This is a genomic window from Streptomyces sp. SID8374, from assembly GCF_009865135.1.
GTDB lineage: Bacteria > Actinomycetota > Actinomycetes > Streptomycetales > Streptomycetaceae > Streptomyces.
The window spans coordinates 457,781-515,451 of the sequence record NZ_WWGH01000002.1; the positions used below are offsets into that span (position 1 = coordinate 457,781).

The 57,671-nt window shown below is 70.7% G+C and carries 50 protein-coding genes and 5 tRNA genes (1 of these 55 cut by a window edge); 37 read left to right on the forward strand and 18 right to left on the reverse strand.

Translation table 11 applies throughout. From position 1 onward, the window contains the following. Window positions 1-55: 55 nt before the first annotated feature. Window positions 56-1,267 carry a glycoside hydrolase family 64 protein gene (locus tag GTY67_RS25660; protein WP_176727544.1) on the reverse strand — a complete coding sequence of 404 codons (1,212 nt, stop codon included), beginning with the start codon at window positions 1,265-1,267 and terminating at the stop codon, window positions 56-58. A gap of 387 nt (window positions 1,268-1,654) precedes the next feature. Here GTY67_RS25660 and GTY67_RS25665 point away from each other — a divergent pair, with 387 nt between their 5' ends. The 3 genes from GTY67_RS25665 to GTY67_RS25675 all read left to right on the forward strand — a co-directional run bounded on the left by GTY67_RS25665 (window position 1,655) and on the right by GTY67_RS25675 (window position 7,659). Then, the gene (locus GTY67_RS25665) at window positions 1,655-5,536 is read left to right on the forward strand and encodes an endo-alpha-N-acetylgalactosaminidase family protein (RefSeq protein ID WP_161280428.1); all 3,882 of its coding nucleotides are present in this window, start codon (window positions 1,655-1,657) and stop codon (window positions 5,534-5,536) included. A 263-nt stretch (window positions 5,537-5,799) separates the two neighbouring features. Then, window positions 5,800-7,383 (forward strand): acyl-CoA carboxylase subunit beta, encoded by a 1,584-nt coding sequence (locus GTY67_RS25670; protein ID WP_161280429.1) that lies wholly within the window; start codon window positions 5,800-5,802, stop codon window positions 7,381-7,383. 72 nt (window positions 7,384-7,455) lie between these two features. Next, window positions 7,456-7,659, forward strand: a complete 204-nt coding sequence (locus GTY67_RS25675; RefSeq protein WP_093692620.1) for an acyl-CoA carboxylase subunit epsilon — start codon at window positions 7,456-7,458, stop codon at window positions 7,657-7,659. Between the two features lie 78 nt (window positions 7,660-7,737). On the opposite strand, the gene GTY67_RS25680 is transcribed toward GTY67_RS25675, so the two are convergent. The 8 genes from GTY67_RS25680 to GTY67_RS25715 form a co-directional block, all read right to left on the reverse strand. Then, window positions 7,738-8,319, reverse strand: a complete 582-nt coding sequence (locus GTY67_RS25680) for an ATP/GTP-binding protein (RefSeq protein WP_014048542.1) — start codon at window positions 8,317-8,319, stop codon at window positions 7,738-7,740. Further along, window positions 8,300-8,950: a DUF742 domain-containing protein gene (locus tag GTY67_RS25685; RefSeq protein ID WP_161280430.1), complete on the reverse strand. Its 651-nt coding sequence runs from the start codon at window positions 8,948-8,950 to the stop codon at window positions 8,300-8,302. Before GTY67_RS25685 ends, GTY67_RS25680 begins: the two co-directional genes overlap by 20 nt. 90 nt (window positions 8,951-9,040) lie before the next feature. Continuing rightward, window positions 9,041-9,454 (reverse strand): roadblock/LC7 domain-containing protein, encoded by a 414-nt coding sequence (locus tag GTY67_RS25690; RefSeq protein ID WP_006127847.1) that lies wholly within the window; start codon window positions 9,452-9,454, stop codon window positions 9,041-9,043. Between the two features lie 10 nt (window positions 9,455-9,464). Continuing rightward, window positions 9,465-12,725 carry a nitrate- and nitrite sensing domain-containing protein gene (locus tag GTY67_RS25695; RefSeq protein WP_161280431.1) on the reverse strand — a complete coding sequence of 1,087 codons (3,261 nt, stop codon included), beginning with the start codon at window positions 12,723-12,725 and terminating at the stop codon, window positions 9,465-9,467. 363 nt (window positions 12,726-13,088) lie between these two features. After that, window positions 13,089-13,670 (reverse strand): ATP/GTP-binding protein, encoded by a 582-nt coding sequence (locus GTY67_RS25700; protein WP_015611636.1) that lies wholly within the window; start codon window positions 13,668-13,670, stop codon window positions 13,089-13,091. Beyond that, window positions 13,651-14,058, reverse strand: coding sequence for a DUF742 domain-containing protein (locus GTY67_RS25705; RefSeq protein WP_015611637.1), 408 nt, complete (start codon window positions 14,056-14,058; stop codon window positions 13,651-13,653). Before GTY67_RS25705 ends, GTY67_RS25700 begins: the two co-directional genes overlap by 20 nt. A 135-nt stretch (window positions 14,059-14,193) precedes the next feature. After that, complete coding sequence (locus tag GTY67_RS25710; RefSeq protein WP_003966009.1) at window positions 14,194-14,616, reverse strand: roadblock/LC7 domain-containing protein; 423 nt, start codon at window positions 14,614-14,616, stop codon at window positions 14,194-14,196. After that, window positions 14,617-18,339 carry a sensor histidine kinase gene (locus tag GTY67_RS25715; RefSeq protein WP_161280432.1) on the reverse strand — a complete coding sequence of 1,241 codons (3,723 nt, stop codon included), beginning with the start codon at window positions 18,337-18,339 and terminating at the stop codon, window positions 14,617-14,619. Between the two features lie 578 nt (window positions 18,340-18,917). On the opposite strand from GTY67_RS25715, the gene GTY67_RS25720 reads away from it, so the two are divergent. The 9 genes from GTY67_RS25720 to GTY67_RS25760 all read left to right on the forward strand — a co-directional run bounded on the left by GTY67_RS25720 (window position 18,918) and on the right by GTY67_RS25760 (window position 22,850). Further along, window positions 18,918-19,100: a hypothetical protein gene (locus tag GTY67_RS25720; protein WP_093691746.1), complete on the forward strand. Its 183-nt coding sequence runs from the start codon at window positions 18,918-18,920 to the stop codon at window positions 19,098-19,100. A gap of 93 nt (window positions 19,101-19,193) precedes the next feature. Next, window positions 19,194-19,979: a fumarylacetoacetate hydrolase family protein gene (locus tag GTY67_RS25725; protein WP_093691748.1), complete on the forward strand. Its 786-nt coding sequence runs from the start codon at window positions 19,194-19,196 to the stop codon at window positions 19,977-19,979. Further along, window positions 19,972-21,447: a glutamate--tRNA ligase gene (gene gltX, locus GTY67_RS25730; protein ID WP_161280433.1), complete on the forward strand. Its 1,476-nt coding sequence runs from the start codon at window positions 19,972-19,974 to the stop codon at window positions 21,445-21,447. Before GTY67_RS25725 ends, gltX begins: the two co-directional genes overlap by 8 nt. 99 nt (window positions 21,448-21,546) lie before the next feature. Continuing rightward, a complete protein-coding gene (locus GTY67_RS25735) occupies window positions 21,547-22,266 on the forward strand; it encodes an HAD family hydrolase (RefSeq protein ID WP_161280434.1) in 720 nt (239 codons plus the stop codon). 88 nt (window positions 22,267-22,354) lie between these two features. Then, window positions 22,355-22,426 (forward strand) — tRNA-Gln (locus tag GTY67_RS25740). Between the two features lie 39 nt (window positions 22,427-22,465). After that, window positions 22,466-22,538: transfer RNA gene (locus GTY67_RS25745), tRNA-Glu, on the forward strand. Between the two features lie 62 nt (window positions 22,539-22,600). Continuing rightward, window positions 22,601-22,673 (forward strand) — tRNA-Glu (locus GTY67_RS25750). A 12-nt stretch (window positions 22,674-22,685) separates the two neighbouring features. Next, a tRNA-Gln gene (locus GTY67_RS25755) sits at window positions 22,686-22,757 on the forward strand. Between the two features lie 20 nt (window positions 22,758-22,777). Further along, a tRNA-Glu gene (locus GTY67_RS25760) sits at window positions 22,778-22,850 on the forward strand. Between the two features lie 192 nt (window positions 22,851-23,042). Here the strand turns inward: GTY67_RS25760 and ndgR are convergent. Further along, window positions 23,043-23,759 carry an IclR family transcriptional regulator NdgR gene (gene ndgR, locus GTY67_RS25765; RefSeq protein ID WP_003966003.1) on the reverse strand — a complete coding sequence of 239 codons (717 nt, stop codon included), beginning with the start codon at window positions 23,757-23,759 and terminating at the stop codon, window positions 23,043-23,045. Window positions 23,760-23,932: 173 nt separating this feature from the next. Here ndgR and leuC point away from each other — a divergent pair, with 173 nt between their 5' ends. From leuC to GTY67_RS25785, 4 genes are all read left to right on the forward strand, one after another. Further along, window positions 23,933-25,360 carry a 3-isopropylmalate dehydratase large subunit gene (leuC, locus tag GTY67_RS25770; RefSeq protein WP_093694845.1) on the forward strand — a complete coding sequence of 476 codons (1,428 nt, stop codon included), beginning with the start codon at window positions 23,933-23,935 and terminating at the stop codon, window positions 25,358-25,360. A gap of 2 nt (window positions 25,361-25,362) precedes the next feature. Continuing rightward, on the forward strand, window positions 25,363-25,956 hold the full coding sequence (gene leuD / locus GTY67_RS25775; RefSeq protein WP_161280435.1) for a 3-isopropylmalate dehydratase small subunit: 594 nt from the start codon (window positions 25,363-25,365) through the stop codon (window positions 25,954-25,956). 104 nt (window positions 25,957-26,060) lie between these two features. After that, window positions 26,061-26,288, forward strand: a complete 228-nt coding sequence (locus tag GTY67_RS25780; RefSeq protein WP_093694849.1) for a hypothetical protein — start codon at window positions 26,061-26,063, stop codon at window positions 26,286-26,288. Between the two features lie 142 nt (window positions 26,289-26,430). Further along, window positions 26,431-27,096, forward strand: a complete 666-nt coding sequence (locus GTY67_RS25785; RefSeq protein WP_093694851.1) for an HU family DNA-binding protein — start codon at window positions 26,431-26,433, stop codon at window positions 27,094-27,096. A gap of 120 nt (window positions 27,097-27,216) precedes the next feature. Here the strand turns inward: GTY67_RS25785 and GTY67_RS25790 are convergent, their stop codons facing one another. Together GTY67_RS25790 and cofC are read right to left on the reverse strand one after the other, a co-directional pair. Then, window positions 27,217-27,420 (reverse strand): hypothetical protein, encoded by a 204-nt coding sequence (locus tag GTY67_RS25790; protein WP_161280436.1) that lies wholly within the window; start codon window positions 27,418-27,420, stop codon window positions 27,217-27,219. 10 nt (window positions 27,421-27,430) lie between these two features. Next, a complete protein-coding gene (cofC, locus tag GTY67_RS25795) occupies window positions 27,431-28,114 on the reverse strand; it encodes a 2-phospho-L-lactate guanylyltransferase (RefSeq protein WP_161280437.1) in 684 nt (227 codons plus the stop codon). Between the two features lie 162 nt (window positions 28,115-28,276). Here cofC and GTY67_RS25800 point away from each other — a divergent pair, with 162 nt between their 5' ends. From GTY67_RS25800 to GTY67_RS25810, 3 genes are read left to right on the forward strand one after another with little or no spacing between them, the layout of a single operon-like run. Beyond that, entirely contained in the window at window positions 28,277-29,029 is a 753-nt protein-coding gene (locus GTY67_RS25800) for a lysophospholipid acyltransferase family protein (RefSeq protein ID WP_093694857.1), read from the forward strand. Beyond that, complete coding sequence (locus GTY67_RS25805; protein ID WP_093694859.1) at window positions 29,026-30,036, forward strand: NAD(P)H-dependent glycerol-3-phosphate dehydrogenase; 1,011 nt, start codon at window positions 29,026-29,028, stop codon at window positions 30,034-30,036. Before GTY67_RS25800 ends, GTY67_RS25805 begins: the two co-directional genes overlap by 4 nt. Window positions 30,037-30,070: 34 nt before the next feature. After that, window positions 30,071-31,246, forward strand: a complete 1,176-nt coding sequence (locus tag GTY67_RS25810; RefSeq protein ID WP_093694861.1) for a D-alanine--D-alanine ligase family protein — start codon at window positions 30,071-30,073, stop codon at window positions 31,244-31,246. Between the two features lie 183 nt (window positions 31,247-31,429). Here the strand turns inward: GTY67_RS25810 and GTY67_RS25815 are convergent, their stop codons facing one another. Next, entirely contained in the window at window positions 31,430-31,663 is a 234-nt protein-coding gene (locus GTY67_RS25815; protein ID WP_015611652.1) for an Lrp/AsnC ligand binding domain-containing protein, read from the reverse strand. A gap of 240 nt (window positions 31,664-31,903) precedes the next feature. On the opposite strand from GTY67_RS25815, the gene GTY67_RS25820 reads away from it, so the two are divergent. Both GTY67_RS25820 and thiD read left to right on the forward strand, forming a co-directional pair. Continuing rightward, window positions 31,904-32,875: a thiamine-phosphate kinase gene (locus tag GTY67_RS25820; RefSeq protein ID WP_093694863.1), complete on the forward strand. Its 972-nt coding sequence runs from the start codon at window positions 31,904-31,906 to the stop codon at window positions 32,873-32,875. 48 nt (window positions 32,876-32,923) lie between these two features. After that, window positions 32,924-33,733, forward strand: coding sequence for a bifunctional hydroxymethylpyrimidine kinase/phosphomethylpyrimidine kinase (thiD, locus tag GTY67_RS25825; RefSeq protein WP_161280438.1), 810 nt, complete (start codon window positions 32,924-32,926; stop codon window positions 33,731-33,733). A 100-nt stretch (window positions 33,734-33,833) separates the two neighbouring features. Here thiD and rpmB read toward each other — a convergent pair whose 3' ends face one another. Next, the gene (gene rpmB / locus GTY67_RS25830; protein WP_019762972.1) at window positions 33,834-34,019 is read right to left on the reverse strand and encodes a 50S ribosomal protein L28; all 186 of its coding nucleotides are present in this window, start codon (window positions 34,017-34,019) and stop codon (window positions 33,834-33,836) included. Between the two features lie 255 nt (window positions 34,020-34,274). Between rpmB and GTY67_RS25835 the strand changes: the two genes are divergently transcribed. From GTY67_RS25835 to mutM, 9 genes are all read left to right on the forward strand, one after another. Then, the gene (locus GTY67_RS25835) at window positions 34,275-35,981 is read left to right on the forward strand and encodes a DAK2 domain-containing protein (RefSeq protein ID WP_161280439.1); all 1,707 of its coding nucleotides are present in this window, start codon (window positions 34,275-34,277) and stop codon (window positions 35,979-35,981) included. A gap of 49 nt (window positions 35,982-36,030) precedes the next feature. Beyond that, complete coding sequence (gene recG, locus GTY67_RS25840) at window positions 36,031-38,247, forward strand: ATP-dependent DNA helicase RecG (RefSeq protein WP_202462350.1); 2,217 nt, start codon at window positions 36,031-36,033, stop codon at window positions 38,245-38,247. Between the two features lie 132 nt (window positions 38,248-38,379). Then, entirely contained in the window at window positions 38,380-38,964 is a 585-nt protein-coding gene (rsmD, locus tag GTY67_RS25845; protein ID WP_093694871.1) for a 16S rRNA (guanine(966)-N(2))-methyltransferase RsmD, read from the forward strand. Between the two features lie 26 nt (window positions 38,965-38,990). Beyond that, window positions 38,991-39,470 carry a pantetheine-phosphate adenylyltransferase gene (gene coaD / locus GTY67_RS25850; protein ID WP_343238811.1) on the forward strand — a complete coding sequence of 160 codons (480 nt, stop codon included), beginning with the start codon at window positions 38,991-38,993 and terminating at the stop codon, window positions 39,468-39,470. A 116-nt stretch (window positions 39,471-39,586) separates the two neighbouring features. Further along, entirely contained in the window at window positions 39,587-40,711 is a 1,125-nt protein-coding gene (locus GTY67_RS25855; RefSeq protein ID WP_093694875.1) for a cell division initiation protein, read from the forward strand. Window positions 40,712-40,944: 233 nt separating this feature from the next. Beyond that, window positions 40,945-41,553, forward strand: coding sequence for a DUF177 domain-containing protein (locus tag GTY67_RS25860; RefSeq protein ID WP_093694877.1), 609 nt, complete (start codon window positions 40,945-40,947; stop codon window positions 41,551-41,553). Between the two features lie 2 nt (window positions 41,554-41,555). After that, complete coding sequence (gene rpmF / locus GTY67_RS25865; protein ID WP_003965982.1) at window positions 41,556-41,729, forward strand: 50S ribosomal protein L32; 174 nt, start codon at window positions 41,556-41,558, stop codon at window positions 41,727-41,729. Window positions 41,730-41,748: 19 nt separating this feature from the next. Continuing rightward, the gene (gene rnc / locus GTY67_RS25870) at window positions 41,749-42,573 is read left to right on the forward strand and encodes a ribonuclease III (RefSeq protein ID WP_093694880.1); all 825 of its coding nucleotides are present in this window, start codon (window positions 41,749-41,751) and stop codon (window positions 42,571-42,573) included. Between the two features lie 110 nt (window positions 42,574-42,683). Then, complete coding sequence (gene mutM, locus GTY67_RS25875) at window positions 42,684-43,544, forward strand: bifunctional DNA-formamidopyrimidine glycosylase/DNA-(apurinic or apyrimidinic site) lyase (protein ID WP_161280442.1); 861 nt, start codon at window positions 42,684-42,686, stop codon at window positions 43,542-43,544. Here mutM and GTY67_RS25880 read toward each other — a convergent pair. After that, window positions 43,517-43,903, reverse strand: a complete 387-nt coding sequence (locus tag GTY67_RS25880) for a helix-turn-helix domain-containing protein (RefSeq protein WP_161280443.1) — start codon at window positions 43,901-43,903, stop codon at window positions 43,517-43,519. The genes mutM and GTY67_RS25880 overlap by 28 nt on opposite strands. 75 nt (window positions 43,904-43,978) lie before the next feature. Then, window positions 43,979-44,947, reverse strand: coding sequence for a CAP domain-containing protein (locus tag GTY67_RS25885; RefSeq protein ID WP_161280444.1), 969 nt, complete (start codon window positions 44,945-44,947; stop codon window positions 43,979-43,981). Between the two features lie 169 nt (window positions 44,948-45,116). Here GTY67_RS25885 and GTY67_RS25890 point away from each other — a divergent pair, with 169 nt between their 5' ends. The 4 genes from GTY67_RS25890 to GTY67_RS25905 all read left to right on the forward strand — a co-directional run bounded on the left by GTY67_RS25890 (window position 45,117) and on the right by GTY67_RS25905 (window position 51,812). Then, window positions 45,117-45,398, forward strand: a complete 282-nt coding sequence (locus GTY67_RS25890) for an acylphosphatase (protein WP_093694888.1) — start codon at window positions 45,117-45,119, stop codon at window positions 45,396-45,398. 438 nt (window positions 45,399-45,836) lie between these two features. Next, complete coding sequence (locus GTY67_RS25895) at window positions 45,837-46,049, forward strand: hypothetical protein (RefSeq protein WP_003965973.1); 213 nt, start codon at window positions 45,837-45,839, stop codon at window positions 46,047-46,049. Window positions 46,050-46,423: 374 nt separating this feature from the next. Beyond that, window positions 46,424-50,167, forward strand: a complete 3,744-nt coding sequence (locus GTY67_RS25900; protein ID WP_161280445.1) for an AAA family ATPase — start codon at window positions 46,424-46,426, stop codon at window positions 50,165-50,167. A gap of 226 nt (window positions 50,168-50,393) precedes the next feature. After that, window positions 50,394-51,812, forward strand: coding sequence for a sugar porter family MFS transporter (locus tag GTY67_RS25905; RefSeq protein ID WP_093694892.1), 1,419 nt, complete (start codon window positions 50,394-50,396; stop codon window positions 51,810-51,812). Window positions 51,813-51,845: 33 nt separating this feature from the next. Here GTY67_RS25905 and GTY67_RS25910 read toward each other — a convergent pair whose 3' ends face one another. Next, window positions 51,846-52,826 (reverse strand): LLM class flavin-dependent oxidoreductase, encoded by a 981-nt coding sequence (locus tag GTY67_RS25910; RefSeq protein WP_161280446.1) that lies wholly within the window; start codon window positions 52,824-52,826, stop codon window positions 51,846-51,848. Between the two features lie 177 nt (window positions 52,827-53,003). Here GTY67_RS25910 and ftsY point away from each other — a divergent pair, with 177 nt between their 5' ends. Further along, window positions 53,004-54,215 carry a signal recognition particle-docking protein FtsY gene (ftsY, locus tag GTY67_RS25915; protein WP_161280447.1) on the forward strand — a complete coding sequence of 404 codons (1,212 nt, stop codon included), beginning with the start codon at window positions 53,004-53,006 and terminating at the stop codon, window positions 54,213-54,215. Window positions 54,216-54,292: 77 nt separating this feature from the next. Here ftsY and GTY67_RS25920 read toward each other — a convergent pair whose 3' ends face one another. Next, window positions 54,293-54,940, reverse strand: coding sequence for a bifunctional DNA primase/polymerase (locus tag GTY67_RS25920; protein WP_093693396.1), 648 nt, complete (start codon window positions 54,938-54,940; stop codon window positions 54,293-54,295). Window positions 54,941-55,380: 440 nt separating this feature from the next. Between GTY67_RS25920 and GTY67_RS25925 the strand changes: the two genes are divergently transcribed. Next, the gene (locus GTY67_RS25925) at window positions 55,381-56,856 is read left to right on the forward strand and encodes a hypothetical protein (RefSeq protein WP_093693397.1); all 1,476 of its coding nucleotides are present in this window, start codon (window positions 55,381-55,383) and stop codon (window positions 56,854-56,856) included. 402 nt (window positions 56,857-57,258) lie between these two features. After that, window positions 57,259-57,671, forward strand: the 5' end (the start) of a protein-coding gene (locus GTY67_RS25930) for an ammonium transporter (protein WP_161280448.1). Its footprint extends 940 nt past the window's final position; only the first 413 of its 1,353 coding nucleotides appear in the window; it begins with the start codon at window positions 57,259-57,261; its stop codon lies off the right edge, out of view.

Sequence of the window (57,671 nt, forward strand, 5' to 3'; positions counted from 1 at the left end):
GCCCCTGCCGGCCGGGCCCGGCAGGGGCGGACTCACCTGGTGGCCGCGACGGCCGTCAGGACCCCACGCTCACCGTGAAGCGGCGCGGGTTCCCGTCGTGCGCCGCGCCCGAGACGTCGGGCTCGCCGTCCGGGCGGACGTCGTCGTACGGGAACGCGTAGCCGATCGGGCTGTTGGCGTGGACCACCCGGGACCAGTGGTTGGTCACCGGCGTCTTGTAGTAGTCCGACACCGAGGTGCCGTTCGGCTGGCTCGGGTGGCTCAGCATGATCGACCGGTTGAAGCCCGCCGCCAGCCGCGCCAGGATCGCCTTCTTGTCGTCGGAGTCGCCCGGGTTGTTGGTGAACGGGCCGTGGTTGCAGGTGAAGATGTCCTTCGTCTCCGGCTTGGTGAAGGTGTGGCCGCCCTCGAACGTCAGCGTGTCCCCGCTGACCCGGCCCGCCAGCGTGCCCCGGCCGCCCTGGAGGTCGATCCGCAGGTCCTCGGAGCGGTACTTCTCCCAGACCTCGTCGATCTGCGCCTCGAACAGGCCCCGGAACGGCATCTCGTCGGGCCGGTCGAAGTACGGCGCCATGATGTTCTGCGGCGAGACGACCCGCAGGACTTTGCCGTCGTCGCCCCGGGTGACCAGCTGGTCCCACGGCTGCCCGTCGGCGGCGGCCTGGGCGGTGAGATCGTCGGCGATCCGCTCCGCCGCGCCCTCGGGGTGCGGGGCCACGACGTGGGTGCCGTCGCCCTCCAGCGTGATGCCGATCGGGAGGGCGGTGATCAGGTCCACGTAGCTGATGTTGGAGTACAGCTGCTCGGTGTTGAAGGTGAACTCGGCGAACGCCCAGGTACGCCCGTAGTTCGGGTCCGTCGGCGTCGCGAAGGCGGGCTCCACCAGGGAGGGGCCCGGATTGAGGAAGAAGTCCAGCTTGTCGTCGCGGACGAAGTAGACCCGCGCCCCGTACATCTGCGGCAGGGTCAGCACCACCGGGGCCGCGCCCGCCGCGTTGAGCGGGATCGCGCAGTCCACCGGGAGCGGGGTCTGCGGGGCGCCGGGGGAGTCGGGGCGGTAGACCTCGCCGTTCGGCCGGAGCAGCACCCAGCGGTCGGTGCCCAGCTCGTGGCCGGTGACGTACGCGTGCACCGTGCCCGGCAACGACTTGTTCTCCAGGGCCAGTTCGCAGGTCGCGGGGGCCGCCGAGGCGCGCGGGGAGAGGGCGGTGCCCCAGGCGGGGTACGTCAGCGCCGCGGCCGATGCGGCGGCGCCGGTCAGGAACATTCGGCGTGAAATCACGAGGGAACTCCCGAGTGTGTGGGGGCCGCAGACGGGTCGTGGGGGTGCGTGGGGAGGGACCGGACAGTGGGGGTGTCTGCGGGGGTGCGCACCACTCTTACGAGGGGGGCAGCGGGCGTCAAGACTTATGGCTGAGAGCGCTCTCAAAAATTCCGGGTCTTCACAACTCGACGACGGGAACGGGTACTTGGTGGAGCCGAGCGGGCGCGAACCGTGACCGTACGGAGGTGGCCGCGGCCAAGAGGTGAACGAGCCGCCGCGACGGCCCGCGTGCACCCCACTTGGACTAACGGACCAGGGTTGTTGGACGGAGAAGGCCCCCGGGACCGACATGCGTTGACGGTGTCCCGACACGGGGACTACTCAGGGGCCATGTCGCCAAGATTCCCCTCCGCCGGCCTGGTCGCCGTCGCCTCAGCCGCCGTCCTGGCGCTCGTGGGGACCGCCGCCCTCCCCGCCGCAGCCGCCGCCGATCCGTCCCCCGCGCCACCGGCCGGAGCGGTGAAGCCCGGCGCGTCGCCCGCCACCATCGGCTCCCCCCAGCTCACCGTCGCCGTCGCCGACGACTTCCCGCGCGTCCTCTCGTACACCGACCGGGCCGGTGGCAAGAGCCTCCTCGGCAGTACGCGGCCGGTCACCGCCGTCACCCTCAACGGCACCGCCCACCCGGTGAAGCTCAAGGCCGCGCCGAAGGTGAACGGCTCCTCCGCCCGCTACACCCTCGCCTTCACCGACTTGCCCGGGGTCGAGATCGACGCCTCGCTCTCCGTCTCCGGCCGGACCACCACCTTCAAGGTGACCGCCGTCCGCGACACCGCCGCCTTCCGAGTGGGGACCATCGACATCCCCGGGCACGACCTCATCTCGGTCGGCTCCACCGAACCCGGCGCCGCCACCGCATTCACCACGCTGGACCCCGACTCCACCCGTACCGCCGACGTCTTCCCCAAGGTCACCGGGGAGACCAAGCCGGACCCCGCCCCCGTCGGCGCCACCTACGCGATCCTCAACACCTCCTCCCTCGCCGCCGCCGTCGAGTCCAACTCCTCCTACGACAAGCCCTCAGGACCCACCGGCGGCGACGACGCCCGCTTCTGGCGCCAGGCCCGCACCGAGGCCGACGGCAGTGTCCGGGTCGGCGTCAGCTCCGGCCAGTGGACCTACCGGGGCGAGGGCGCACCGAAGCCGGAGAGCGGCGAGAACCTGCCCTGGGCCAAGGTCGTCATCACCCCGGACGCCAACGGGGACAAGGCCGTCGACTGGCAGGACGGGGCCATCGCCTTCCGCTCCATCGGCATCACCGCGCCCGGCAGCGAGGAGACCGCCGACCGGGTCGTCACCCACATCCCGTTCAACTTCGCCAGCCAGGCCACCCACCCCTTCCTGCGCACCCTCGACGACGTCAAGCGGATCTCGCAGGCCACCGACGGCCTCGGCCAGCTCGCCGTCCTCAAGGGGTACGGCTCCGAGGGCCATGACTCCGCCCACCCGGACTACGGCGGCAACTACAACAAGCGGGCCGGCGGGCTGAAGGACCTCAACACCCTGCTCAAGAACGGCAAGAAGTGGGGCGCCACCTTCGGCGTCCACGTCAACGCCACCGAGTCCTACCCGGAGGCCAACGCCTTCAGCGAGCAGCTCGTCGACAAGACCAAGCCCGGCTGGAACTGGCTCAACCAGAGCTACTACATCGACCAGCGCCGCGACATCAACAGCGGCGACCTGGCCAAGCGCTTCCAGCAGCTGCGCGACGAGACCGACAAGAACCTCAGCTTCCTCTACATCGACGTCTACTACTCGCACGGCTGGATCGCCGACAAGACCATCCAGTCCGTCCAGAAGCAGGGCTGGACCGTCGGCACCGAGTGGGCCGACAAGTTCGAGCGCGCCTCGCTCTGGTCGCACTGGGCCAACGACCTGAACTACGGCGGCGCCACCAACAAGGGCCTCAACTCGCAGATCATCCGCTTCATCCGCAACGGCGAGAAGGACATCTGGAACAGCCACCCGGTCCTCGGCCAGAGCGTCCTGGAGGAGTTCGAGGGGTGGACCGGCGAGACCGACTGGAACGCCTTCACCGCCGCCATCTGGCAGAAGAACCTCCCCGCCAAGTACCTCCAGCACCAGAAGATCACCCGCTGGGACGGCAACGACATCACCTTCACCGGGGGAGTGCGCGGCACGTTCGAGGACGGGAAGCGGACCTTCTACGAGCAGGGCCGCAAGGTGCTCAGCGGCACCGACTACCTGCTGCCGTGGGACGGCGGCAAGAAGCTCTACCACTACAGCGAGACCGGGGGCACCAGCACCTGGGAGGTGCCCGGCAAGGGCCCGTACACGGTCTACGAACTGACCGACAACGGCCGCGCGAAGGTGGCCACCGTCCGACCGGTGAACGGGAAGATCACACTCACCGCCACCGCCGGACAGCCGTACGTCCTCCATCCGAGCCAGGCACCGAAGGCGGCCGCCGCCGACTGGGGCCAGGGCACGCCCCTCAAGGACCCCGGCTTCAACGACCGTACGCTGAAGGGCTGGACGAAGACCGGCACGGTCGTACGGGACACCGACGACCAGGGCCGCAACAGCGCCGCCCTCTCCGGCACCGCCACGGCCGCCCTCTCCCAGCCCGTCACCGGCCTAAAGCCCGGCAAGCGCTACACCGCCTCCGCCCTCATCGAGGTGGAGCCCGGCAAGACCCGCCGTACGGTGCTGAGCGCGGGCGGCACGTCGGTGGCCGTCGAACGTTCCACGGCCGAGGACTTCGTCGCCGCCTCCGACTGGCACGGCACCTACTTCCAGCGCGCCAAGGTCAACTTCACGGCCCCCGCCAACGGCCGCACCACCCTGCGCATCGAGGCGGCGGCGGGCTCCACGGCGACCGTCCGCGCCGATGACGTACGGATCGTCGAGAACGCCCCCGCCACCCGGCCCGGGACCCTTATGTACGAGGACTTCGAGGCGGTCGACCAGGGCTGGGGCCCCTTCCTCAAGGGCAACGCGGGCGGCTCCACCGACCCCCGCACCAGCGTCTCCCAGCTGCACGCCCCGTACACCCGGTCCGGCTGGAACGGGAAGCTGATCGACGACGTGCTCGGCGGCAAGGAGTCCCTGAAGTCCCACGAGGAGAACACCGGGCTCGTCTACCGCACCGCCCCCTGGACCGTCCCGATGCGGGACGGCCACCGCTACCGGGTGGAGTTCGACTACCAGTCCAGCCACGCGGGCGCCTACAGCTGGGTCGACGGCTACGACCGGGTCGCCGACGGCAAGGCCACCTCCACCGAGACCCGCACCACCCCCATCGGGCAGCAGCGCACCACCGGCCACTTCACCCGGACCCTCACCGCGGGCTGCGGCGACACCTGGACCGGGCTGCGGAAGCGGGCCGGGGCGCCCGAGGGCGCGGACTTCGTCCTCGACGGCTTCACCGTGGCCGACCTCGGGCCCGCCCCGGCCGGACAGGAGGCGGTCTGCGGCACGCTCGGTGTCGCCGCCGACGCCGAGACCCTGGAGCCGGGCGCCCCGAACACCGTCGAGGCGACCTTCGGCAACGACGAGGCGACCGCCGCCACCGGGGTCAAGCTGGCGCTGACGGTGCCCGAGGGGTGGCGGGCCGAGGCGGTCGGCCCGGTCGCCTTCGACTCCGTCGCCCCGGGCGCGAAGGTCACCGGCAGCTGGCGGGTCACCCCGCCGGTGGACGCCCCGTACGAGACGTACCAGCTCGGCGCCCAGGCCACGTACGCCGTCCAGGGCGCCCCGCGCACGCTCGGCGCGCAGATCTCCGTACGGACCCTGCCGCCCCCGCCCACGAAGGACAGCTGGGCCAGTGACCTCGACTGGACGGCCGCCCAGAACGGCTGGGGCCCCGTGGAGCGCGACCAGTCCAACGGGGAGACCGGGACCGGCGACGGCAGCCCGCTCACCATCGGCGGGGTCGTCCACGCCAAGGGACTGGGCACCCACGCCCCGGCGAAGATCCGCTACTACCTGGGCGGGAGGTGCACCTCCTTCACCGCCGAGGTCGGGGTCGACGACGTCCAGGCGTCGCGCGGCAGCGTGCGGTTCTCCGTCACCGCCGACGGGACGGAGAAGGTGAAGTCGCCGGTGCTGGGCGCCGCCGACCCGGCCTGGAAGCTCACCGCCGACGTCACCGGCGCGCGGTACGTCGAACTCGTCGTCGACGACGGCGGGGACGGCAACGGCAACGACCACGCCGACTGGGGCAACGCCCGCTTCCACTGCGGAGGTTGAACCTCCGTCGAACGGTGGTCGAAGCGCGGTGGAGCCGAGCTGAACAGTGCTGGGCCATACTGAGGGGGCCTTCGGGCCCCCTCAGGTCCATGTGTCCCACGGCACATCGTCTCTTTGTAGGGTTCTCACAGCGTAGAGCGGCGTTTCGCTGGTGGATCGCGCGCCCGGCGGGATGGTTCTGTTCACACCCACCACGAAACCGGGCAGGAGACTGTACGGAGTCGACGGCACGATTTCTGGGTCGGGGTTCGTAGGGTCGATGCATGACCGTTGTGGACGAAACCCAGGGTGAGCCGAGCGACACGCGTGGCCGGGTGGCCGAACTGCTGGCCCTGCGCGAGCAGGCCCGGCGCGGCCCCAGCGAGCGCGCGACCCAGGCGCAGCACGCCAAGGGCAAGCTGACCGCGCGCGAGCGCATCGAGCTGCTGCTGGACCCGGGCTCGTTCAAGGAGGTCGAACAGCTCCGCCGCCACCGCGCGACCGGGTTCGGCCTGGAGGCCAAGAAGCCGTACACCGACGGTGTCATCACCGGCTGGGGCACGGTCGAGGGCCGTACGGTCTTCGTCTACGCGCACGACTTCCGGATCTTCGGCGGGGCGCTGGGCGAGGCCCACGCCACCAAGATCCACAAGATCATGGACATGGCCATCTCGGTCGGTGCCCCGCTGGTCTCCCTGAACGACGGCGCCGGCGCCCGTATCCAGGAGGGCGTCTCCGCGCTCGCCGGCTACGGCGGCATCTTCCAGCGCAACACGCGCGCCTCGGGCGTCATCCCGCAGATCAGCGTGATGCTCGGCCCGTGCGCCGGCGGCGCGGCCTACAGCCCCGCGCTCACCGACTTCGTCTTCATGGTCCGCGAGACCTCGCAGATGTTCATCACCGGACCGGACGTCGTCAAGGCGGTCACCGGCGAGGAGATCACCCAGAACGGCCTCGGCGGCGCCGATGTGCACGCCGAGACCTCCGGCGTCGCGCACTTCGCGTACGACGACGAGGAGACCTGCATCGCCGAGGTCCGCTACCTCATCGGGATGCTGCCCTCCAACAACCGTGAGAACCCGCCGACCGTCGAGAGCGACGACCCGGCCGACCGCCGCGGCGACGTGCTGCTGGACCTGGTCCCGGCCGACGGCAACCGCCCTTACGACATGCACCAGGTGATCGAGGAGCTCGTCGACGACGGCGACTACCTGGAGATCCACGAGCGCTGGGCCCGCAACATCATCTGCGCGATGGCCCGCCTGGACGGCCAGGTCGTCGGCATCGTCGCCAACCAGCCGCAGGCGCTGGCCGGGGTGCTGGACATCGAGGCGTCCGAGAAGGCCGCACGGTTCGTCCAGATGTGTGACGCCTTCAACATCCCGATCATCACTCTTCTGGACGTCCCCGGCTTCCTGCCCGGCGTCGACCAGGAGCACGGTGGGATCATCCGGCACGGCGCCAAGCTGCTGTACGCCTACTGCAACGCCACCGTGCCCCGGATCTCGCTGATCCTGCGGAAGGCCTACGGAGGCGCGTACATCGTCATGGACAGCCAGTCCATCGGGGCCGACCTCACCTACGCCTGGCCCACCAACGAGATCGCGGTGATGGGCGCCGAAGGTGCCGCCAACGTCATCTTCCGCCGCCAGATCGCCGACGCCGAGGACCCCGAGGCCATGCGCACCCGCATGGTCAAGGAGTACAAGGCCGAGCTGATGCACCCCTACTACGCGGCCGAGCGCGGCCTGGTCGACGACGTCATCGACCCCGCCGAGACCCGCGAGGTGCTCATCGCCTCGCTCGCCATGCTCCGCAACAAGCACGCCGACCTGCCGTCCCGCAAGCACGGCAACCCCCCGCAGTAGTCGCCCCTCCGCGGCGGCGCGATCCGCCGCACGGTCCACGACAGCCTGCCGAGAAGACGGAGACACCCCACCATGAGCCTGACTTCCGCCGAGTCCGTCCTGCGCGTCGAGAAGGGGCACGCCGACCCCGAGGAGCTGGCGGCCATCACCGCCGTCCTGATGGCCCGTGCCGCCGCCCAGCCGTCCGCCCCCGCCCACCGGGGCCGCGACACGGCCGGCTGGCGCCGCCTGGAGCGCACGCCGGGCTTCCGCGCCCCGCACAGCTGGCAGGGCTGACGCTCAAGAGGCGTTACGAGAAGGGCCCCGCACTCCTCAGGAGTGCGGGGCCCTTTCGCGTACGTACCGCGAGGCGTCCTAGCGCAGGCGGGCCATCAGGGCGTGCTCCACCAGCGTGATGAGCGCGCTCTTGGCGTCGGCGCGGTGGCGGGCGTCCGTCGTCAGGATCGGGGTGTCCGGCCCGATCTGGAGCGCTTCGCGTACCTCGTCGGGGGTGTAGGGCTGGTGTCCGTCGAAGCCGTTGAGGGCGATGACGAAGGGGAGGCCGCTGTTCTCGAAGTAGTCGACGGCGGGGAAGCAGTCGGCGAGGCGGCGGGTGTCGACGAGGACGACGGCGCCGATGGCGCCGCGGACCAGGTCGTCCCACATGAACCAGAAGCGGTCCTGGCCCGGCGTACCGAAGAGGTACAGGATCAGGTCCTGGTCCAGGGTGATGCGACCGAAGTCCATGGCCACCGTCGTGGTGGTCTTGTCCCCGGTGTGGGTCAGATCGTCGATGCCCGCGGACGCGGACGTCATCACGGCTTCGGTGCGCAGCGGGTTGATCTCCGAAACGGCACCGACAAACGTGGTCTTACCCACGCCGAAGCCCCCTGCCACCACGATCTTCGCCGAGGTAGTGGAGCGGGCCGCTCCGCCGCTAGAGCTTGCGAAGTCCACTGAGCACCCTTTCGAGCAGTGTCACATCTGGCTGGCCGCCGGCGGCCTCGTCGCCGCCGGGCTGATGGATAGCGACGAGTCCGGCCTCCGCCAGGTCGGCGACGAGGATCCGGGCAACGCCGAGGGGGATCGAGAGCAGCGCCGAAACCTCGGCGACCGACTTGATCTCGATGCAGAGCCGGCAGATCCGCTGGTGCTCGGGCAACTGCCCTTGCAGCCGGGACGGATCGGCCGTGGTACTGACCAGCGCCTCGATGGCGAGCTGGTAACGCGGCCTGGTCCGGCCGCCGGTCATGGCGTACGGACGGACCAGCGGGTTGTGCGCGGCGGGCCTGTCGGGCTCGGGGGCCCGCCGCTGCTGCACCGGCTGGATGCGCTGCTGCTGAGGCGCGTCGTACCGCTGCTGCGGCTGTTGCTGCTGCGGCCACGGTGAACCCGGCTGCTGCTGGGGCCAGTCGGACCCCTGCGCGCCATGGGCGCCCTGCGGCTGCTGCGGCTGCTGGTATGGCTGATAAGAGTTGCCGGGTGCCTGGCCGCCGGATGCGGCGGGGAAGCCGAAACGGTTGTCACCGTGCTCACCCGGGACCCTCTGCTCACCCTCGTATGGGTGTCCGCCTGTGGGTGCTGCCACGTTTCCTCCTCCGACTGCCGGTCGCCGATCCCAGTGGGGCCGCGCCACCGCACCTTATGGCGCGGTGGCGAGAAACGCACTGTCTGTCTACTAGTTAAGAAGACTTCCCTGAAGTTCGGCGCGGAGATCCGGGGTCAGAACACTGCCCGCGCGGTCGACCAGAAGTGCCATTTCGTACCCGACCAGACCGATATCGGCATCCGGGTGGGCCAGAACGGCGAGTGACGAACCGTCCGAGATGGACATGATGAAGAGGAATCCCCGCTCCATCTCCACGACGGTCTGGTTCACCGCCCCGCCCTCGAAGATCCGCGAGGCGCCCGCGGTCAGCGACGTCAGACCGGAGGCGACGGCCGCCAGCTGGTCGGCGCGGTCGCGCGGGAATCCTTCGGACATGGCCAGCAGGAGTCCGTCGGCGGAGACCACCACCGTGTGCGACACCCCGGGGGTGTTGTCCACGAAGTTGGTGATCAACCAGTTGAGATTCTGCGCCGCCTGGCTCATCGGGCTCACACTAACGCTCCTGGTTGTAGGTGTTACTGGTGTCCGACCCCGCGTTGCGCCCCCGCTGGATGCCCCGCCGCAGGTTGCTCAACCTGCCGCGGACGTCCTCGGGTGCGCGGGAGACCTGTGGGCCGCCCTGCTGGGTCTGCTCCGCCGTGCCCTCGACCAGGTTGGCCTTGGGCACGCGCCGGGGGAGGCCGGAGGGGGTGATTCCGCCCGCCTTCGGCTCCCGGAGCTTCTCGGCCCGCTCCCAGCGCTCGTCGTTCGTCGAACGCCAGTCGTCGGTGCCGTCCCCGTCCGTCTGCGGGGCCTGCCGCTCTTCCTGCTGCGGCTGCCGCTGCGGAAGGGGAGCGGGCTGCTCGTTGCCGCGGCCGCTCGGCTGCCAGTGCTGCGCACCGCCGCGGCGAGGCAGACCGGCTTCGGTCAGCTCGTGGCCGGCGTTCGGGGCGGACCCCGGACGGTCGAAGCCTACGCGCTCCTGCGACGGTGCGGGAACGCTCGGAACAGATTCCGCCTCAGCCTGCCCAACCGGCTCAAAACTGTTCTGAAAACCGCTCTGAACAGGCCAGTCGTCCTGGTGGGACTGGTCGGTCGGGGCGGCGTAGCGGTCGGCGGCGTACGGGTCCTGCGGGTTCTCCGGAGCGGCATATGCCGCTTCCGCGTACCCCTCCTGAGGCTGTGCCCGCGGCCCGTTCTGCTCCTGCTGCTGCGGGTAGCCGTCCTCGGTGCCGTAACCCTGCTGCTCGTAGGAGCCGTTGTACGGAGCCTGCTGAACCGGGTCCTGGCCGTACTGCTCCTGGCCGTAGGACTCCTGCGCGTACCCCTGCGAACCGTTGTCGTACGGGTCCTGCCCGGCGTACTGCTCCTGCGCGAACTGCTGCTGCTCCTGGCCGTAACCCTGCTGCTCCTGGGAGCCGTCCGCGAACGGGGAGCCGGGGCCGGTCTGGGCCTCCAGCGCCGCCCGGCGCTCCTCGCGCATCAGCGAACGGTTGACCGGGTCCAGCTGGGCCGGGTCCGCCGGGACCTCGTAGCGCGAGTCGTCGAAGCCGAGCTCCGCCGCCGTACGCATCTGGCCGTGCTGCGGCGCCGGGTCGAAGGCGTTCTGCTGCTCCGGGATGATCGAGGAGACGGTGAAGTCGTCCTGCCCGGGCAGGGAGTCGCCGCTGCCACCGTGGGTGATCGCGTCCGGGAGCATGACCAGCGACGTCGTCCCGGCCTGCTCGCCCGAGGGGCGCAGCTGGACCCGGATGCCGTGCCGGTCGGCGAGCCGGCCGACCACGAACAGGCCCATGCGCTGCGAGACGGCGGCGTCCACCGTCGGCGGGTTGGCCAGCTTGTGGTTGATGTCGGCGAAGTCCTCGGCGGTGAGGCCGATGCCCTTGTCGTGGATCTCGACCATCACGCGGCCGTCGGGCAGCCGGGTCGCGGTGACGCGGACCTTGGTCTGCGGCGAGGAGAACGTGGTGGCGTTCTCCAGCAGCTCGGCCAGCAGGTGCACGAGGTCGGTGACGGCCCGGCCGTGGATCTCGGCCTCGGGCACACCGGACAACTCGATGCGCTCGTACGACTCCACCTCGGAGGAGGCGGCCCGCAGCACGTCGACCAGCGGCACCGGCTGGTCCCAGCGGCGGCCGGGCTCCTCGCCGGAGAGGACGAGCAGGTTCTCGCCGTTGCGGCGCATACGGGTGGCCAGGTGGTCCAGCTTGAAGAGGCTCTCCAGCTGGTCCGGGTCCGCCTCGTTGTTCTCCAGGTCGGTGATGAGGGTCAGCTGGCCCTCGATGAGCGACTGGTTGCGGCGCGAGAGGTTGGTGAAGATCGCGTTGACGTTGCCCCGCAGCATGGCCTGCTCGGCGGCGAGCCGGACGGCCTCGCGGTGCACCTGGTCGAAGGCGCGGGCGACCTCGCCGATCTCGTCCTGCGTGGTGATCGGGATGGGCTGCACCCGGGTGTCGACCCGGCCCGGGTCGGTGCGGGAGAGCTGGTCGACGAGGGAGGGCAGCCGCTGCTCGGCGATGGAGAAGGCGGCGGTACGGAGCTGGCGCATCGCACGGCTCATCTGGCGGGCCATGAGCCCGGCCAGGATGAAGGCGGCCAGCAGGGCGATGACGACGGCGAGGCCGTTGACGATGGCGTCCCGCTTGGCGTCGGAGGAGATCTTCGCGGCCTCGTTCACCGCCTTGGTGACGAGCTCGTCCTCGACGGTGGCGTACCCCTGGAACTTGGCGGTGGCGGCGGCCATCCAGGTCTCGGGCGTGATGCCCTTCTTCGCCAGATCCTCGGGGTCCTGGCCCTGGCCGATCTGCTGCGCCATGCCGTCGAAGACCGAGCCGTCGATGCTGGGCGGCGACACGAAGGGCTGACCGGCGGCCTCGGCCTGCTCACGGGCGGCCTTGAGCTGCCTGGCACCCTCGGCGGCCTTGCCCGTCATGACCTGCTTGAGGCGGTCGACGTCGGCCTGGGTACCACCGGAGTTGAACTCGGCGAGGGCGATCTGCTCCATGTAGTTGTACGAGCCGAAGGCCTTGACCTGGTCGTTGTAGACGCCGGGCTTCTTGCTCGGGCGGACCAGCAGGTGCATGCCGATGGAGCGCTGAAGCGATTCTGCGGCCTTGGCGAGCTCGATCGCGTAGACGGTACGGCCGTAGCTGGTGATGTTGCCGGTACCGAGGCCGAGCTCGTTGGAGAACTCCATCAGCGAGTGCTGGACCTGGGTGTAGCCCTCTTCGGTCTTCACCGGGTCCAGCGCCTGCGAGTAGGCGGCCTTGCGCAGCTCGGGGAGCTTGGGCTCCTCGCCCTTGAAGAGCTTGAGGCGGCGCTCCAGGCCCGGCTTGGCGGGCATCTCCTTCACCGCGTTCTCGAAGGCGGCCCGCGCCTCGTCCGTGGTGGCCCGGGTCTGCTCGACGACGTCGGCCTCCCGGTCGCCGGAGAGCAGCGGCTGGGCCGTGAGGTCCCGCTCGTCGAGGAGGGCCTGGCCGTAGTCGGAGGCGGCGCGCACGACGAGCGCGGTCTTCTCGGCCTCCTGCGCCTCGCTCCAGGTGTCGATGGACCCCTTCACCTGGAAGCCGCCCATGATCAGGCCGACGATGACCGGGATCAGGAGGATCGCGTTCAGCCGGGTGGCCACCCGCCAGTTGCGCGGGGCGAACCGGCTGGTGCTGCCACCGGCCGGCTCCGGCTCGGGCACCTGTGCAGGGGACGCCGCAGCGTGCGACGGCGGGGTGAAGTTGCCCCGCTCGGGCTGCACCGCGGAGCCCTCGTTGCTTCGCCTCACTCGACCAACAACCTCTCGGCGTCGGCACCTACGTTGTGCCGGATCATTCGTTCAGGGCCGTAACTACTCGGGAGTTCGACGAATTGCAGCACGGGTACCGGCCCCCTTCCAAACACTCGGAATCGATCATTCCGAGTGGTCCACGCCTCAGATAAAACGGGCATAAAGAGCGAGCCCCGTCAAAAGGCGGGGCTCATGTGAGCGCAGTGGCACCGGGTGGATGCATCGGGTGGTGGCCCGGGGCCAATTCTCTGTCGAAACGTTATGAATGCGGGGGCGGATCGTGTCAAACGACACAGGCCGCCCCCGCGTGACTACAACAACTTCCGTATGGCAAAAACGACTTACGCCTACGTGTCGGGACTACTTCAGTCGTGCCATCAGAGCGTGCTCGACCAGGGTGATCAGGCCGCTCTTGGCATCCGCACGATGCCGGGCGTCCGTGGTGATGATGGGTGCGTCCGGCCCGATCTGGAGCGCTTCGCGTACCTCGTCGGGGGTGTAGGGCTGGTGTCCGTCGAAGCCGTTGAGGGCGATGACGAAGGGGAGGCCGCTGTTCTCGAAGTAGTCGACGGCGGGGAAGCAGTCGGCGAGGCGGCGGGTGTCGACGAGGACGACGGCGCCGATGGCGCCGCGGACCAGGTCGTCCCACATGAACCAGAAGCGGTCCTGACCGGGCGTACCGAAGAGGTACAGGATCAGGTCCTGGTCCAGGGTGATGCGACCGAAGTCCATGGCGACGGTGGTCGTCGTCTTGTCCCCGGTGTGGGTCAGGTCGTCGATGCCCGCGGACGCGGACGTCATCACGGCCTCGGTGCGCAGCGGGTTGATCTCCGAAACGGCACCGACGAACGTGGTCTTGCCCACGCCGAAGCCGCCCGCCACCACGATCTTCGCGGAGGTAGTGGCGCGGGCCGTACCGCCGCTAGAGCTTGCGAAGTCCACTGAGCACCCTTTCGAGCAGTGTCACATCCGGCGCGCCGCCGGCCTCTCCATTGCCCGGCTGGTGGATGGCCACCATGCCGGCTTCCGCCAGGTCCGCCACGAGGATGCGGGCGACACCGAGCGGCATCGACAGCAGCGCGGAGACCTCTGCCACCGACTTGACCTCACGGCAGAGGTGGCAGATCCGCTGGTGCTCGGGGAGCAGTGTCCCCAGATGCGCCGGGTCCGCGGTGGTGCTGACCAGTGCCTCTATCGCGAGCTGGTAGCGCGGCCGGGTCCGGCCACCGGTCATGGCGTAAGGACGAACCAGCGGCTGGTCGCCTCCCTCGTCGTACGACGCGTGGTGCAGTGCGCCGTACGGATCGGGTGAGGCGGGTGGCGGGGTCATGAATCCTCCGGGCGTGACAGCAGGTTCTCGGCTTGCCGTCTGCAAGGGGCCGGTGAGGGGACTAAGGCGGCCTGGCGGGTGAGGGTTGTGGGCATTACCTGGGGGGATCGTGTCGTGAATCCGCAGGACGGCCGCCTAATGGAGCAGACTGCCCTGGAGCTCGGCGCGGAGGTCGGGCGTGAGGACGGTGCCCGCACGGTCGACCAGGAGGGCCATCTCGTACCCGACCAGACCGATGTCGGCGTCCGGGTGGGCGAGGACGGCGAGTGAGGATCCGTCGGAGATGGACATGAGGAAGAGGAACCCGCGCTCCATCTCCACAACGGTCTGGCTGACGGCGCCGCCCTCGAAGATCCGTGAGGCGCCCGCTGTCAGCGACGTCAGACCGGAGGCCACGGCCGCCAGCTGATCGGCGCGGTCGCGCGGGAAACCTTCGGACATCGCCAGCAGCAGGCCATCCGCGGAGACCACCACCGTGTGGGACACCCCTGGGGTGTTGTCCACGAAGTTGGTGATCAGCCAGTTCAGATTCTGCGCGGCCTGACTCATGGGGCTCAACTAACGCTCCTGCTGGTGAGTGGGGCCGAGATGGATACTGCCGGTCGACGGGCCGTTGTTGGCCTGCCGTCCCTGCTGGATGCCCCGGCGGAGATTGGTCAGACGACCGCGCACGTCATCGGGCGCACGCGAAACCTGAGGTCCGGACTGGTGATTCTGCTGCTGAGCGGTCCCCGGAACCAAATTGGCGCGGGGAACACGGCGGGGCAGCCCGGAAGTGGTGACCCCGCCGGCAGCCGGCTTCTTGACCCGCTCGGCCTGGCGTACGAGCTCGTCGTTGGGCGAGGCACGCCAGGAGCTGGTGACCGGAGCCTCGGCCGCACCACGCCGGGGCATGGGCGGAACGGGTACGCCGGTGGGCTCGGGAGCGGCCGGCGCCTGCGGCTCGGCGCCCTGCTGGCCACCCTGGCCGGGCCCGTGGAACCAGTTGGTCTCCAGGGTGTCGTACAGCGGCGTACGACCGTCCCCGGGACCGGCCGGCGGCAGGGCCTCCGGCTGCTGGGGGAGCGCGGGGCGGTACGGGGCTTCGCCCGCGGGGGACGCCGACGGACGCGGGGCGCCGAAGCCGTTGCCCTCCGGGCCGCGCTGACGCGGCGCGGGCAGCTGCTGGCCCTGGTTCTGCGGCGGCGGCGCGTTGAAGTCGGGCCGCGCGAACTGGGCGGTGGCCGCCGGGTCCTGGGCCTGCTGGCCGTACCCCTGGCCCTGGTTCTGCTGGAGCGGCGCGTTGAAGTCCGGCCGGGCGAACTGCGAGGTGGCGCCCGGGTCCTGGTGGCTGTCCGCCGGCCGCTGGTTCAGCGGGGCGTTGAACGCCTGGTCCTGGCCGGGGCCCGTCGGCCGGGCGAACTGCCCGGTTGTGTCGTGCTCCTCGTGGCCGCGCGGGGCGTCCACACCCCAGGCCGCCGCCTGCGGGCGCTGCTGCGGGTTGCCGCCGGGCAGCTCGGCCCGGGGACCGCCGGTGGGCGGCAGCTGACGGCCGGGGCCGCCGGGCTGCTGGAAGCCGCCCTGGCCGGGGCCGTTCTGCTCGTGCCGGGCCTGCTGGGGCTGCGGTACGCCGGGACCCTGCTGGTGCTGGCCCTGCTGCTGACCGGGGCCCTGCTGGTTCTGCGGGGCGAACGCGTTGGAGCGGCCGTTCTGGCCGGGGGAGGCCGGAGCGCCGTGACCGAACAGGTTGGGCTGGCCCTGCTCCGTACGGCCGGAGGCATCGCCCTGGCCGCGTGCGCCGAGCCGGGCGCCGTTGCCGAAGGCGCCGGAGAGGCCGCCGCCCTGGCGCTGCGGCTCCTGGCCCGGGAAGGGCTGGTTCGGGCTGCCCTGCGGGCCGTTGTTCTGCTGGCCCTGCTGGCGGCCGGGGGCGTTGTCCCGGGCGGGCAGGGCGGCACGCGGACCGGAGCCCGCGCCGACCTGGCCGCGCTGGCCGCCGGGGGCCGAGCCGAGGCTCTTGGCACCCGGTCCGCCCGGACCGCCGCCGAGCCCCGGACGCTGGCCGTTGCCCGCGCCGTTGCCGCCGGCGAGCAGGCCGCCGGGGGCGCCGCCGGGCTGCTGGCCCTGGCCCTGCTTGGACGGGGGCTGCTTGCCGCCGTGGGCGACATCGACGGGCAGCATGACCAGCGCGGTCGTGCCGCCGGAGTCGGAGGGGCGCAGCTGGATGCGGATGCCGTGGCGCAGCGACAGCCGGCCGACCACGAACAGACCCATGCGGCGGGAGACCGAGACGTCGACGGTGGGCGGCTGCGCGAGCCGCTCGTTGATCGCCGCGAGGTCCTCGGGGGAGAGGCCGATACCCGTGTCGTGGATCTCGACGAGCACGCGGCCGTCGGGCAGCGCGTGACCGGTGACCCGGACCTTCGTCTGCGGCGAGGAGAACGACGTGGCGTTCTCCAGCAGCTCGGCGAGGAGGTGCACGAGGTCGTTGACGACCCGGCCGGCGACCTCGGTGGCGGGCACCGCGGAGAGTTCGATGCGCTCGTACTGCTCCACCTCGGAGGCGGCGGCACGGAGCACGTCGACCAGCGGGACGGGGCGCGTCCACCGGCGGCCCGGCTCCTCACCCGCGAGGACGAGGAGGTTCTCACCGTTACGGCGCATACGGGTCGCGAGGTGGTCCAGCTTGAAGAGCGAGGAGAGCTGGTCCGGGTCGGCCTCGCGCGACTCCAGCTCGGAGATGAGCGAGAGCTGGCGCTGGATGAGGCCCTGCGAACGGCGCGAGAGGTTGGTGAACATCGCGTTGACGTTGCCTCGCAGAAGGGCCTGCTCGGCGGCGAGGCGGACGGCCTCGCGGTGCATGTCGTCGAAGGCCGCGGCCACCTGGCCGATCTCGTCCCGGGAGTGCACACCGACCGACTCGACGGAGGTGTCGACGTCCTGCGGGTCGGTCTCGGAGAGCTGCTTGACGAGCTCGGGCAGCCGGTCCTGGGCGACCCGGGTGGCGGTGTCCTGGAGGCGCCGCAGCGAGCGGATCATGGACCGGGCCACCACGAAGGCGCCGACCAGCGAGACACCGAGGACGAGGAGGATGACCGCACCGTTGATGATCGCCTCGCGCTGGGAGGCCTCGCGCAGCTCGCGCGCCTTGGCCTCCATGTCGCTGAGGAGGGTGGTCTCGATCGTCTTCATCGCGTCGATCTTCGTGGAGGACTGGTCGTACCAGTCCATGTACGAGCGCAGCTTCGCCCCTTCGATCCCGTTCGGGGTGTCGAGGATGTGCTTCGCGTACATGTTCGCCGCGTTGATCTCGGGGTTGTTGCCGTTGTCCAGCGGGGCCATCAGGTCCACCGCGCTCTCGCCGGTCGACCCGTAGATCGACTTGAACGAGCTGATCGCGCGGGTTTCCTTGTCGAGGGCGTTGGAGCCGAACTGCTTGTCGTTCTCGTTGAGGTGCGCTTCCTTGACCGAGCCGCCGGGCAGCGCCGCCGCGATCACCGCACGCTGGATCGAGGCGTACTCCTTGGCGGAGGAGAACGCCGCCAGGGCACGGGTCCGCTTGATCATGTCCGGGTTGCTGGTCGCCTGGGCCATGTCCTGGGACAGGCTGAGCAGCGAGGTGATCAGCTGGCTGTACTGGTCGATGGTGTTGAGGGACGGTGCGCCGTCCTCGTACGCCGACTTGCGGATCGACCGGATGTCGCCGAGCTGGGAGGCGATCTGGGCGACGCTCGCGTGGATGCTCTCCAGCGCGTCGTCGTTCTCGAAGTCGCCGATCTCGTTGGTCGCGTCCAGGAACGCGTCCTTGGCCCGGTCGGTCTTCTCCCGGGGCTGGGAGACCTTGTAGTCGGTCGCCTTGGAGCCGTTGGAGAGCGGACCGGCGGACTGGTCGCGCTCCACCTGGAGGGCCTGGGCGAGCGAGGTCGCCTGCTTGGTCATCTGGGTCAGCAGCTGCATGTGCTCCAGCTGCTGCATGTCGGTCATGGACTCGTTGATCCTCAGACCGCCCAGGCTGGTCGCCGCGACCACGGGGAGGGCGAGGAGCGAGACCAGTCGCGTACTGATGCGCCAGTTACGGAGCGCTATTCGCGACCCCGTGTCGACCGGGCCGCGGGAAGCGGGAGGCGTGCCCGGCTCGGCCCCGCCGCTCGGCGTGGAGCCCGGGCGCTGCGCACGGTCGCTGTTGTCGCCGGCAGCGGCCGGCCCGGGGTTCTGGGCGTGCTGGGGCGAGGAACCGCGGTCGGTCCCGCCGCGCGGCTCCTGTTCCGCCGGAGCGCTGCCATCCCTCTTGAAACGTCCCTGCACTAGCGTCGCAACCTCTGGACCAGGCGTTCCGTCCGGATAAGGACAGAACGGTGTCGGCGTCGTGGGGCGCTGGACGCGCCCCATGGTGGTCGTTGAGTGACCGGCGTACTTCCCCCTCCCGCCGCCGCCCGGCGCTGCGTTGCGCCCCGGTGCGCCGGTCTGAAACCCGCGGCGGTGCGTGGAATTCCAGCACAGTGCAGGATCTCCAACAAGGGCCATGTACCGGGCTGTGACCTGCGTGACACGTTGTGATGAACGAGTAACAAGCAGTGGAGAGTGATTGTGGGTAAAACGGACTATCGGGGATGAGTCGCTTAGGGGTGGGGGGTGTCCCAGTCGCGATGATCAGGAGCGGAATGATGGATTCAGGGAGGTAATGTCCGTTTCCCGCACCATGATCGGGTGCCCGTAATGGGTCAATTGTCGATTACTTCGTGAGCAAACTCACATGATGATCGTCGCCTCATCCCGGCTCCGGCGGGGAATCGGATGTTTAGCCTGACGCTTTACAGGGATGGCGCATCCGACAAGCCGGCGCCGCCGAGGCGGCGCCCGAACCGACAGGGTCCTGACGGCAGATGAAGACGACGACCACGATCCGCAACATTGCCAACCCCCGGCGCACCACGCTGGCGCACCTCAAGGACGCCGAGGCGCTCCAGACGCCCTTCCTGCCGGAGCACGCCGCCGACCTGCCCACCGTCACGGCCAACCCGCGCCGCACCATCCTCATGGAAGCCCCGGCCGCGGCCGCTCGCTAGCGGCCCCGTGATGGGCGAGGCTGTGCCCCCTCACCGCGTTAGCCTGGAGCGTCAGTCTTCAGCCAGCCAGCAAGTGAGGGGCGACAGCATCCCGTGCGCATCGCCAGGTTCTCCATCGACGGCAATGTCGCCTTCGGCGCCGTCGAAGGACAGGGCACCGTGGAATCCGGTGACCTCGTCCTCGACATCATCAAGGGCATCCCGTACGCCGACTTCGAGCTCTCGGGCACCAAGGTCCCGCTGAACAAGGTCCGGCTGCTGCCCCCCGTGCTCCCCAACAAGGTCGTGGCCATCGGCCGCAACTACGCGGAGCACGCCGCCGAGCTCGGCCATGAGGTCCCCGACGCGCCCATCACCTTCTTCAAGCCCACCACCTCGGTGATCGGCTCCGGCGACGCGATCGAGTACCCCTCCTTCTCGAACGACCTCCACCACGAGGCCGAGCTGGCCGTCGTCATCGGCCGCATGTGCCGCGAGGTCCCCCGCGAGCGCGTCAAGGACGTCATCCTCGGCTACACCTGCGCCAACGACGTCACCGCCCGCGATGTGCAGCAGCGCGAGAAGCAGTGGGCCCGCGCCAAGGGCTTCGACACCTCCTGCCCGCTGGGCCCCTGGGTGGAGACCGACGTGGACCCCCACGACCTCACCATCCAGGCGACGGTCAACGGCGAGCAGCGGCAGCTCGGCCGCACGAGCGACATGGTCCGCTCCGTCGAGGACCTGATCGTCCACATCACGGAGGCCATGACGCTGCTCCCGGGCGACGTCGTCCTCACGGGCACCCCCGCAGGGGTCGGACCCCTGCACGTCGGCGACGAGGTCGCCGTCACCATCGAAGGCATCGGCACTCTCACCAACAAGGTGATCAAGCGTGGCTAACGCACCCGTACGCGTCCGTTTCTGTCCCTCCCCGACCGGCAACCCGCACGTGGGCCTGGTCCGCACGGCCCTGTTCAACTGGGCCTTCGCCCGGCACCACCAGGGCACCCTGGTCTTCCGGATCGAGGACACCGACGCCGCGCGCGACTCCGAGGAGTCCTACCAGCAGCTTCTCGACTCGATGCGCTGGCTGGGCCTGGACTGGGACGAGGGCCCCGAGATCGGCGGCCCGCACGCCCCCTACCGCCAGTCGCAGCGGATGGACCTGTACAAGGACGTCGCCGAGAAGCTGCTCGCCGCCGGGTACGCGTACGCCTGCTACTGCACCACCGAGGAGCTGGACACCCGCCGCGACGCCGCCCGCGCCGCAGGCCGCCCGTCCGGTTACGACGGCCACTGCCGCGACCTCACCGCCGAGCAGAAGGCGGCGTACGAGGCCGAGGGCCGCAGTTCGATCGTCCGCTTCCGGATGCCCGACGAGGCCATCACCTTCACCGACCTGGTCCGCGGCGACATCACCGTCCAGCCGGAGAACGTCCCGGACTACGGCATCGTCCGCGCCAACGGGGCCCCGCTCTACACCCTGGTCAACCCGGTCGACGACGCGCTGATGGAGATCACCCACGTCCTGCGCGGCGAGGACCTGCTCTCCTCCACCCCGCGCCAGATCGCCCTGTACCGGGCGCTCATCGAGCTGGGCATCGCCAAGGAGACCCCCGCCTTCGGCCACCTGCCGTACGTCATGGGCGAGGGCAACAAGAAGCTCTCCAAGCGCGACCCGCAGGCCTCCCTCAACCTCTACCGGGAGCGCGGCTTCCTCCCCGAGGGGCTGCTGAACTACCTGTCGCTGCTCGGCTGGTCGATCGCCGAGGACCGCGACATCTTCTCGGTGGACGAGCTGATCGCCGCGTTCGACATCAAGGACGTCAACGCCAACCCGGCCCGCTTCGACCTCAAGAAGGCCGAGCACATCAACGCCGAGCACATCCGCATGCTGGATGTGAAGGACTTCACCGAGGCCTGCGGCCCCTGGCTGAAGGCCCCGTTCGCGCCCTGGGCCCCGGAAGCCTTCGACGCGGACAAGTGGACGGCGATCGCCCCGTACGCCCAGACCCGCGTGACGGTGCTCTCCGACATCACCGACAACGTCGACTTCCTCTTCCTCGACGAGCCGGTCGAGGACGAGGCGTCCTGGACCAAGGCCATGAAGGGCGACCCGGCCGCGCTCCTGACCACCGCCCGCGCCAACCTGGAGGCGGCGGACTGGAGCGACGCGGAGTCCCTGAAGAACGCCGTGCTCACCGCCGGCGAGGCCCATGGCCTCAAGCTCGGCAAGGCCCAGGCCCCGGTCCGGGTCGCCGTGACCGGCCGCACCATCGGCCTGCCGCTCTTCGAGTCCCTGGAGATCCTGGGCCGCGAGAAGAGCCTGGCCCGCATCGACGCGGCGCTGGCCAAGCTGACCGCGTAAGCGCGCAGGACACCCCGGGGAGGGCCGCAGCCGACCGGCTGCGGCCCTCCCCGGCTTTCGCCGCTCCGAGGCCGCTCGCGGGCGGCTACCGTGGCGTACATGCCGATCCGCGCCGTGCTCTGGGACATCGACGACACGATCTTCGACTACGCGGGCGCCGACCGCACCGGGATGCGGCTGCACCTGGAGGGCGAGGGCCTGCCGGAGGCGTACGCGACGGTCGACGAGGCCCTCGACGTCTGGAAGGCGATCACCGTACGGCACTGGGCGCGCGTCGCCGCCGGGGAGACGGACTTCCTCGGGCAGCGCCGGGACCGGGTGCGGGAGTTCCTGTCGCGGGCCATGGAGGACGCCGAGGCCGACGCCTGGTTCGCCGGGCACCTGTCCCACTACGAGGCCGCCTGGACGCTCTTCCCGGACGTGCTCCCGGTCCTGGACCGGCTGGTGCCCGACTACCGGCACGCGATCCTCTCCAACTCCAGCACCGACCACCAGCACCGCAAGCTCACCGCGCTCGGCATCCGGGACCGGTTCGAGGCGATGGTCTGCGCCGTGGAGCTGGGCGTCTCCAAGCCGGAGGCCGGCGCCTTCCACGCGGCCTGCGAGCAGCTCGCGCTGGACCCGCACGAAGTGGCGTACGTGGGCGACGAGCCGGACATCGACGCCTCGGGCGCCGTCGCCGCCGGGCTGACCGGGATCTGGCTGGACCGGCGGGGGAGGGGCGGGAGGCCGGATCTCGTGACGATCACCGGGCTGGACCAGCTCCCCGCCCTGCTGGCGGGCCAAACCCGTTTTGGAGCGCCGGACACCTTCAGGTAATGTTCTTTCTGCGCCGCCCGAGCGGGCCGAAAGATCCGGCCGGGAAGCGCAGACAGAAGTGAAGCCCCCACCAGGGGTTGCATTTCAGTGGGCTATGGTGTAATTGGCAACACTACGGTTTCTGGTACCGTCATTCTAGGTTCGAGTCCTGGTAGCCCAGCGCAGTACCGAGCAGCACCAGCAGTATCCAGCAGGACAAGCCCCCGTTGTGTAGCGGCCTAGCACGCTGCCCTCTCACGGCAGTAGCGCCGGTTCGAATCCGGTCGGGGGTACAGATCCTTCCCGCGAGAACATCATGGGTCGCACCCATCGCTCTCGATGCAGGATCGCTAGGGCCCCCGTTGTGTAGCGGCCTAGCACGCTGCCCTCTCACGGCAGTAGCGCCGGTTCGAATCCGGTCGGGGGTACTTGTCACACCATGGGCTATGGTGTAATTGGCAACACTACGGTTTCTGGTACCGTCATTCTAGGTTCGAGTCCTGGTAGCCCAGCGCAAGTCAGCAGTAACCACGCCCCCGTTGTGTAGCGGCCTAGCACGCTGCCCTCTCACGGCAGTAGCGCCGGTTCGAATCCGGTCGGGGGTACAACAGAGCGGTACGGGAAGGCCCTTCACCTCGGTGGAGGGCCTTTTCGCTTCTCCGGGGCAGGGCGCCCCAGGTCAAGTCGCCTACGTCACAACGCTGTTGGCGCGAGCGGGCGGGCCCGGGAAAGAAAAGGGCCGCCACGGCGCTGGGGCGGCCTTCCGGAACAGGGGCAGAAGTGGTGCGGGCGGATGGTCAGCCCGTGCGGCGCAGGGCCTCGCTCAGGCGGGCGGCCGAGTCGATGACCGCCTGGGCGTGCATCCGGCCCGGGTGGCGGGTCAGCCTCTCGATCGGGCCGGAGACCGAGACGGCGGCGACCACCCGGTTCGAGGGGCCGCGGACCGGGGCCGAGACCGAGGCGACGCCCGGCTCCCGCTCACCGATCGACTGGGCCCAGCCCCGCCGCCGTACGCCGGAGAGCGCCGTCGCGGTGAACCGGGCGCCCTGGAGGCCGCGGTGCAGGCGCTCCGGCTCCTCCCAGGCCATCAGGATCTGGGCCGAGGAGCCGGCCTTCATGGTGAGCGTGGAGCCGACCGGCACCGTGTCCCGGAGTCCGGACAGCCGTTCCGCCGCCGCCACGCAGATGCGCATGTCGCCCTGCCGGCGGTAGAGCTGGGCGCTCTCGCCGGTGATGTCGCGCAGGTGGGTGAGCACCGGTCCGGCCGTGGCCAGCAGGCGGTCCTCGCCCGCCGCGGCCGCCAGTTCCGACAGCCGGGGGCCGAGGATGAAACGGCCCTGCATGTCCCTCGCCACCATCCGGTGGTGTTCCAGTGCCACGGCCAGACGGTGGGCCGTGGGCCGTGCGAGCCCGGTCGCCGCGACCAGCCCGGCGAGGGTGGCCGGACCGGACTCCAGGGCGCTCAATACCAGAGCTGCCTTGTCGAGAACGCCGACGCCGCTAGAGTTGTCCATACGACGATACTCCCGTCTCACTCTGTGAAACGCAAGTTCAATTTCCGGCGGAAGTTGCGAACCTGTACGGGCGGCCCCACAACGGCCCGTGGCCACCGCCCCGCAGGGGATCCGGACGGCGGCGTACCGAATCTCTAGTTGGGCCGGCGAAGACGCCGGCCGGAGGGAAAGCGATGGGTAGGACACTCGCGGAGAAGGTCTGGGACGACCACGTCGTCCGGCGCGCGGAGGGCGAGCCCGACCTCCTCTTCATCGATCTGCACCTGCTGCACGAGGTGACCAGCCCGCAGGCCTTCGACGGTCTGCGCCAGGCCGGACGCCCGGTGCGGCGCCTCGACCTCACCATCGCCACCGAGGACCACAACACCCCGACCCTCGACATCGACAAGCCGATCGCCGACCCGGTCTCCCGCGCCCAGCTGGAGACCCTGCGCAAGAACTGCGCGGACTTCGGCGTCCGGCTGCACCCGCTCGGTGACGTGGAGCAGGGCGTCGTGCACGTGGTCGGCCCCCAGCTGGGCCTGACCCAGCCCGGCACCACCGTGGTCTGCGGCGACTCCCACACCTCCACGCACGGGGCCTTCGGCGCGCTGGCGTTCGGCATCGGCACCAGCCAGGTGGAGCACGTCCTGGCCACCCAGACGCTGCCGCTGGCCCGCCCCAAGACCATGGCCATCACGGTCGACGGCGAACTGCCCGAGGACGTCACCGCCAAGGACCTGATCCTGGCGATCATCACCCGGATCGGCACCGGCGGCGGCCAGGGCTACATCCTCGAATACCGCGGCTCCGCCATCGAGAAGCTCTCGATGGAGGCCCGGATGACCATCTGCAACATGTCGATCGAGGCCGGCGCCCGCGCGGGCATGATCGCCCCGGACGAGACCACCTTCGCCTATCTGGAGGGCCGCGACGCCGCCCCCAAGGGCGAGGAGTGGGACGCCGCCGTCGCGTACTGGAAGACCCTGCGCTCCGACGACGACGCGGTGTTCGACGCCGAGGTCGTCATCGACGCCACCGAACTGGCCCCGTTCGTCACCTGGGGCACCAACCCCGGCCAGGGCGCGCCGCTCTCCGCGCACGTCCCCGACCCCGCTTCGTACGAGGACGCCTCGGAGCGCAACGCCGCCGAAAAGGCCCTGGAGTACATGGGGTTGACCGCCGGGCAGCCGCTGCGCGAGATCAGCGTGGACACCGTCTTCGTAGGTTCGTGCACCAACGGCCGCATCGAGGACCTGCGCAACGCCGCGGCGATCCTGGACGGCCGCAAAGTCGCCGACGGCGTACGGATGCTGGTCGTCCCGGGCTCCGTCCGGGTCGCGCTCCAGGCCGTCTCCGAGGGCCTGGACAAGGTCTTCACCGGTGCCGGCGCCGAATGGCGGCACGCGGGTTGCTCGATGTGCCTCGGTATGAACCCCGACCAGCTGGCCCCCGGCGAGCGTTCCGCCTCCACCTCGAACCGCAACTTCGAGGGGAGGCAGGGCAAGGGCGGCCGCACCCACCTGGTCTCGCCCCAGGTCGCCGCCGCCACCGCCGTACTGGGCCATCTGGCCTCGCCCGCCGACCTGTCCGACACCCGTACCCCCGCCGGAGTCGCATAGCCATGGAAGCCTTCACCACACACACCGGCCGGGCCGTCCCGCTGCGCCGCAGCAACGTCGACACCGACCAGATCATCCCCGCCCACTGGCTGAAGAAGGTCACCCGCGACGGGTTCGAGGACGGCCTCTTCGAAGCCTGGCGCAAGGACGCCGGCTTCGTCCTCAACCGCCCCGAGCGGCAGGGCGCCTCGGTCCTGGTGGCCGGCCCCGACTTCGGTACGGGCTCCTCCCGCGAACACGCGGTCTGGGCCTTGCAGAACTTCGGCTTCAAGACCGTCATCTCCTCCCGCTTCGCCGACATCTTCCGGGGCAACTCGCTGAAGAACGGCCTGCTGACCGTGGTCCTGGACCAGCAGGTCGTCGACGCCCTGTGGGAGCTGAGCGAGGCCGACCCGAGCGCCGAGATCACCGTCGACCTGGAGACCCGCCAGGTCCGCGCCGAGGGCATCACGGCCGACTTCGAGCTGGACGAGAACGCCCGCTGGCGACTGCTCAACGGCCTCGACGACATCAGCCTCACCCTTCAGAACGAAGCGGACATCGTGGCTTACGAGGCGGCCAGGCCGTCCCACAAACCGCGTACAATTGACGCCTGAGCAGCGCTTTTCCATGACTGCGCCCCCTGCCTCCGGGCAGGGGGCGCAGTCGCTTGTTGAGCCCCCCTCGGGCGACAACTCGCCCCAGATGGCACAATCGGTGCATGGAACGCGACAGCCAACTCAAGCTCTATGGCCAAGTCGCCGACCAGTTGAAGGAAGCGCACGCGAAGGTGCGTGCACTGCAAGTCCCGGAGAGCGTACGGATGGCGCTGTCCCGGAAGCTGCTGGTCGTCACGGCCGCGGCGAAGCACGATCTCCCGGACGCGGCAAGGCGTCTGGACCGGTTGATGAAGGACCTCGATGAGGGCCGATTCCCCGAAGGTGACTGACACGTGGAACTGCGCATCGGTCGACTTCGTTGCGGCACTAGGGTGATTAGCCCGTTTCGTGTTTGATTTGCGGTATATATCTGCCTAACGTGCGAAAAAGCCTGAACACTTTCGTTCCGGCAATGTCTCCGAAGGGGAAGACGTGAACAAGGCGCAGCTCGTAGAAGCGATTGCCGACAAGGTCGGCGGCCGCCAGCAGGCCGCAGACGCGGTCGACGCGGTACTCGACGCGATCGTCCGTGCCGTTGTCGCCGGGGACCGTGTCTCGGTCACCGGCTTCGGCTCGTTCGAGAAGGTCGACCGCCCCGCCCGGTACGCCCGCAACCCGCAGACGGGTGAGCGCGTCCGGGTCAAGAAGACCTCGGTGCCCCGCTTCCGCGCGGGTCAGGGGTTCAAGGACCTGGTGAGCGGCTCGAAGAAGCTCCCCAAGAACGACGTGGCCGTGAAGAAGGCCCCCAAGGGCAGCCTCTCGGGCGGATCTTCCGCCGCCCGTACGACGGTCAAGGCCGCCGCCGCCAAGAAGTCGGCCGCCAAGAAGGCCACGGCGAAGAAGACCACCGCCAAGAAGGCCGTGGCACCGGCGAAGAAGGCCACCGCCACCGCCAAGAAGGCCACCGCCAAGAAGGCGACCGCCACGGCGAAGAAGGCCACGCCGGCCGCGAAGAAGGCGACCGCCACGGCCAAGAAGGCCACCGCCACCGCCAAGAAGACCGCGCCCGCCAAGAAGGCCACGGCGAAGAAGGCGCCCGCGAAGAAGACCACGGCGCGCACCACCACGGCCAAGAAGGCCACCGCACGCAAGAAGTGAGACCGGGCAACCGCTCGCTTCGAGGAAACGCGCCGGGCCGGGCTCCCCTCCGGGGGAGCCCGGCCCGCGGGCTGTCCGGGGCCCGTTCGGCCCCTGTACGGTCCCGAACCCCCGTACGGTCTAGAACGTCTGTAGCGTCACCAGCGTGATCCGCAGGGCGGCCCCTTGGCCCTCGCCCTCGATCCGCACCCGCTGCCCCGGACGCAGCAGCAGCAGGCCGCCCGCGTCGAAGGCCGGGGCGTCGAACTCCACCGGGGTGCCGTCGTCCAGCAGCACACTGCCGGTCCGGGTCTCGGGGTCGTACGTGTACGAGGTCGCCTGCATGGGCGGCAGCCTATCGGTCCGGGGTGAGGGAGAGCGCGGGCCCGAGCCGCGCGGTGTACGGCCCCACTCCGAGGGCAAGCGCCACCTTCAGGTCCTCGCCCGTATCCACGTCCCGGCGCACCGAGTCGACCCCGGGCAGCGTTATTTCCACCGCGCCCGAAGCCAGATGCCGGGCGGCGGACGGGCCGCCGAAAGCCGGGCGCAATTCCGTGCCCCCGGCGCAGGACAGAAATGTCGTTCCGATTCCCGCCGCGTCCCGGAGAAATGCCCGGGGAAAAGCGGAGGCAAAATCGAGCACCCGAGCCAATTCGCCGGCGCGCAGGGCCGGCAGATCCGCGTTGAGAGCGGCCACCGGGAGGGCGGGTGCGGCAGCCCGCACCGAGCGCGCCCCGTACGCCAGCGCCGCGTTGAGCCCGGCCGCCGGGACGTCCGCCACGATCCGCGCGCCGAGCGCCGAAAGGGCCGCCCCGGCCGCCGTATCGTCCGTGACGACCACCACATCCCGCACCCGGACACAGGCGAGGGCCGCCGCCACCGTGTCCTGGGCGAAGGCCAGGGCCAGCCGGGGCCGGGCGGGCTCGCCCGCCGCCCGCCCCAGGCGGCTCTTGGCCCGCGCGAGCGGCTTCAGCGGAACGACCAGGGACCAGAGCCCCGCCGGATCGGTGTTCGTGGCGATCTCCCCCTCCGTACGCATGAGGACTTATTCTCGCCTGCCGGTACGACAACCCGGAGGGCCGGGCCCGGAGGTGAGGCGTACGGTGTTCTCGACAGAGGAGGGGCCTGGGGCGAGACTTGACCGTCGGTAGCCGGCAGCAGGTCGAGAGTTCCGATGAGGTCCTTAGAGGAAGGTGTCCGAGTGTCCCGCCGCAGAATCGGCTTCTGGTACCGCCTGGCGGCGGTTATCGCCAAGCCGCCGTTGGTGGTTCTGTTCAAGCGCGACTGGCGGGGGACGGAACACATTCCGGCCGACGGCGGATTCATCACCGCCGTCAATCACAACTCCTATCTGGACCCGCTCTCCTACGGCCACTTCCAGTACAACACCGGACGCGTGCCCCGGCTCCTGGCCAAGGCCGGCCTCTTCCGCACCCCCTTCGTCGGGATGATGCTGCGCGGCACCGGCCAGATCCCCGTCTACCGCGAGACGACCAACGCCCTGGACGCCTTCCGGGCCGCCGTCGACGCCATCGAGCGCGGCGAGTGCGTCGCCTTCTACCCCGAGGGCACCCTCACCCGCGACCCCGAGATGTGGCCGATGGCCGGCAAGACCGGCGCCGCCCGGGTCGCGCTGATGACGAAGGCCCCCGTCATCCCGGTCGCCCAGTGGGGCGCCAACCTCGCGATGCCGCCGTACGCCAAGGAGAACAAGCTCCGGCTGTTCCCCCGCAAGACGCTGACGGTCCAGGCCGGCCCGCCCGTCGACCTCAGCCGCTTCTACGATGTCGAGCCGACGCCCGAGGTGCTGCGCCAGGCGACCGAGGTCATCATGGCCGCGATCACCCGCCAGCTGGAGGACATCCGGGGGGAGAAGGCCCCCGCCGAGCTCTACGATCACCGCAAAGCCCGTGCTGAGCAACGGCGCAGGGCGCAGGGAAAGGGATCCACGTGACGCACCCCGTAAAAGCAGCCGTCTTCGGAACCGGCTCATGGGGTACGGCGTTCGCCGTGATCCTCGCCGACGCGGGCTGCGAGGTCACCCTCTGGGGACGCCGCGCCGAGGTCGCCGAGACCGTCAACACCACCCGCACCAACCCGGACTACCTGCCGGGGATCACGCTCCCCGAGTCGATCCGCGCCACCACCGACCCCGCCGAGGCGCTGCGCGGGGCCGAGTTCGCCTTCCTCGTCGTGCCCTCCCAGACGCTGCGCGCCAACCTCGCGGACTGGGCCCCCCACCTGGAGCAGGACACCGTCCTGGTCTCGTTGATGAAGGGTGTGGAGCTGGGCACCGCCAAGCTGATGAGCGAGGTCATCGCGGACGTCACCAAGGTCTCCGCCGACCGCATCGCCGTCGTCTCCGGACCCAACCTGGCCAAGGAGATCGCCGAGCGCCGGCCCGCAGCGGCCGTCGTCGCCTGCGCCGACGAGTCCGTCGCCCAGCGCCTCCAGGCCGCCTGCCACACCCCGTACTTCCGCCCGTACACCAACACCGACGTCGTCGGCTGCGAACTCGGCGGCGCCGTGAAGAACGTCATCGGCCTCGCCGTCGGCATCGCGGACGGCATGGGCCTCGGCGACAACACCAAGGGCTCCCTCATCACCCGCGGCCTCGCCGAGACCACCCGCCTGGGTGTGGCCATGGGCGCCGACCCGCTGACGTTCTCCGGACTCGCGGGCCTGGGCGACCTGGTGGCCACCTGCTCCTCGCCGCTCTCGCGCAACCACACCTTCGGCACCAACCTCGGGCGCGGGATGACGCTCCAGGAGACGATCGCCGTCACCAAGCAGACCGCCGAGGGCGTCAAGTCCTGCGAATCGGTCCTGGACCTGGCCCGTCGGCACGGGGTCGACATGCCCATCACGGAGACCGTCGTCTCCATCGTCCACGAGGGCAAGTCCCCGGTCGTCGCGGTCAAGGAGCTGATGTCGCGGAGCGCCAAGGCCGAGCGACGCTGACTCCTCCCTTACCAGCAGGTACGCTCATCGCGATATGAGCAGCGAGAACCTCCCCCAGAGCCCTGAGCGCGCCGAGAGCCCTGAGCAGCAGCGCCGCAAGCCGCGTGTGGCTGTCGTGTTCGGCGGCCGCAGCTCCGAACACGGCATCTCGGTCGTCACGGCCGGCGCCGTCATGAAGGCCATCGACCGGACGAAGTACGACGTCCTGCCGATCGGCATCACGACGGACGGCCGCTGGGCGCTCACCGCCGACGAGCCCGAACGCATGGCCATCACCGACCGCAAGGTCCCCGACGTGGCCCAGCTCGCCGAGTCCACCGAGGGCAGCGTCGTGCTCTCGGTCGACCCCGGCAGCCGCGAGGTCGTCTACAGCGAACCCGGCTCGGTGCCCAAGGCGCTCGGCGAGGTCGACGTCGTCTTCCCCGTGCTGCACGGCCCGTACGGGGAGGACGGCACCCTCCAGGGGCTGCTCGAACTCTCCGGTGTGCCCTACGTCGGCGCGGGCGTCCTCGCCTCGGCCGTCGGCCAGGACAAGGAGTACATGAAGCGCGTCTTCATCTCCTTCGGCCTGCCGGTCGGACCGTACGAGGTCGTCCGGCCGCGCGAGTGGGACCGCGACCCCTCCGCCGTACGCAAGCGGATCGTGGACTTCGCCGGTGAGCACGGCTGGCCGCTGTTCATCAAGCCCGCCCGGGGCGGCTCCTCCATGGGCATCACCAAGGTCGACGAGCTCTCGGGCCTCGACGCGGCGATCGAGGAGGCCCGCCGCCACGACCCCAAGTTCCTCGTGGAGTCGCTGCTGCGGGGCCGTGAGATCGAGTGCGGGGTGCTGGAGTTCGAGGACGGACCGCGCGCCAGCGTGCCCGCCGAGATCCCGCCGGTCACCGCGCACGAGTTCTACGACTTCGAGGCGAAGTACATCGACTCGGCCGCCGGTCTGGTGCCCGCCCCGCTCACCGAGGAGCAGACCGCCGAGGTCCAGCGGCTCGCCGTCGCGGCCTTCGACGCCACCTCCTGCGAGGGGCTGGTGCGCGCCGACTTCTTCCTCACCGAGGACGGCACCTTCGTCATCAACGAGATCAACACCCTGCCGGGGTTCACCCCGATCTCCATGTACCCGCGCATGTGGCAGGAGAGCGGCGTGAGCTACCCGGAGCTGGTCGACCGCCTGATCCAGGCCGCGTTGACCCGCTCCACCGGACTGCGCTGAGAGACCCGGAAGGCCGGGACGGCGGGTGCCGTCCCGGCCTTCCGGGCGTGGGTCAGCTGTCGTGGTGGACGGGGGAGCGCCGCAGCGCAGTACGATCGCCCCGTCAGCGCGCGGAGTCACGGTGCGGGGGCGGGAGAACCGTGGTCACAGACCGCGCGTCCCATGCGCGGCACCGGACGGGGGTCAGAGGTGGACGACCGGACAGGTCAGCGTGCGTGTGATGCCGTCCACCTGCTGCACTTTGGCGACCACCATGCGGCCGAGTGCATCGACCGTGTCGGCCTGGGCCCGCACGATCACGTCGTACGGACCGGTGACGTCCTCTGCCTGGATGACTCCCGGAATCTTGGAAATGGTCTCGGCGACGATCGACGCCTTGCCCACCTCGGTCTGAATAAGGATGTACGCCTGTACCACGGAACCTCCAGGGCGGCCACGAGGATCATGTGGGGGAAAGGGACGCCACGTTATCGCGTCGCCGAGGGTGACGGGGAGACCTACGGGCCGTATGACGTCCACAGCGTGGCGTGCGGAGTGCGGAAGTTGACGTATCCCTTGACGGTATCGGCAGCTCTCCTGACGGTACCGACAGCAGTGACGGCTCGCGACCGGGGGCCCGGACGGGTGTCCGGGGCGATAAATGAGAGGTGAGACTCGGTGAAGGGAACCGTGGGCGAGTTGGGGGAGTTCGGGCTCATCAGAGAGCTCACCTCCCGGCTCACCACCACTCCGGCGGTACGGCTGGGGCCCGGCGACGACGCCGCGGTCGTGGCCGCTCCCGACCGCAGGGTCGTGGCCAGTACGGACATCCTGCTGGAAGGGCGGCACTTCCGCCGCGACTGGTCGACGGCGTACGACGTCGGCCGCAAGGCGGCGGCACAGAACCTCGCCGACATCGCGGCCATGGGCGCCGTGCCCACCGCGCTGCTCCTGGGCCTCGTCGTCCCCGCCGACCTCCCGGTCACCTGGGCCGCCGAGCTGATGGACGGGCTGCGGGACGAGTGCCAGGTGGCGGGGGCGGCCGTCGTCGGCGGCGACGTGGTCGGCGGCGACACCATCACCGTCGCCATCACCGCCCTCGGCGACCTGCGCAACCACGAACCGGTCACCCGCGCCGGCGCCCGGCCCGGCGACGTCGTCGCCGTCACCGGCTGGCTCGGCTGGTCCGCCGCCGGATACGCCGTGCTCTCCCGCGGCTTCCGCTCGCCCCGCGCCTTCGTCGAGGCCCACCGCCGCCCCGAACCGCCGTACCACGCGGGCCCCGCGGCCGCCGGACTCGGCGCCACCGCGATGACCGACGTCAGCGACGGGCTCGTCGCGGACCTGGGGCACATCGCCGAGGCCAGCAAGGTCCGCATCGACCTGCGCTCCGGCCTCATCGACATCCCCTCGCAGATGTCCGACATCGGCCAGGCCGTCGGCGTCGACCCGCTCCAGTGGGTGCTGACCGGGGGAGAGGACCACGCGATCGTGGCCACCTTCCCGCCGGACGCCAAGCTCCCCGCCCGCTGGAAGGTGATCGGCGAGGTCCTCAACCCCTCCGCCCTGCCCCAGGTCACCGTGGACGGGGCGCCTTGGACCAGCAAGGGCGGCTGGGACCACTTCGGGGCGATCGAGGACACCTACTGAGGCCTTCCCCGTGGGGCCGCCTTTTCGGCTGCCGCTAGATTGCTGCGTATGCCCATACGTACCGCTGTACCGCCCCGCGTCCTCACCGTCGCCGGATCCGACTCCGGCGGCGGTGCGGGGATCCAGGCCGATCTGAAGACCATGCTCGCCCTCGGTGTGCACGGCATGAGCGTGCTCACCGCCGTCACCGCACAGAACTCCCTCGGCGTCCAGGGCGCGTGGGAGCTTCCGGTGGACGCCGTACGCGCCCAGTACCGCAGCGTCGTCGACGACATCGGCGTCCAGGCGGTGAAGACCGGGATGCTCGCCTCGGCCGTGCTCGTCGAGACCGTCGCCGAACTCCTCGCCGGGACCGACGCCCCCGTCGTCGTCGACCCGGTCGGCGTCTCCAAGCACGGGGACGCGCTGCTCGCCGCCGAGGCCCTCGACTCCGTACGGACGAAGCTGCTGCCCGTCGCCACGGTGGCCACCCCGAACCTCGACGAAGTGGCCCAGCTCACGGGCGTACAGGTCACCGACGAGGACGGGATGCGCCGGGCCGCCGAGGAGATCCTGGCGTTCGGACCGCGCTGGGCGCTCATCAAGGGCGGGCACCTGCCCGGCGAGGCGGTGGACCTGCTCACCGACGGGAGCGCGGAACACTGGCTGCGCGCCCCCCGCCACGACAACCGGCACACCCACGGCACCGGCTGCACCCTCGCCTCCGCCATCGCCTCCGGGCTGGCGCTCGGCCAGGACGTGCCCACGGCGGTGGAGGGCGCGAAGGCGTACGTCACCGGCGCGATCCGGGCCGGATTCGCGCTGGGCGGCGGCATCGGCCCGGTCGACCACGGCTGGCGGACCCGGCAGGTCGGCTGATCAGCTCCTGAGCACAGGGCGGATGAGCACAGCAAAAAGCCGGTCCACCGAGGTGGACCGGCTTTTCGGGCAACCGGAAGGCTGCGCTACGACGGATACGTCAGCGCGCGACCTTGCCGGCCTTGATGCACGAGGTGCAGACGTTGAGCCGCTTCGGCGTTCGACCGACCACGGCACGCACGCGCTGGATGTTGGGATTCCAGCGACGGGACGTACGGCGGTGCGAGTGCGAAATGCTGTTGCCGAAGCCCGGCCCCTTGCCGCAGACGTCGCAGTTGGCAGCCACGGGTCACTCCAAAGACTTCAGATGCACTTACAGTGAATTCCGGCGCGCCGGAATCATTGAATGAAGTGGCGGTACCGGAGGAATGGCCCGACTCTCATCGGGCAACCGAAGCAGCATACAACGCCTGCTTCGGAGATACGAAACTACCACGGGTTGGCCCACCGCCCTCCCGCCCCCTGTCCCGACCGGGACCCCGACAGGCGGGCTAACCTGCGGTGCAGCCCGTTGCCACGGCCGCTTCAAGGAGGACCATCGGTGCCGCAGCTCCCCGACGATCTGGACGCCGTCGCGGTGCGCACGTGGTGCTCACTGGCCCTGGAGGCCCTGGGCCGGGAGCGCGCGGAGATCGACGCGATCAACGTCTATCCCATCGCCGACGGGGACACCGGCACCAACCTCTATCTGACCGTCGAGTCCGCCGCGGCGGCCGTCGAAGCGGTCTTCGCCGCCCATGAGACCGGCACCACCGCACCCGCCACCGCCGACGCCGTACGCGCCATGGCGCACGGCGCCCTGATCGGCGCGCGCGGGAACTCCGGCACGATCCTGGCCCAGCTGCTGCGCGGCATGGCCGGGGTGCTGGCCGACGGCGGCGACGCGGCCCACCTGCGCCTCGCCCTGACCCGGGCCGCGGCCGCCGCCCGGCAGGCCGTCGCCCACCCGGTGGAGGGCACGGTGCTGACCGTCGCCACGGCGGCCGCCGAAGCCGCGCAGGGCGGCGAGGAGCGGGAGCTGCGCGCGGTGGTGAGCGCCGCGTACGAGGGGGCGCGCGCCGCCCTGGCCAGGACCCCGGAGCAGCTCGCCGTGCTCGGCCGGGCCGGTGTCGTGGACGCCGGGGGGCGTGGGCTGGTGGCGGTCCTGGGGGCGCTGGTGGAGGCGGTGACCGGGCAGGCTCCGGTACGGGGGCCCCGTGCCGGTTCCGGGAAGGCCGCGGCTCCTGTGGACGGAGGGTCGGTGGTGGGGCTGCCGGTGGGAGGCGTTCCGATCCCGGCGGGCGGCGCTCCGGTGGAGGGCCCCCTCGACTGCCCCGAGGACGCGGACGGCGGTGGGCCCGCCTTCGAGGTGATCTACCTCCTGGAGGCCCGTGACGAGCAGGTGGACCGGCTGCGGACCCGACTCGACGCGCTCGGCGACTCCCTGGTCGTGGTCGGCGGCGACGGGCTCTGGCACGTCCACGTCCATGTCGACGACGCGGGGGCCGCCGTTGAGGCGGGCGTCGAGGCCGGGCGGCCGTACCGGATCAGGATCACCCACTTCGCCACCGAGAGCGGCCACGACGTCCGCGTCCAGGCCGAACCCGCCCAACGCGCCGTCGTCGTCGTGGTCCCCGGCGACGGCCTTGCCGGGCTCTGCGCCGAGGCGGGTGCCACCACCGTGATCGCCCGCCCCGGCGAACCCCCCGCCAGCGGCGAACTCGTCGACGCCATCCGCCGCGCCCACGCCCGCGAGGTGGTGCTCCTGCCCAACGACGCGGCCCTGCGCCACACCGCGGCCGCCGCCGCCGAGCAGGCCAGGACCGAGGGGGTCCGGGTCGCCCTCGTCCCCACCCGCGCCGCCGTCCAGGGCATCGCCGCCCTCGCCGTCCACGAGCCGGACCGGGGCTTCGACGAGGACGTGGTCGCCATGACGGCCGCCGCCGGAGCCACCCGCTACGCCGAACTGGCCGTCGCCGAGCGCCAGTCGTGGACCATGGCGGGCATCTGCCAGGCCGGTGACATCCTCGGCCTGATCGACGGGGACGTGGCCGTGATCGGCGCCGACGTCCCGGCCACCGCCCGCACCGTGCTGGACCGGATGCTGGCGGCCGGCGGCGAGCTGGTCACCCTCGTCCTCGGCGAGGACGTCCCGGACGCGCTGGCGGACGCGCTGGCGGAACACGTACGCGAGGGCCATCTCGCCGTGGACACCGTGGTCTACCGCGGCGGGCACCAGCGCGCACCGCTGCTGATCGGCGTCGAGTAGCCGCCCCACGGCCGTGCCCGGCGGACAGTTGTCAGTGCCGTGGTGTGCAATGGATCGCGTGTCCTCGTTCGATGAACCTCTCAAGAAGCTGCTCGGCGGAGCCACCGCGAAGGTGATGGCCGAACACCTCGACCTGCACACGGTCGGTGATCTGCTGCACCACTACCCGCGGCGGTACGAGGAGCGCGGCAAGCTGACCGCGCTGGCCGACCTCCCGCTGGACGAGCACGTCACGGTCGTCGCCCAGGTCGCCGACGCCCGCATCCTGATGTTCAACAACGGCCGGGGCAAGCGCCTTGAGGTCACCCTCACCGACGGCAGCGGCCGCCTCCAGCTGGTCTTCTTCGGCCACGGCGTCCACAAGCCGCACAAGGAGCTGCTCCCGGGCCGCCAGGCGATGTTCGCGGGCAAGGTCTCCGTCTTCAACCGGAAGATGCAGCTGGCCCACCCCACGTACCAACTCCTCGACGCCTCCGACGCCGACGAGGCGACCGAGGCCGTCGACGCCTTCGCCGGACGGCTGCTGCCGATCTACCCCGCCTGCAAGCAGCTGGACTCCTGGCGGATCGCCAAGGCCGTCGACGCCGTCCTGCCCAGCGCCCAGGACGCGGTGGACCCGCTGCCCGCCGCCCTGCGCGAGGGGCGCGGCTTCACCCCGCTGCCCGAGGCCCTGCTGAAGGTGCACCGCCCGCAGACGAAGGCGGACATCGAGGACGCCAAGGCCCGCCTCAAGTGGGACGAGGCGTTCGTGCTCCAGGTCGCCCTGGCCCGCCGCCGGTACGCCGACACCCAACTGCCCGCAGTCGCCCGCCGCCCGGTCGCCGACGGACTGCTGGACGCCTTCGACGCCAAGCTGCCGTTCACCCTCACCGAGGGCCAGCAGAAGGTCAGCAAGGAGATCTTCGACGACCTGGCCACCGAGCACCCGATGCACCGCCTCCTCCAGGGAGAAGTCGGCTCCGGGAAGACCATGGTGGCCCTGCGCGCCATGCTCACCGTCGTCGACGCGGGCGGCCAGGCCGCGCTGCTCGCCCCGACCGAGGTCCTGGCCCAGCAGCACCACCGGTCCATCACCGAGATGATGGGGGAGCTGGCCGAGGGCGGCATGCTGGGCGGCTCGGACCAGGGCACCAAGGTCGTGCTGCTCACCGGCTCCATGGGGATGGCGGCCCGTCGGCAGGCCCTGCTGGACCTGGTCACCGGTGAGGCCGGGATCGTCATCGGCACCCACGCGCTCATCGAGGACAAGGTCCAGTTCCACGACCTGGGGCTCGTGGTCGTCGACGAGCAGCACCGCTTCGGCGTCGAACAGCGCGACGCCCTCCGTTCCAAGGGCAAGCAGCCGCCCCACCTCCTCGTCATGACCGCCACCCCCATCCCCCGTACGGTCGCGATGACCGTCTTCGGCGACCTGGAGACCTCCGTCCTGGACCAGCTCCCGGCCGGCCGCTCCCCGATCGCCAGCCATGTCGTCCCCGCCAAGGACAAGCCGCACTTCCTCGCCCGCGCCTGGGAGCGCGTGGCCGAGGAGGTGGAGAACGGCCACCAGGCGTACGTGGTCTGCCCCCGCATCGGCGACGACGCGGAGGAGGCCGAGGGGAAGAAGAAGGGGAAGGCCAAGAAGGCGGCTCCCGAGGAGGATCCGGAGAAGCGGCCGCCGCTCGCCGTGCTGGAGATCGCGGACGAGCTGCGCAAGGGCGCGCTGGCCGGGCTCGGCGTCGAGGTGCTGCACGGTCGGATGCACCCCGACGAGAAGGACGACGTGATGCGCCGGTTCGCCGCCGGAGACGTCGACGTCCTGGTCGCCACCACCGTCATCGAGGTCGGCGTCAACGTCCCCAACGCCACCGCCATGGTGATCATGGACGCCGACCGGTTCGGTGTCTCCCAGCTCCACCAGCTCCGCGGCCGCGTCGGCCGTGGCTCGGCCCCCGGGCTCTGCCTGCTGGTCAGCGAGGCCCACGAGGCGAGCCCCGCCCGCGCCCGCCTCTCCGCCGTCGCCGCCACCCTCGACGGCTTCGAGCTCTCCCGTATCGACCTGGAGCAGCGCCGCGAGGGCGATGTGCTCGGCCAGGCCCAGTCCGGGGTGCGCTCCTCGCTGCGCATGCTCACCGTCATCGACGACGAGGAGGTCATCGCCGCCGCCCGCGAGGAGGCCGTCGCCGTCGTCGCCGCCGACCCGGAGCTGGAGCACCTGCCGGAGCTGCGTACGGTGCTGGCCGCGCTGCTGGACAAGGACCGGGAGGAGTACCTCGACAAGGGGTGAGCCCGGGGCCGTCCTGCTGGTGCGGGCCGCACGCCATATCGTGGACGGACAGCCCGTACCCGCCGGCGTAACGACAGCACGCGCCCGCCGCGAGCCCCCGCACACGCCCCCGACCCCGAGGACCCGACACCCATGACCCGCGTGATCGCCGGATCGGCCGGCGGACGCCGCCTGGCCGTACCGCCCGGCACCGGCACCCGCCCCACCTCCGACCGTGCGCGGGAGGGCCTCTTCTCCACCTGGGAAGCGCTGCTCGGCACCCTCGAAGGCGTCCGCGTCGCCGATCTGTACGCCGGATCCGGCGCCGTCGGCCTCGAAGCCCTCTCCCGGGGCGCGGTCCACGCCCTGCTGGTCGAGGCCGACCAGAAGGCGGTGCGCACCGTCCGGGACAACGTCCGCACCCTCGGGCTGCCCGGCGCCGAGGTCCGTACCGGCAAAGCCGAGCAGATCGTGACAGGTCCGGCGCCCTCGGACCCGTACGACATCGTCTTCCTGGATCCGCCGTACGCCGTCACCGACGACGATCTTCGCGAGATCCTGCTCACACTCCGTGCTCAGGGGTGGCTCACGGACGATGCGCTCGTCACGGTGGAACGGAGCACCCGGGGCGGAGAATTCGGCTGGCCCGCCGGATTCGAGCCACTGCGGGCCCGTCGCTACGGCGAGGGAACGCTTTGGTACGGTCGCGCCGCCGCTACGTGCGAAGACGCACGATGACCGGACCGGAGAGCGAGGGAATCACAGTGCGCCGCGCCGTCTGTCCGGGGTCTTTCGACCCCATCACCAACGGACATCTCGACATCATCCAACGAGCCTCCAAGCTGTACGACGTGGTGCACGTGGCGGTGATGATCAACCAGTCCAAGAAGGGGCTGTTCACCGTGGACGAGCGGATCGACCTGATCCGCGAGGTCACCGCGGACTTCGGCAACGTGGAGGTGGAGTCCTTCCACGGCCTGCTGGTCGACTTCTGCAAGCAGCGGGGGATCCCGGCGATCGTGAAGGGCCTGCGGGCCGTCAGCGACTTCGACTACGAGCTCCAGATGGCCCAGATGAACAACGGCCTCTCCGGCGTCGAGACCCTCTTCGTGCCGACCAACCCGACGTACAGCTTCCTGTCGTCCTCGCTGGTCAAGGAGGTCGCGACCTGGGGTGGCGACGTCTCCCACCTGCTGCCCCCCACCGTCCACGAGGCGCTCACCAAGCGGCTGGGCGAGCGCTGAGCGGCTGACGGTCCGTCACCAGGTGTCGGGCGGCGGCCGACTGGCCTTACAGTCGTCCCGTCCGTCTCCAACAGAGCAGCAGCTTCAACAGAGCAGCAGAGAGTGGCGAGCACACGGTGGACGTGCAGAAGAAGCTCGACGAGATCGTCGAAGCGGTCGGGAACGCCCGCGCCATGCCCATGTCGGCCTCGTGCGTGGTCAACCGCGCCGAGCTGCTCGCCATGCTCGAAGAGGTACGCGAGGCCCTGCCCGGCTCGCTCGCCCACGCCCAGGAGCTGATCGGCGGCCAGGAGCAGTTCGCCGAGCAGGCCCGGCAGGAGGCCGAGCGGATCATCCGGTCCGCCCACGCCCAGCGCTCCTCGCTGATCGCCGAGACCGAGATCGCCCGCCAGTCGCAGAGCGAGGCCGACCGGATCCTCTCCGAGGCCCGCCGCGAGGCCGAGGAGGTCCGGGCCGAGGCCGACGACTACGTCGACAGCAAGCTCGCCAACTTCGAGGTCGTCCTCACCAAGACCATCGGGTCCGTGGACCGGGGCCGCGAGAAGCTGCTCGGCCGGGGCCAGGGCCTGGACGAGCAGGGCTACCAGGACCCCGACTTCGCCGAGGCCCCCGAGCGCAGCGCCGACCCCGAGACGCTGAAGCAGCGGGCCGACGCGTACGTGGACGCCAAGTTCGGCGCCTTCGAGGCGGTCCTCGCCAAGACCCTGGAGGCGGTCGGCCGCGGCCGGCAGAAACTGCACGGCCGGGTCGCCACCGACGACCTCGGGGCCCACATGGCCGCCCAGGACGCGGCGGGTGCCCAGGGCCACACCAGCGACGCCGACTATCTGGCCGGTCTCGCCGAGCTGGCCACCCCGGCCCCGCAGCAGGCGCCCCAGCAGCCGCTCTACCAGGAGCAGCAGCCCGAGTACCCGGGCCGGCCGCCGCAGGCAGAGCCCGGCTACGCGCAGGCGGAGTACGGACAGGCCGAGTACGCGCAGGCTTCGTACGGCTACCAGGAGCAGCAGGCGCAGGACCCGTACGGCTACCAGCAGGTGCCGGACCCGTACGCGGCCTACCAGCAGCCCGCCTACGACCCCAACCAGTACCCGCCCCAGCCGCAGGCCCAGCCCGACTACGGCTGGCAGCAGCAGCCCCAGGTGCCCGCCCAGCAGAACCAGGGCGCGCTGGACGAGACCAGCCTCTTCGACACCAGCATGATCGACCTGGAGCAGCTGCGCCGCTACGAAGAGGGCCGCTGACCGCAGAGGGCGGGGGAGGTTCTGGGCCGATTGGGTGCTGAGCGGTCCGTCCAGTATCCTGAATCCTCGGTCGCGCATAGGTCCGCGATCTCGGCTGCCCGTTTCGTCTCACGAAGCGGAGACGGTAGGGCTCGGGACCGGAGACGGCCCCTTCCCCCAGCAGCAAGCACGACATCCATGATTCGAAAGCAGGAAACGCCCTGAACGGCCACCTCGACCACCGCAACCCTCTCGTGTTCGATACGCGCGAGCTGGGTCGGCGTCCAGGTGCCCTGAAGCGGCTGTCCCGCTCGGTGGACGCACCCGGTTCACCGGTTCTCGGTATCGACGGCGTCATCGGTGTGCCGGAAGGCGCACCCCTGGAGCTGGACCTCCGACTCGAATCGGTCATGGAAGGGGTGCTTGTCACAGGGACCGCCCGTGCGAGCGCCGAGGGGGAGTGCGTAAGGTGTCTGGAGCCGCTGACCGTAGAGGTCGACGCGGATTTCCAGGAGATGTTCTCGTACCCTGACGCCGATGACCGGGGCCGCCCTGCGGACCCGGCCGACGACGCCGAGGACGACGAGGACAGGTTCTTCCTCGAGGACGGCTTGTTCGACCTCGAGTCAGTGCTGCGTGACGCGGTAGTGCTCGCACTGCCCATGCAGCCGGTGTGCAAGGAGACCTGCGCCGGTCTGTGTTCCGAATGCGGAATCAGGCTGGACGAGAACCCGGGCCACCACCACGACGCCGTCGACATCCGTTGGGCGGCACTGCAAGGACTCGCCGAGACCGTTCAGGACGGCGAGAAGGACAACATGGGCGGCGCCGAACCGGGCGTCGACGAGAAGCAGGAGAAGTAGCCGTGGCTGTTCCGAAGCGGAAGATGTCGCGCAGCAACACGCGCCACCGCCGGTCGCAGTGGAAGGCTGCGGTCCCCACCCTGGTTTCGTGCGAGCGTTGCCAGGAGCCGAAGCTCCAGCACATTGCGTGCCCGAGCTGCGGCACCTACAACAAGCGCCAGGTCCTCGAGGTCTGAGCGGCTGGTGAGAGGCCCGATGTCTGAGTTGTCCAGCGCCAAGAAGCAGGCAGACAACGTCAACACAGCCTCGTCCCACACGCTTCTGGAAGGGCGGCTCGGGTATCACCTCGAGTCCGCCCTTCTGGTGCGTGCGCTGACCCATCGTTCGTACGCATACGAGAACGGCGGTCTGCCCACCAACGAGCGGCTCGAATTCCTCGGGGATTCGGTGCTCGGCCTGGTGGTCACGGACACGCTGTACCGCACCCACCCCGACCTGCCCGAAGGCCAGCTGGCCAAGTTGCGGGCCGCGGTGGTCAACTCGCGTGCGCTTGCGGAAGTGGGCCGCGGCCTCGAACTCGGCTCCTTCATCCGGCTCGGCCGCGGTGAAGAGGGCACGGGTGGCCGGGACAAGGCTTCCATCCTCGCCGACACACTGGAAGCAGTGATCGGCGCGGTCTATCTCGACCAGGGCCTCGGCGCGGCCTCGGAGCTGGTCCACCGGCTCTTCGACCCGCTGATCGACAGGTCCTCGAACCTCGGTGCCGGTCTGGACTGGAAGACCAGCCTCCAGGAGCTCACCGCGAGCGAGAGCCTCGGAGTCCCCGAGTACCTCGTCACGGAGACCGGCCCGGACCACGAGAAGACCTTCACTGCTGCTGCTCGCGTCGGTGGTGTCTCGTACGGCACCGGCACCGGCCGTAGCAAGAAGGAAGCGGAGCAGCAGGCGGCCGAGTCCGCCTGGCGCGAGATCAGCGCCGCCGCTGAGGCACGGCAGGCCGCGGAGAAGTCCGCAGCCGACGGAGGGGCCGCCGACACCCCTGCCGATCCGTCGCCCGACACGGACGCCGCTCCCGCCTGAAGCAGAACCCCGAACCCCTCGGTGCGCATGCGCACCGAGGGGTTCTCCCTGTCCCGGGGAGCCCGTCGCGTGCTCCCGTACTGCCGTCGTCGTGTCTGGAGTGGTCCACCGTGCCCGAGCTGCCCGAGGTCGAAGTCGTACGCCGGGGCCTGGAGCGCTGGGTCAGCGGCCGGACCGTCACCGACGTCGAGGTCCTGCACCCGCGCTCGGTCCGACGGCACCTGGCGGGCGGCCCGGACTTCGCCGCCCGGCTGCGCGGGGTCCGCTTCGGTACGGCGATGCGGCGCGGCAAGTACCTCTGGGTGCCGATCGACGAGGCCGCCTCCTCGCTCCTCGGACACCTGGGCATGAGCGGGCAGCTGCTGGTGCAGCCCGTGGACGCGCCCGACGAGAAGCACCTGCGGATCCGGATGCGGTTCGACGACGCGCTCGGCACCGAGCTGCGCTTCGTCGACCAGCGCACCTTCGGCGGGCTCTCCCTCCACGACACCACCCCCGACGGCCTGCCCGACACCATCGCGCACATCGCCCGCGACCCGCTGGACCCGCTCTTCGACGACGCCGCGTTCCACACGGCCCTGCGCCTGCGCCGTACGACGGTCAAGCGCGCGCTACTGGACCAGTCGCTGATCAGCGGCGTCGGCAACATCTACGCGGACGAGGCGCTCTGGCGCTCCAAGCTCCACTACGACCGGCCGACCGCGACCCTCACCCGCCCCAGGTCGGCCGAGCTGCTCGGCCACGCCCGGGACGTCATGAACGCGGCCCTCGCCCAGGGCGGCACCAGCTTCGACAGCCTGTACGTCAACGTGAACGGCGAGTCCGGATACTTCGACCGCTCCCTCGACGCGTACGGCAGGGAGGGCGAGCCGTGCCGCCGCTGCGGGACGCCGATGCGCCGCCGCGCCTGGATGAACCGGTCCAGCTACTTCTGCCCGCGCTGTCAGCGCCCGCCGCGCGCCTTGTCGTAACGCGTCCGGGCGGCGAGTACGTCGTCCATCCGCCCCTCGACGAGATGGATGAGCCCGAGGAGCTTCTCGGCGACCTCGCGGCCGAGCGGGGTCAGCTCGTAATCCACGCGGGGCGGGTTGACCGGCTGGGCCTCCCGCAGGACGAGACCGTCGCGCTCCAGGGCGTGCAGCGTCTGGGAGAGCATCTTCTCGCTGACCCCGTCGACCCGGCGCCGCAGCTCGTTGAACCGCAGGCTCTCCTCGTACAGCGCACCCAGCGTCAGACTGCCCCAGCGGCCGGTGGCGTGCTCCAGCGTGGAGCGTGAGGGGCACTGCCGGGAGAAGACGTCGAAGGCGAGGTCGTCCGTATCGCTGGCCATCTCACCAGCTTACGCCCGCACAGCGCTCACCCCGAGGGAGCGCTGTGCGGGCGTAAGTGGGGCTGGTGCGGTGGGTCAGAAGCCGAAGTTCTGGACCCACCACGGGCCGCCGGAGCCCTCGTGGATGCCGATGCCGATCGTCTTGTAGTCGCAGTTGAGAATGTTCGCGCGGTGGCCGTCGCTGTTCATCCAGCCGTCCATCACGGCCTGGGCGTCGGCCTGGCCGCGGGCGATGTTCTCCGCGGCGAGTCCCTGCACGCCGGCTTGGGCGGCCCGGTCCCAGGGGGTGTCGCCGTCCGGGTCGGTGTGGTCGAAGAAGCCGCGGGCCGCCATGTCCTCGCTGAAGTTCTGGGCGAGCGAGGTGAGTGCGGTGCTGGTGGTCAGCGGGGAGCAGCCGACCTTCGCGCGCTCCTGGTTCACCAGGGCCAGCACCTCGGCGCGGGCCGAGGCGTCGGAGGGCGAGGGGGAGGGCTTCTTGCTGGGCGGCGGGGCGGCGGTGGTCTTCGGCGGGGCCGGGGCCTTGCTCGCCGGGGTGGTGCTCTGCTTCGGGGCCGTGGTGGGCGCCTTCGACTCCTTGGACGGCGTGGCGGCCGGCTTCTTCGAAGGGGGCGTGGAGGGCGCGGCCGACTTCGACGGGGTCTTCGACGCGCTGCCGGAGGGCGACTTCGACGGCGTCGTGGACGGCGACTTCGAGGGGGTCTTCGACGGGGCCTCGGGGCGCTCGCTGCCCCGGCTGGCGGGGGAGGAGGACCGGTCGGCCGGGGCACTGGAGCCGCCCTGCTGCGTCAGCAGGTCGGGGGCGCCGCCGGTGCGGACCTGGTCGGCCGCGTTCCCGCCGCCCGTGGTGTAGGTGTCGCCGCCCGGGAGCAGACCCGAGGCGACGGCGACCGCGCCGACCGCCATCGCGGCCGAGGCGCCCAGGAGCCCGGTGCGCACCGGCACCGCGGACTTCTTCTTCCGGCGCGTGCCCCGGTGCCGCGAGGCCGCTCCGGCCGCGGGTTCTTCAGCGGCGGGGCCTGCGGCGGATCGTCGGTGGCGTCCCATGCGCTGTGCCTTCCTGATGCTCCGGACGTCGCAGCGACGTCACCCGATTACCGGTCGATCTTGGTCCCCGTACTCACCCGAACGAGTGAGGCTATTGCGACGGGACTGTACGCCATGGCTCAAAGGGGCCGCCGTGCTCTTGGAGCAATTGGCCGGTTAGCGTTCGGGCATGAACGAAGAGGCACGGCTGGTCGTCTGGGTGCGCGGCCGAGTACAGCAAGTAGGCTTCCGCTGGTTCACCAGGGCAAATGCTTTGGAGATCGGCGGACTCGTGGGCTTTGCACTCAATCTCGACGACGGCCGGGTGCAGGTCGTCGCCGAAGGATCACGTGACAATTGCCACCGTCTGCTGGATTGGCTGCGGTCCGACGACACACCCGGGCGCGTGGACGGAGTCACTGAGATCTGGGACACCCCGCGCGGCGGTTACGAGGGATTCGCCATCCGCTGATACGGGCTCGCGCCGGCGCCCCCGATCCGCTCGGTGAACGCACCGGAGCGAACCGTCACGGACCGGCCCACTGGGCGCCCGCACCCGAAATGACCTGCGAAAGGACCGCGCGGCGACCGATGGTTGCCAGATGCGGGATGTCGTGCAAGGCTGCGGCATTGACGAAGATCCCCACACCTGTCGGGGTCCCGCAGGAGAGTCGCGCCGCATGATCGTCCAGCCGCGCGCCCCCGGGACACCCGGCTCCACGGGGTGTGATCGTGTTGACCGTCAAAGTTTTTGGTGAGACGCTGAAAACCCCGCGCACCTTAGCTGTTCGGTAGAGCTGATATGCAGCAGAACCGCAGTGGTGACAGAGCCCTGCCGAGCACCGCGGGTGCGACCCCCTGACGACCCACACCGCATCGGTCGGTCACTCATTGTGGAGGACCATCCATCATGGCAAAGGCGCTTCTCGGTTACGTCGGCGGTTCCGACCCGCGACTCCTCGCCGAGATGCGACGGCTCCAGCAGCGCGTCCAGGACCTGGAATCCGAGCTCAACCGGATCCAGGACGAGAACGACGCGCTCAACGCCGCCGCTCAGCACCAGGAGTCGTTGCTCGACAGCATCGACATCGACGTACCCCAGGGCGAGCCTGCGCTGACCTGACCGGTGGCCCCATCGGGGCCGGTCGGGCTGAGCAGTCTCATCAGCCTCGGAACATCTCTCCCTATCTGATCCGTCCTGCGTCACGGATCGCCGTCCCCGGACGACCGGGTCCCTGACCGACAGGGCCGCCTGTGTCCGAATCACCGGCAACGCACTGCCCCGGTTGCCGTGGCGATGCGCCGTGCAGGACCGCACAGATCCATGCAACAGGATCACGCACCAAGATCTCCGCACCAAGATCTACAGGGACGCCTCGGCGTCCCTTTTTTCTTTGCCCGGACCCCCCGGCCCCCGCCCCGCCCCTCTCGCTTACCGTCTGATGTGCCCTGCACCTTCATGACCGAAACCGAGAGGGAAAGGTAGAGTCCGGCGGCGTGCACCTCAAGGCCCTGACCCTGCGTGGTTTCAAATCGTTCGCGTCCGCCACCACCCTGCGGTTCGAACCGGGGATCACCTGTGTCGTCGGCCCCAATGGATCGGGAAAGTCCAATGTGGTGGACGCCCTCTCCTGGGTCATGGGAGAACAGGGCGCCAAATCCCTGCGCGGCGGCAAGATGGAAGACGTGATCTTCGCCGGGACCACCGGGCGGCCCCCGCTCGGCCGCGCCGAAGTGTCGCTGACCATCGACAATTCCGATGGCGCATTGCCCATCGAGTACGCCGAAGTGACGATCACTCGGATCATGTTCCGCAATGGCGGCAGCGAATACCAGATCAATGGCGACACCTGCCGGCTGCTGGACATCCAGGAACTCCTCTCCGACTCCGGAATCGGCCGCGAGATGCACGTCATCGTCGGCCAGGGCCAGTTGGACTCCGTCCTGCACGCCGACCCGATGGGCCGCAGGGCCTTCATCGAGGAGGCCGCGGGCGTCCTCAAGCACCGCAAGCGGAAGGAGAAGGCGCTCCGCAAGCTGGACGCGATGGGCGCCAACCTCGCCCGCGTCCAGGACCTCACCGACGAGCTGCGCCGCCAGCTCAAGCCGCTCGGCCGGCAGGCCGCCGTCGCCCGCCGGGCCGCCGTCATCCAGGCCGATCTGCGCGACGCCCGGCTCCGGCTCCTCGCCCACGACCTGGTGACCCTGCGGGACGCGCTGCGCGACGAGATCGCCGACGAGGCCGAGCTGAAGAAGCGGAAGGACGCGGCGGAGGCCGACCTCAAGGCCGCGCTCGCCCGGGAAGCCGAGCTGGAGGGCGAGGTGCGGCGCCTCGCGCCCCGGCTCCAGCGGGCCCAGCAGACCTGGTACGAGCTGTCGCAGCTGGCCGAGCGGGTCCGCGGCACCATCTCCCTGGCCGACGCCCGGGTCAGGAGCGCCACCGAGGCCCCCACCGAGGAGCGCCGGGGCCGCGACCCGGAGGACCTGGAGCGGGAGGCCGCCCGGATCCGCGAGCAGGAGGCGGAGCTGACGGCGGCCCTGGAGGCGGCCGAACACGCGCTGGAGGACACCGTCGCCCACCGCGCCGACCTGGAGCGCGAGCTGGCCGCCGAGGAGCGCCGCCTCAAGGACGCCGCCCGCGCCATCGCCGACCGCCGCGAGGGCCTGGCCCGGCTGAACGGCCAGGTCAACGCCGCCCGCAGCCGGGCCGGTTCGGCGCAGGCCGAGATCGACCGGCTGGCCGCCTCCCGCGACGAGGCCCAGGAGCGGGCGGTCACCGCCCAGGAGGAGTACGAACAGCTCAAGGCCGAGGTCGAGGGCCTGGACGCGGACGACGAGGAGCTGACCGCCCGCCACGAGGCCGCCAAGCAGTCCCTGGCCGAGGCACAGGCCGCCCACAGCGCCGCCCGCGAGGAGGCCACCGCCGCCGAGCGCAGGCGGGCGGCGGTCGCGGCCCGGCACGAGGCGCTGGCGCTGGGGTTGCGCCGCAAGGACGGTACGGGCGCGCTGCTCGGCGCCCGGGACCGGCTGGCCGGACTCCTCGGCCCGGCCGCCGAACTGCTCACCGTCCGCCCCGGCTACGAGGTCCCGGTCGCCGCCGCCCTCGGTGCCGCGGCGGACGCGGTGGCGGTGCGGGACCCGGCGACGGCCGCCGAGGCGATCCGGCTGCTGCGCGAGCAGGACGCGGGGCGCGCGGCGATGCTGCTGGGGGGTGGGGCGGCGGAGGACGCGGGGGCCGGTCACGTACCGGGGCAGCCTGGTGCCATGGACCCGGAAGCCCCTCACGTACCGGGGCAGGGCGGGGAGTATGTACCGGGCGAGGCCCCGGAGACGGCCCCCGGCCCGCTGCCCGCACAGGCCGGTGCAGAGGGCGCAGCCCCCAGCCGTACGGAGACCGGGGCCGACCCCCACGCCCGTACCGAGAGCACCACCACCCTCACCGCCCCCGCCGTGGCCGACCTCGTCACCGGCCCCGCCCCCCTCATGACCGCCGTGCGCCGCCTCGTACGGGACACCGTCGTCGTCCCCACCCTGGAGGACGCCGAGGCCCTCGTCGCCGCGCACCCCGGGCTCACCGCCGTGACCGGTGAAGGGGACGTGCTCTCCGCCCACTTCGCGCACGGCGGCTCCGCCGGGGCGCCCAGTCTCCTGGAGGTGCAGGCCTCCGTGGACGAGGCCGCCGCCGAGCTGGCCGACCTCGCCGTGCGGTGCGAGGAGCTGGCTCAGGCGCAGCGGCAGGCGGGGGAGCGGCGCAAGGAGGGGGCCGCGCTCGTCGAGGAGCTGGGGGAGCGGCGGCGGGCGGCCGAGCGGGAGAAGTCGGGCGTCGCCCAGCAGCTCGGCCGGCTCTCCGGGCAGGCCCGGGCGGCGGCGGGCGAGGCCGAGCGGATGACCGCCTCCGCCGCCCGCGCCCAGGAGGCCCTGGAACGGGCGGTGGAGGAGGCCGAGGAGCTGGCCGAGCGGCTGCTGGTGGCCCAGGAGGCGCCGGTCGAGGAGGAGCCCGACACCTCCGTACGGGACCGGCTCGCCGCCGACGGGGCCAACGCCCGCCAGACCGAGATGGAGGCCCGGCTCCAGGCCCGTACCCACGAGGAACGCGTCAAGTCGCTGGCCGGACGCGCCGACGGCCTCGACCGGGCCGCCCGCACCGAACGCGAGGCCCGCGCCCGCGCCGAGCAGCGCCGGGCCCGGCTGCGGCACGAGGCGGCCGTGGCCTCCGCCGTCGCCTCGGGCGCGCGTCAACTGCTGGCCCACGTCGAGGTGTCCCTCGTACGGGCCGATCAGGAACGCACGTCGGCCGAGGCCGCCAAGGGCGAGCGGGAGCGCGAGCTGGCCGCCGAGCGGGGCCGGGGCCGCGACCTCAAGGGCGAGCTGGACAAGCTCACCGACTCCGTCCACCGGGGCGAGGTGCTGGGCGCGGAGAAGCGGCTGCGCATCGAACAGCTGGAGACGAAGGCCCTGGAGGAGCTGGGCGTGGAGCCCGCGGGGCTGATCGCCGAGTACGGCCCCGACCAGCTCGTGGAGCCGTCGCCCGCCGCGGAGGGCGAGGAGCTGCCGGAGGACCCGGAGCACCCCCGTAACCGGCCGAAGCCGTTCGTCAGGTCGGAGCAGGAGAAGCGGCTGCGGTCGGCCGAACGGGCGTACCAGCAACTCGGGAAGGTGAATCCGCTCGCCCTGGAGGAGTTCTCGGCGCTGGAGGAACGGCACCAGTTCCTCTCCGAGCAGCTCGAAGACCTGAAGAAGACCCGGGCCGATCTGCTCCAGGTGATCAAGGAGGTCGACGAGCGGGTGGAGCAGGTGTTCACCGAGGCGTACCGGGACACCGCCCGCGAGTTCGAGGGCGTCTTCTCCCGGCTCTTCCCGGGCGGTGAGGGCAGGCTGATCCTGACCGACCCGGACAACATGCTCGCCACCGGAGTGGACGTCGAGGCCCGTCCGCCGGGCAAGAAGGTGAAGCGGCTCTCCCTGCTCTCGGGCGGTGAACGGTCCCTGACGGCCGTGGCGTTGCTGGTCTCCATCTTCAAGGCGCGCCCCAGCCCCTTCTATGTGATGGACGAGGTCGAGGCCGCACTCGACGACACCAACCTCCAGCGGCTGATCCGGATCATGGAGGAGCTCCAGGAGAGCTCCCAACTGATCGTCATCACCCACCAGAAGCGGACGATGGAGGTCGCCGACGCGCTGTACGGCGTCTCCATGCAGGGTGACGGAGTGTCGAAGGTGATCAGTCAGCGACTCCGCTGACCCGGTCGGCGCAGCCGCCGACTTTTTACCGAATCATCAGAAGTTCGACGCACCATTTGTGGGCACCTGGGTACACGCGCTGGGACCCACTGTTTGACTTCGATTCTTGAACACATAACCTCTGCAAAGTTGATTTCGCCTTCAAGTGGTGGCGGGCCGGATGTTGTGCCCCACTGGGAAGGCTCACCCCCCACGTCTGACTTGCGGCCAGGCATCAGGAGTTCATGTGACCAGCGCAGCGACCGGACCGGAGTCCGGAGCCCGAGCGGCCCATCCGGACCACCTCGGCCATGTCATCTTCATCACGGCGGCCGCGGCGATGGGCGGCTTCCTCTTCGGCTACGACAGCTCCGTCATCAACGGGGCCGTCGAGGCGATCCGCGACCGGTACGACATCGGCTCCGGAACGCTCGCCCAGGTCATCGCCATCGCGCTGATCGGCTGTGCGATCGGCGCCGCCACCGCCGGGCGGATCGCGGACCGGATCGGCCGCATCCGCTGCATGCAGATCGCCTCGGTGCTCTTCACCGCCAGCGCCATCGGCTCCGCACTGCCGTTCGCGCTCTGGGACCTGGCGATGTGGCGCATCATCGGCGGCTTCGCCATCGGCATGGCGTCCGTCATCGGCCCGGCCTACATCGCCGAGGTCTCCCCGCCCGCCTACCGAGGGCGGCTCGGCTCCTTCCAGCAGGCCGCGATCGTCATCGGCATCGCCGTCTCCCAGCTGGTCAACTACGCCGTCCTCCAGATCGCCGACGGCGACCAGCGCGGCAAGATCCTGGGCCTGGAGGCCTGGCAGTGGATGCTCGGCGTGATGGTCGTCCCGGCCATCCTCTACGGGCTCCTCTCCTTCGCCATCCCCGAGTCCCCGCGCTTCCTCATCTCGGTCGGCAAGAAGGCCGAAGCCCGCAAGATCCTCGAAGAGGTCGAGGGCAACAAGATCGACCTCGACGCCCGGGTGGCCGAGATCGAGAGCGCGATGCACCGTGAGCACAAGTCCTCCTTCAAGGACCTGCTCGGCAACCGCTTCTTCTTCCTGCCCATCGTCTGGGTCGGTATCGGCCTGTCGATGTTCCAGCAGCTCGTCGGCATCAACGTGGCGTTCTACTACTCGGCGACGCTGTGGCAGTCCGTCGGCATCGACCCGACCGACTCGTTCTTCTACTCGTTCACCACCTCGATCATCAACATCATCGGCACGGTGATCGCGATGGTGCTGGTGGACCGGGTGGGCCGCAGGCCGCTCGCCCTCGTCGGCTCGGTCGGTATGGCCATCGCGCTCGCCGTCGAAGCGTGGGCCTTCTCCGCCGACCTGATCGACGGCAAGCTGCCCACCACCCAGGGCGCGGTGGCCCTGATCGCCGCCCACACGTTCGTGCTCTTCTTCGCCCTGTCGTGGGGTGTCGTCGTCTGGGTCTTCCTGGGCGAGATGTTCCCGAACCGGCTGCGGGCCGCCGCCCTCGGTGTCGCCGTCTTCGCGCAGTGGATGGCCAACTGGGCGATCACCGCCAGCTTCCCGAGCCTGGCCGACTGGAACCTCTCGGGGACGTACATCATCTACGCCTGCTTCGCCGTGCTCTCCATCCCCTTCGTGCTCAAGTTCGTGAAGGAGACCAAGGGCAAGACGCTGGAGGAGATGGGCTAGCCACCTCCTCTTATGTTCACGCGCTGCCCTGGTTCATGGCTGAGCCGGGGCAGCCGGCGTTTTCAGCGCATCGCAGAACAGCCGCAGACTCCGCCACCCCTCCTCCACCGGCATCCCGCCGCAGAGGGGATGCAGCACCAGCGAGTCCGCGTCCAGCCCGGTCAGCTCCTTCGGTGTGACGATCCGGTACACCCCCTCCTCGCGCAGCTCGGCCACCGTCGTGGCCGCCGACCGCACCGCCGAGCGGATGTCCTTGGACTGCCAGGAGGCGTACGTCCGGGCCTCGTGCAGCAGGTGCTCCCCGTACAGCGCCCACGTCCGCTCCGGATCCTCCGAGACGTGGAGCAGTGGCGTCCGGGCCGCGGGCATCATGCAGAACCCCTCCGTCCCGTACGCCTCCCGCTGCCGGTGGTAGTACGCCTCCAGCTCCGGCAGATGCGCGCTGGGGAAGAGCGGCAGCCCCAGCCGGGCCGCCCGCCGCGCCGCCGCCCGCGAGCTGCCGCCGACCAGGAGGAGCGGGTGCGGTCGCGTGTACGGGCGCGGGGTGACGCGTACCGTACGCCCCCGGTACGGGAACGGCTCCCCGGTCCACGCCGCCAGCAGCGTCTCCAGCAGCTCGTCCTGGAGCCTGCCGCGCCGCCCCCACTCCACGCCCGCCCGCTCGTACTCCTCGGGGCGGTAGCCGATCCCCGCGACCGTCACCAGCCGCCCCGCGCTCAGCAGGTCCAGGACCGCGATGTCCTCCGCGAGCCGCAGCGGGTCGTGCAGCGGGCCGATGATCGCCGAGACCGTCACCGCGATCCGGCGGGTGGCGCCGAAGACCGCACCGGCGAAGGTGAACGGCGAGGGCAGCCAGGAGTTCGACACCCCGTGGTGCTCCTCGGTCTGCACTGTGTCGACGCCGTGCCCGTCGGCGTACGCCGCCATCTCCAGGGCGGCGCGGTAGCGGGCGGAGAGGGTTACGGGGGTGGCTTCGGGGTCGACGAGGTTGAACCGGACCACGGTGAAGGCCATGACGGGTGTCCCTTTCGCCGGGTGGGCGGGCGGGGCGCACAGTAGCTGACGTGCCGTCAGAAGTGTAGGGGTGAGGGTTACGCATTACCGCCAAAAGGTGCATACGGGTCCGGTGGCTCACCGGGCGGCGTGCGGGGCCGTGCCCGGGCGGCGGCCGTGGCCGATACTGGACGGGTTATGGAACTCGTCGAAATCGTCATCCTCGCTGTAGTCATCGCCCTGGCCGCCGTCGGCCTGGTCGGCGGGCTCGTGGTCGGCAGCCGCAAGAAGCGGAAGCTGCCGCCCCCGCCGCCGTCCACGCCGACCATCACTCCTCCCGCCGAGCCGAAGGTCGGCGAGGAGGCCGAGACGCCGCGCGACGAAGCGCGGCGCACCATCGACGAAGTCGGCCTCCCGGACGCCACCGCGCCCGTCGGGGAGGCCCCGGTCGTCGAGGCTCCGGCGCCGCCCGCGCTGGAGATCCCCGAGCCCACCGAGGGCCGGCTCGTCCGGCTGCGGGCCCGGCTCGCCCGCTCGCAGAACTCGCTCGGCAAGGGGCTGCTCACGCTGCTGTCCCGGGACAACCTGGACGAGGACACCTGGGAGGAGATCGAGGACACCCTCCTCACCGCCGACGTCGGCGTCGCCCCCACCCAGGAACTGGTCGAAAGGCTCCGCGAGCGGGTCCGGGTGCTCGGCACCCGTACGCCCGAAGACCTCCGCGCCCTGCTGCGCGAAGAGCTGATCACCCTGCTCGGCCCGGACTTCGACCGCGAGGTCAAGACCGAGGGCGGCGCCGAGACCCCGGGCGTCGTGATGGTCGTCGGCGTCAACGGCACCGGCAAGACCACCACCACCGGCAAGCTGGCCCGGGTGCTCGTCGCCGACGGCCGCAGCGTGGTCCTCGGCGCGGCCGACACCTTCCGCGCCGCCGCCGCCGACCAGCTCCAGACCTGGGGCGAGCGCGTCGGAGCCCGTACGGTCCGCGGGCCCGAGGGCGGCGACCCGGCGTCGATCGCCTACGACGCGGTCAAGGAGGGCATCGCCGAGGGGGCCGACGTGGTCCTCATCGACACCGCCGGCCGGCTGCACACCAAGACCGGGCTCATGGACGAGCTGGGCAAGGTCAAGCGGGTCGTGGAGAAGCACGGTCCGCTGGACGAGGTCCTGCTCGTCCTGGACGCCACCACCGGGCAGAACGGCCTCGTGCAGGCCCGGGTCTTCGCCGAGGTCGTGGACATCACCGGCATCGTCCTCACCAAGCTGGACGGCACCGCCAAGGGCGGCATCGTCATCGCGGTCCAGCGCGAGCTGGGCGTACCGGTGAAGCTGATCGGGCTCGGCGAGGGGGCGGACGACCTGGCTCCGTTCGAGCCGGGCGCCTTCGTGGACGCCCTGATCGGCGACTGAGGCTCCTCATCCCGTACGGCGGACGGGCGGCGGCTCCCACGAGGAGCCTGCCGCCCGTCCGCCGTTTCCGTGCGCCGCTAGGAGCGGTGGCAGATGTACGCCAGCGTCCCCAGCAGCAGCCGCGCCTGCGGGGGAGCGGCGGCGGTGTCCAGCACCGGGGGCCGCAGCCAGCGGACCGGGCCGAGGCCGCCGAGGTCGGAGGGCGGGGCGGTGATGTGCGCGCCCGGGCCCAGCGCCCGCAGGTCCAGGTCCGCGTCGTCCCAGCCCATGCGGTAGAGCAGGCCGGGCAGTTCGGCGGCGGCCCCGGGGGCGACGAAGAACTGCGCCCGGCCGGTCGGTGTCACCGCCACCGGCCCCAGCGGCAGCCCCATCCGCTCCAGCCGCACCAGCGCCCGCCGCCCGGCCTGCTCCGCGACGTCCAGGACGTCGAAGGTCCGGCCCACCGGCAGCAGCATCGAGGCACCCGGGGTCTCGGCCCAGGCGTCCGCCGCCCGGTCCAGGCCGGTGCCCGCCGGTACCTCGCGGGCGAAGCCCAGCGGGTGGGCGCCCGGGGCCGGGCAGGAGCGCTGCCCGCACGAGCAGGCGCCGTCGCGGGCGCGGGTGCCGGGCGCCACGGCCCAGCCCCAGAGCCCGGTGTACTCGGCCACCGCGGTGGCCTCGGCGCCGCGGCCTCGCCGCCGTACGCCGGAACGTTTCTCGCGGATGCCGCCGATCGTGAAGCCCATGCCCCCTCCAACGGGTCCGACTCATCGGTGGTTACGACCCGGAGCGCTCGGGTAACCCTCCGTCGCTGCAACTCGATCGAGTGGCGTGCGCCGTGGTGCGCTGGGTGGTGTGGCGCGGTGCGTGCGCCCCTCAGCGCTTCCGTGCGCTCGTCATCGGTCGTGGTGGCTCAAGTCAAGCGCGCCGGGCGGCAGTCGGGTTCATTCGAAGGGGTGGCGAATGGTGGCGTTTCCGCAATCCCCCTCGCGGGAGGGGTGATCGTAGGATTACCGTCGGTACACGAACCCTGGGAGAATGTGCAGCCACGGGTATGCCTCGGGCAACCCGGTTTCCAGTTCGATCGTGTGCAACTCCCGTACGAACAGCACCGACGCACGGCATTCTGATAGTGGTTCGCACGATGAAGGATTCAGCGGGGATGACGGGGAATGGGGGCGTTCCGGTGAGCGGCAGCGGCGCGGGCGATACGGATGCCGGCAAGCGTCCCAACGCACAGTTGGGGTCGTGGTTCGTACGCAGTGGCTGGTCCAAGGGCGAGCTGGCGCGCCAGGTGAACCGGCGGGCGCGCCAGATGGGCGCCCACCACATCAGCACCGACACCTCCCGGGTGCGGCGCTGGCTGGACGGGGAGCAGCCGCGCGAGCCGATCCCGCGCATCCTCTCCGAGCTGTTCTCCGAGCGCTTCGGCGCGGTGGTCGCCGTCGAGGAGCTCGGGCTGCGCACCGCGCACCAGTCACCCTCGGTGGCCGGTGTCGACCTGCCCTGGGCGGGCCCGCAGACCGTGGCCCTGCTCAGCGAGTTCTCCCGCAGCGACCTGATGCTCGCCCGGCGGGGCTTCCTCGGCAGCTCCCTCGCGCTGGCCGCCGGGCCCGCCCTGATCGAGCCCATGCAGCGCTGGCTGGTGCCCGTCCCGGTCAAGGGCCCGGGCGAACCGGAGTCGGAGGCGGCCGCCCGCCGGCCCTCCCGGCTCTCCGGACCCGAGCTGGACCTGCTGGAGTCGACCACCGCGATGTTCCGGCAGTGGGACGCCCAGTGCGGCGGCGGGCTGCGCCGCAAGGCCGTCGTCGGGCAACTCCACGAGGTCACCGACCTGTTGCAGGAGCCGCAGCCGGGGGCCACCGCCAAGCGCCTCTTCCGCTGCGCCGCCGAACTGGCCGAGCTGGCGGGGTGGATGAGCTACGACGTGGGCCTCCAGCCCACTGCCCAGAAGTATTTCGTGCTCGCCCTGCACGCCGCCAAGGAGGCCGGGGACAAGCCGCTCGGCAGCTATGTGCTCTCCAGCATGAGCCGCCAGATGATCCACCTGGGCCGCCCCGACGACGCCCTGGAGCTGATCCACCTCGCGCAGTACGGCAGCCGCGACTGCGCCACTCCCCGTACCCAGGCCATGCTGTATGCGATGGAGGCCCGCGCGTACGCCAACATGGGCCAGCCCAGCAAGTGCAAGCGCGCGGTCCGGATGGCCGAGGACACCTTCCTGGACGCGGGGCTGGACGGCGAGCCCGAGCCCGACTGGATCCGCTTCTTCTCCGAGGCCGAGCTCAACGGGGAGAACGCCCACTCCTACCGCGACCTGGCCTATGTCGCCGGTCGCAGCCCCACCTACGCCTCGCTCGCCGAGCCCGTCATGGCCAAGGCCGTGGAGCTGTTCGGCGAGGACGACGAGCACCAGCGCTCCTACGCGCTCAACCTGATCGGCATGGCCACCGTCCATCTGCTCCAGCGCGAGCCCGAGCAGTCCACCGTGCTCGCCGGACGGGCCCTGAAGATCGCCAAGAAGGTCCGCTCCGAGCGGGTCAACACCCGGCTGCGCAAGACCGTCGACACCGCTGCCAGGGACTTCGGCGATGTGGCCGACGTCGCCCGGCTCACCGATCTGCTCAGCGAACAGCTGCCGGAGACCGCCGAAACGGTCTGACCCCGGCACCACCGGCCCCGGCCGCGGCACCCCTCCGTACAGCCCGACTCGGCTCCCCCATCGCCTGGTCACCCGGAGGGAAGCCGCGGCCGGTTCGCGTCGTACCGCCCTCGGAGGGACCCGGCGGCGTTTCAACCGGACCGTATGCGGCGTGGGCTGCATGGTAGGCAGCGCACCGGACCCGCCACCCGGGATTCATTCCGTCGTAACACGCACCACCTCTTCGTCACGCTCGCGAAACATCGTGCGGCATCCCCGGAAACGGCGCTCCGCCAATCTCATGGCGCACAGGCGGTCTCCGGCCATGATCCGCCGGACACCCCCTGACCGGCCCGCACCTTCCCAGTGGTCCCGCAGCATTCCCCCGCACGCCGCGGCCGCTCCGACGACGAGGAGACGCCGATGCCCCCAGGCATCACGACGCTTGCCGCAGACGCCCCCGAGCTGTCTGCCGCCAACACCGGGTTCATGCTCATCTGCTCGGCCCTGGTGATGCTCATGACCCCCGGCCTGGCCTTCTTCTACGGAGGCATGGTCCGCGTCAAGAGCACCCTCAACATGCTGATGATGAGCTTCATCAGCCTCGGGATCGTCACGATCCTGTGGGTGCTCTACGGATTCAGCCTCGCCTTCGGCTCCGACATCGGCTCGGTCATCGGCTGGAGCTCCGACTACGTCGGCCTCAGCGGGATCGGCATCACCGAACTCTGGGACGGCACCACCATCCCGGTTTACGTCTTCGCCGCCTTCCAGCTGATGTTCGCCATCCTCACCCCGGCCCTGATCAGCGGTGCGCTCGCCGACCGCGTGAAGTT

Coding starts and splice junctions, on each gene's coding strand:
- GTY67_RS25660 (WP_176727544.1), bottom strand. CDS start 1,267: ATGTTCCTGACCGGCGCCGCCGCATCGGCCGCGGCGCTGACGTACCCC.
- GTY67_RS25665 (WP_161280428.1), top strand. CDS start 1,655: ATGTCGCCAAGATTCCCCTCCGCCGGCCTGGTCGCCGTCGCCTCAGCC.
- GTY67_RS25670 (WP_161280429.1), top strand. CDS start 5,800: ATGACCGTTGTGGACGAAACCCAGGGTGAGCCGAGCGACACGCGTGGC.
- GTY67_RS25675 (WP_093692620.1), top strand. CDS start 7,456: ATGAGCCTGACTTCCGCCGAGTCCGTCCTGCGCGTCGAGAAGGGGCAC.
- GTY67_RS25690 (WP_006127847.1), bottom strand. CDS start 9,454: ATGAGCCAGGCGGCGCAGAATCTCAACTGGTTGATCACCAACTTCGTG.
- GTY67_RS25705 (WP_015611637.1), bottom strand. CDS start 14,058: ATGACCCCGCCACCCGCCTCACCCGATCCGTACGGCGCACTGCACCAC.
- GTY67_RS25720 (WP_093691746.1), top strand. CDS start 18,918: ATGAAGACGACGACCACGATCCGCAACATTGCCAACCCCCGGCGCACC.
- GTY67_RS25735 (WP_161280434.1), top strand. CDS start 21,547: ATGCCGATCCGCGCCGTGCTCTGGGACATCGACGACACGATCTTCGAC.
- ndgR (WP_003966003.1), bottom strand. CDS start 23,759: ATGGACAACTCTAGCGGCGTCGGCGTTCTCGACAAGGCAGCTCTGGTA.
- leuC (WP_093694845.1), top strand. CDS start 23,933: ATGGGTAGGACACTCGCGGAGAAGGTCTGGGACGACCACGTCGTCCGG.
- leuD (WP_161280435.1), top strand. CDS start 25,363: ATGGAAGCCTTCACCACACACACCGGCCGGGCCGTCCCGCTGCGCCGC.
- GTY67_RS25780 (WP_093694849.1), top strand. CDS start 26,061: ATGGAACGCGACAGCCAACTCAAGCTCTATGGCCAAGTCGCCGACCAG.
- GTY67_RS25790 (WP_161280436.1), bottom strand. CDS start 27,420: ATGCAGGCGACCTCGTACACGTACGACCCCGAGACCCGGACCGGCAGT.
- cofC (WP_161280437.1), bottom strand. CDS start 28,114: ATGCGTACGGAGGGGGAGATCGCCACGAACACCGATCCGGCGGGGCTC.
- GTY67_RS25810 (WP_093694861.1), top strand. CDS start 30,071: ATGAGCAGCGAGAACCTCCCCCAGAGCCCTGAGCGCGCCGAGAGCCCT.
- thiD (WP_161280438.1), top strand. CDS start 32,924: ATGCCCATACGTACCGCTGTACCGCCCCGCGTCCTCACCGTCGCCGGA.
- recG (WP_202462350.1), top strand. CDS start 36,031: ATGGATCGCGTGTCCTCGTTCGATGAACCTCTCAAGAAGCTGCTCGGC.
- rsmD (WP_093694871.1), top strand. CDS start 38,380: ATGACCCGCGTGATCGCCGGATCGGCCGGCGGACGCCGCCTGGCCGTA.
- rnc (WP_093694880.1), top strand. CDS start 41,749: ATGTCTGAGTTGTCCAGCGCCAAGAAGCAGGCAGACAACGTCAACACA.
- GTY67_RS25880 (WP_161280443.1), bottom strand. CDS start 43,903: ATGGCCAGCGATACGGACGACCTCGCCTTCGACGTCTTCTCCCGGCAG.
- GTY67_RS25885 (WP_161280444.1), bottom strand. CDS start 44,947: ATGGGACGCCACCGACGATCCGCCGCAGGCCCCGCCGCTGAAGAACCC.
- GTY67_RS25890 (WP_093694888.1), top strand. CDS start 45,117: ATGAACGAAGAGGCACGGCTGGTCGTCTGGGTGCGCGGCCGAGTACAG.
- GTY67_RS25895 (WP_003965973.1), top strand. CDS start 45,837: ATGGCAAAGGCGCTTCTCGGTTACGTCGGCGGTTCCGACCCGCGACTC.
- GTY67_RS25910 (WP_161280446.1), bottom strand. CDS start 52,826: ATGGCCTTCACCGTGGTCCGGTTCAACCTCGTCGACCCCGAAGCCACC.
- ftsY (WP_161280447.1), top strand. CDS start 53,004: ATGGAACTCGTCGAAATCGTCATCCTCGCTGTAGTCATCGCCCTGGCC.
- GTY67_RS25920 (WP_093693396.1), bottom strand. CDS start 54,940: ATGGGCTTCACGATCGGCGGCATCCGCGAGAAACGTTCCGGCGTACGG.